The sequence below is a fragment of the Nocardia nepalensis genome, from assembly GCF_048910785.1.
Lineage (GTDB): Bacteria > Actinomycetota > Actinomycetes > Mycobacteriales > Mycobacteriaceae > Nocardia > Nocardia nepalensis.
In genome coordinates this window covers 450,830-508,500 of record NZ_JBKBET010000003.1, presented here as the reverse complement: position 1 = coordinate 508,500, position 57,671 = coordinate 450,830, and the positions used below count along the sequence as shown (strand labels likewise).

The window sequence follows — 57,671 nt, the reverse complement described above, 5'->3', positions numbered from 1 at the left end:
AGACGCGCTGCAGACCGGTCAGGCCATCGATCACCGGAGGCTCGGCGCCACCGAGGGAGATCTGGTAGGCGACCAGGGCGATGGACAGACCGCCGAGGTCGCCGATGTTCTCGCCGATGGTGAATTCACCGTTGACGGTGTGGTCGTCGGACAGCGCCTTGGGCGACAGCACGCTGTACTGGTCGATCAAAGCCTTTGTGCGCTTGCCGAATTCGGCGCGGTCGGCATTGGTCCACCAGTCGACCATATTGCCGTCGCCGTCGTATTTGGCGCCCTGATCGTCGAAGCCGTGGCCGATTTCGTGGCCGATCACCGCGCCGATGCCACCGTAGTTGGCGGCGTCGTCGGCGTGCATATCGAAGAACGGCGGCTGCAGAATGGCCGCGGGGAAGACGATTTCGTTCATGCCCGGGTTGTAGTAGGCGTTGACCATCTGCGGGGTCATGAACCATTCGCCGCGGTCGACCGGGCCGCCCAGCTTGTTCAGATCACGGTCGTGTTCGGCGGCATAGCCGCGGCGAAAGTTGCCGACCAGATCGCCCGGTACGATGACGATGGCGGAGTAGTCGCGCCACTTGTCCGGATAGCCGATCTTGGGGGTGAACTTCTCCAGTTTGGCCAGCGCGGCCGCCCTGGTATCCGGACCCATCCAATCCAGGTCCGCGATATTGCGACGGTAGGCCTCCTGCAGATTCGCCACCAGCTCGACCATCCGCGCCTTGGCCTCCGGCGGGAAGTGTTCGGCCACATACAGTTTCCCGACGGCCTCGCCGAGCAGATCCTGCACCAGCGAAACACCGCGCTTCCAGCGTTCCCGGTTCTCCTGCGCCCCGGTGAGGGTGCGGCCGTAGAAGTCGAAGTTCTCCTCGACGATCGGATCGGTGAGATAGGCCGCGCGCGAACGCAACAGCCGCCACATCGCCCAGGCCTGCCAGTCGGCGAGCGATTCGGCGGCCCAGGTGCGGGCGAAGGTGCGCACGTAATCCGGCTGCCGCACAACCACTTCGGCGAACAGTTCGGAACCGGACTTCGAAACACCCTCGGCAAGCGCGGAGGTCCACGCATGCCAATCGAATTCCGGATTCTCGGCAACCAGCGCGTCGAAGGTGGTGAGGTTGTAGCTCAATTCGGCATCGCGACGCTTCACCACATCCCAGTGCCCGGCCGCGAGTTTGCGCTCCAACTCGAACACCCGCTGCCCGACCGTCGCCAGATCGGCGGGCAGCAGCGCGGCGATCTGCGGTTCGGCGGCTGCCAGGGCGAAGATGCGCCCGATATGCGCGATGTACTCGGCCCGGATCTCGGCGAATTCGTCCTGCCGGTAATAGGACTCGTCGGGCAGCCCGATCCCGGACTGGGTGGCGTGCGCGAGATACCGGTTGGAGTTCTTATCGTCGGTGTCGACGTAGACGCCGAGCGCGCCGCCGATGCCGGTGCGCTGCAGCCTGCCGAGCAGCGCGGCCAGGGCACTGCGGTCGGCGACCTCGCGGATCTCGGTGAGTTCACCCGCGATCGGCGCCAGTCCGAGCGAGGCGACCGCGTCGGTATCCATGAAGCTCGAATACAGATCACCGATCTTGCGCGCGTCGCTGCCGTGCTCGGCCGACGAGGCCGCCGCGTTCTGGATGATCGCCTGCACATCCAGCTCAGCCTGGTCGTACAGCGTCCGGAAGGCGCCGTCGACCGCGCGGTCCGCGGGTATCTCGTAGGTATCCAGCCAAGCGCCGTTGACGTGCGCGAACAGGTCGTCTTGAACGCGTACGGCCGGGTCGAGGTTGGACAGGTCGATACCGGAAGGACTGCTCAGGTCGGAAGTCACGATCTCCAGTATGCAGAGGTGACGCTGATACCGCCGTCGCCGAGGCTGCCCCGGCCGCGGGGACGGCCGGGGAGGAACGGTCAGGCGGGCAGGATGATGCGGTCGAATTCGCCGTCGCGCGCTCCGGCGACGAAGGCATCCCACTCTTCGGGGGTGTAGGTGAGAGTGATATCGACGTGGCGCAGGGTGGCGCTACCGTCGGCGTGAGTGTGCGCGATCAGCTCGTTGTGCGATCGCCCGCTGTTGAGGAGGTTGATGAACGAGGTCCAAAGGCTCGCGGTGACGGTGATAATGGGCTCTTCGGCGGGGCGGTTGGCCGGGTTGCGGCGGTATTTGCTGTCACGGATGAGCACCGCGTCACCATCGAACCGGACCTCGACGCATTGATTGCCGTTGTTCGATCGACTCGACGTGAACCAGTCAGTGAAAACCGACCGGGGGGTAGCGGTGGTGGCCATGGGCAGGATTTTACACTCGTGCATAGCGGCTGATCAGGGCCAATGACTCGTCACGATTCAACGAGTGTTCCAGAGCGTGAACGTATGCGAAGCTCAAATCGCGAATCTGCTCCGGATCGTCGACCGCCCCGCCGAAGACCGCGCTCTCGGCCCAGGCGAAGGTCGGCAGCTGTTCGCCGGCGAAGTCGATCAGATGGAAGCTGGAACCGCCGAGCACCGCGCCCGCCCGCGCGGCGAACGGGATGACCCGCACCTCGATATTGTCGAGTTGCTCGATCAGCTTCGCCAGATACTCCAATTGTCCGCGCAGCACCTCCGGACCGCCGGTCTGCTGCAGCAGCGTGCCCTCGCCGATCACGGCGGTCAGCTCGACCGGTCCCTTACCGCGCAGGCGTTCCTGGCGCCGCATCCGGATGGCCACCAGTTGCTCGACTTGGACCGGGCGGATCATCACATCCGCGCTGATGAGCGCGCGAGCGTAATCCTCGCTCTGCAGCAGACCGGGAAACACCAGACTGTCGTAGCTGCGAATACTCTGTGCGCCGAACTCCATGCCGTACAGCCGCTGCAGTTCCGGCCCGATCAGGGCCGACGATTTGGCCCACCAGCCGCGCTGCTTACTCGCCTCGAGCAGCGTCAGCAATTCCCCGCGCTCCTCGGGATCGACCTCCAATAGTTCGAGCACCGGGCCGATGGTGTTGGTGGTGAGCACCCGTCGCCCCTTCTCGACGTGCGACCAATTGGCCGGGGTGAAACCGACGCGCTTGGCGAAGGTTGCCGAATCGAAGCCGCGCTGTTCGCGCAATTCGCGCAGGCGCAGCACCAGTTCCCAACGAGCGACAGTGGGGGAAACGGGTGCCATGGCTGGCGATGCTACGCCGAAGATTTATCCTGCGTGTGACTATTGTCAACCGAGTTGTTCCGGTCTAGTGTCGATTTCAACGACATTCTTTGCTTTTCACGTCGATCCACTCAGACTCGAGGCGAGGTTCGTCATGAATACGTCGCGGATGGAACCTGGTAGCTACTTGGCAGCCCAGGACTTCGCGGCGGCCCAGGACGCCTTGGCCCGCTGTCGTCGCTACCGCAAGGACAACGGACTCTACGGGGTAGTCGATCCCGCACTCGGACGCATCCTGTTGGAGATCGGCGCGGTCGGCGCGGTCGTCATGCCAGCCGCACTAGGTAAGCGGGTGCGCGCCCAATTGCTGGCCACCCATGGTCGCACCGGACCGATCATCGCGCACCCGCGCTCACAACGCTGGTCCTTCCTGACCGGTCCGACGGACAACTCGTATCTGGATATGACGCTGTTCCCGGAGTTGTTCCGGGTCTGCGCCTCGGTGGCGTTACCCGGCAGCCGGATCGTGCTGCCGTCGCCGACCGACGAGCAGAGCGGCCTCCGGATCTGGATCGCGCCACCCGAGGGTGACTACCGCCCCGAACTCGGCGATGTCATCGCCGCGACCAAGTCGTGTGCCGCCAGTGCTGGGCACGAATTCGAGCGCTCGATGGTCAGGCACATCAACGGGTCGGATGTGGAGTGAGCGTCACGCTGTAGCTCTGCTCGATGCTGTGCTGCCACTTGTCTCGGCACTCGTTGAGCTTGGTCTGATCGTCACCCGCCTTCTGCACGCAGTCCAGATAGTCCTTACCGCCGGAGTCGACGAAGAAGCTCCAGCCGACAATGGTCAGCACAATCGCGCCGATCAGCGCGATCGCGCCGAGGATGGAACCGGCGATCGCCATACCGGTGCCGCCCGCGCTGCCGGAACGGATCTTGAAGAACGCGATAATGCCGAAGATCAGCGCGAAGAAGCCGAACAGGTAGCCGCCGATCAGCGTCCAGCAACTCAGGAACCCGAGGATGCCGAGTACAAGCGCGGTAATCGCCAGACCCTTGCGCTTGGGCGATTCCTGCCAGTAGTTGGGCTGCCCCTGATACGGCCCCGGCGGTGGGTAGCCACCCGGCGGCGGATATTGACCGGGCGGCGGATACTGCGACATAGGACTTCCTCTCAGCCGGTGCACTTGCGCTGCAGTCGCCTACTGATCGCACTCCCCGAGCAGGGATGTTAATGCCGAACCAGTTACTGCGAGCCGAGCCGCGCGTGCATCTCCCAGACCAGAATCTCCGCGGGCTCGCGGGCGATCACCCGTTGCCCACCCGACCTGGTCAATCGCACCGCATCACCCGCGTACAGCGGGCCGACGCCCTCCATCTCCACCTCGCCCCTGGCGACGAACAGATGCAGGTACGGCGCGTCCGGGAGGTCGACCGACTGCTCGGTATCACCGGTGCCCACCATCCGCGCCACGTGCATCGCCGAATGGCTGCTGCCGATGGCGATCGCGGTCCGGTCGCGATAGCGCGGCAGACCCGAGGCCACGGTCACCAGAGCGCCGCCCGCCAATTCGTCGTCGATCTCGAGCTGCTGATAGCCCGGCTCCAGGCCCGGCTCGTCGGGCACCACCCACATCTGCACGAAATGCACCGGCTCGTCGTGCTCGGCGCCGGGGTTCAGGCGCCAGGAGTCGTTCTTCTCCGAATGCAGAATCCCGGTGCCCGCGCTCATCCGCTGCGCGAGGCCGGGATAGATGACGCCGCTGTGACCGAGCGAATCCTGGTGCACCAGGCTGCCGCCGAGCACCCAGGTCACGATCTCCATATCCCGGTGCGGATGGGTTTCGAAGCCCTGACCAGGGGAAACGATATCTTCGTTGCTGACGAGCAGCAGCCCGTGATGGGTGTTGTCGGGATCGTAGTGCTCCCCGAAGGAGAAGGAGTGCTTCGAATCCAGCCAGGACACGCGCGTTTTCATGCGATCGCCGCCGCGATGGACATCGATGTGTGGTGTCGTGAGTGTGGACATCGTGGTCCTCCTCTCGGGACCGTGCACCGATCACCTTTCAGGGTAGGAGCACTTACGACGCGGTACTCCGAATTCCTAGTAAATTGTCCTGCACTCGGCATTTTACGCGAGCTGATCTTTGCCAGTGACCTGCAAGCGGTCACTAGCGGCCGGTCGGTGAACGGCAGGCGAGCAGTACCAACCGGTTCGTCGAATCGTCGACCTGATCAGCCCGCAACCGCACCGAAGCGGCCGCCCGCGCCCACGGCGGATTCGTAACACCATGCGCCACAACGGAACCGGAGGTGACGAAGCGATGCGACCCGAGGTGCTCGCCCGCATCGAGCGACAACTCCGCAAGGCCGCACAGCGCGACGGGATCAGTGATTTCGTCGTCGGTGTCGCGGTTTTCCGCGACGGCAAACTCCTGGTGGTCCGCCGCGTACCGGACGATTACCGCGGCGGCATGTACGAATTACCCGGAGGCGGAGTCGAATCCGGCGAAACGCTGGCCGAATGCGTGGCACGCGAGCTCTTCGAGGAGACCGGTCTGCGTGTGCGCGATATCACCGACTTCCTCGGCAGCTTCGACTACGCGACCAGGACCAAGGCCAGGGTCCGCAAGTACAGCTTCGTGGTCGAGGTGGAGCCGGGCGAGGTGGCGCTGGCACCGGGCGAACACGATGCCTTCGCCTGGATCGATGCCGCGGCCCTGAACGACCTGCCGATGGCGCCGGACATGCGTGAAACGATCGCCGCCCTGGTCGACTGTGTTTGATGGAAGACACACGGACATTCCCGACCATCATCGAAACGCAGTAGCCTCTGGGCGTGTCCACTGGTCGCCCCGAAGGCTCCACTCCCGCGGACGAGCGGCCGGTTTCGCTACAGACGGCGCTGCGCGAGAGTCCCGGCGTGCTGCGCCTGGCCCTGGTCCGCTTCACCGGCCAGTTCGGCGACGGCATGTTCCAGGCGGCGCTGTCGGGCGCCATTCTGTTCAATCCGGAACGCGAGACCGATCCGCTGGCCATCGCGGCCGCCTTCGCGGTGCTCCTGCTGCCGTACTCGCTGATCGGGCCGTATGCCGGTGCGCTGCTGGACCGCTGGGATCGGCGGGCGGTGCTGTTGGTCGCCAATGTGCTGCGGGCGATCCTGATCGGCGCGGTGAGCGTCGGACTCTTAGCGGGTAGCAGTTCGCCGCCCTTGTTGCTGCTGGCGCTCGCCGTGGTCGGGATCAGCAGATTCGTACTCTCCGGTGTGTCCGCGGCACTGCCCCGGGTGCTGGACCTGCACTGGCTGGTGCCCGCGAATTCGGTGCTCGCCACGGTGGCCTCCGGCTGTGCCGGTGTCGGTGCCGCGGCCTCGGTCGCGATCATCGGACTGATGGGCGCCGGTGATTTCGCGTCGGCGGTCGCAGTGGCGATCAGCGCCGTCTGGTCGGTCTTCGGTGCGGTGCTCGCGGCCGGATTCGGGGCCGGGGTGCTGGGTCCGGAGCCGGGAGCGGCGGTGCGCGACAGCGCGGTGCGGGCGGTCGCCACCGGCCTGCGCCATGGTGCGGCGGCGGTCTGGGGGGCGGTTCAGGTCACCACCGCGATGGTCGGCATAGGCACGCACCGGATCGTCTTCGGCACAAATACCCTGATCATGGTGCTGGTGCTGCGACAGGCGCCGGTCGACGGCGGCGGGGCGAATACCGGGCTGACGCGATTCGGGGTCGCCATCGGCTGCACGGCTGCGGGCATGCTGGTGGCAGCGGTCGTCGCACCGCTGCTGATTCCGCGCCTCGGCCGGCCGCGCACGGTGGTGCTCGGTCTGTTAACCGCGACCATCGTTCAGTTGACGCTGGTCACGCCGACCGCCATCGCGACCGCCGGGACCGCCGCGCATCGGGCGCATCAACTGCTGCTGGTAGGCGCGTTCCTGTTCGGGCTGGCGGGTCAGACCATCAAACTGACCGGCGACGCGACCATGCAGATCGATATCGGTGACACCAGGCGCGGTCAGGTATTCGCATTGCAGGACACCGTCTTCAATATCGCGTTCGTGCTGGCGATCGCGGTCACCGCGCTGGTGATACCGACCGACGGGCGCTCGATCGGGGTAGTGCTGGTCGGCGCCGGAATCTATTGCGCCGGAATCGCGGCTATCGCGCTGAACAGCCGGCGCGAACCGGCTATCGGCTGAACGACGTTGCCGGATAACCGGGTTCATCACCGGACCAGGTGCGGTGCTCCTGCAGCGCGGCCACCTGCGCGATCGGGGCCTGTGGATCCGACCATGGTGAATCCTGCGACGGCTCATCGTGATTCGCCAGTGTCGCGCCGAACTCATTGGAGGCGAGGTTTTCCGGCTCCGGCTCGGCGCGCACGGTCCAGGAGAGATGTTCGCTGCCCGCATCGTCCGGATTGCCGGTGATCTGGTGATTCCAGGTGCCATTGCCGGTCGGGTCGGTGAAGAAATGGTCCAATACGCCGTCGTCGTCGAGATCCAGCCCGACCACATCGGCGATGCCGGTGCCGTGCGAATCCCACATGACATCATCGGCCAGGCCGTCCCCGTCGAAGTCCAGGCTCACCGCGTCGCCGACGCCGGACCCGGATAGGTCCAGATCCGCCTGGCTGGTCCAGACGTGGACCGTGCCGTCACCGGTCCCGAACACGTACTCGATCTCGTTCATATCTGTTTGGACGCGACTGCCGCCCATCCGGTTCCGTCAGCACCCGAAGCCGGTGTGAATTCGATACCATCGCACCCGCTCGCGATACCGCAATCGGACCGCACGATCGAGTAAGTTGATCTTCCATCGACCCGAATCGACAGGGAGCCAATAAGACATGGGATTTCGGCCGAGCAGGACGCGGGCATTCGCGTCGGCGGTCGAATATCCCTGTGCACCCGCATTATTCGGCGTACTGCTGGCCGGGGCGCTGACCGTACCGACGCCCGTCGCGCAGGCCGCGCAATATCCGTGGGCGCCGCCCCCGGTGAACAGTTGCGGCGAGATCGGCTTCGACCCGTTGAACCGGGCGCCGGATCCGAGCGTACCGCCGCCCCCGCCGCTGCCCCCGCAGATCGATATCCCGGTGCCCATTCCGGAGATCACGCCGGTGCCGGTGCCCGACCCGGCGCCGGACAACACCCGGATCGATCCGGAGCCGCTGCCCGCGGACCCGTGCCGAAATCCGTGCCCGGATGTGCGCGACACCCCGAAGCCGCCGGATACCGCCACCGACCCGGCCCCGGATACCGCGCCGAACACCGGGTCGAGTTCCGGTTCTGGTTCTGGTTCCGGCTCGGGTTCTGGTTCGGGTTCCGGCTCGATCCAGCTGCCGCGCATCGAGTTCCGGCCGGAGATCGAACCCGTTCCGTACCCGGTGCCCGGTGGTGACGGAGCCGAACCCCAACCCGCGCCGCCACTGGTCGTGCATCCGGCCGAGCCGGGACCGCTGGCCCCCGCGGTTGCCCCGCTGCTGGTGGAGTCGGTGGATCTGGTCGGGCAGGTGACCGGACATGGTTCGGAGAACCGCACCGATATGCGCTGGCAGGTCGACGGCACCGACCTCGGGATCATGTGGGAGACCAAACCGGGCCAGATCGCCGTCGCCTTCGGCGACACCTTCGGCGCGGGCTGGGAGAGCGGCGGCGTCGGCGGACCGGATTGGCGCAGCAATGTGCTGGGCTACAGCACCGACCACAACCTGGCCGACGGGCTCGGCATCGACACCATGGTGCAGGACAGCCGGTGTCACGCCACCGAATTGCTGTCCAGCCGCAAGATCAAGAACTGGGAGACGACCACCATCCCGACCTCCGGATTCGCGATCGGGAAGCGGCAGTTCATGAGCTATATGTCGGTGAATCACTGGAGCCGGATTCCGGGTCTGTGGTCGACCAACTACGGCGGTCTCGCGTACTCCGACGATAACGGCCGCACCTGGGTCAAGAGTCAGCACGCCAGGTGGGACAACTTCTTCGGGCTCGGCCGCTTCCAGGTGACTGCGATGGTGCCGCAGGGCGATTACGTCTACATGTTCGGCACGCCCAACGGCCGGGTCGGCGTAATCGGCCTGGCCAGGGTGCCCAAGAACGAGGTGCTGAACAAATCGGCCTACCAGTACTGGGTCGGCGGCACCTGGGCACCGGCCGCCGAGAACCAGGCAACGCCTTTGGTTCTCGGCATGGCCAGCGAACTATCGGTGCGATTCGACAAGGGCAGCGGGCAGTGGCAGATGGTCTACCTCGACTCGGCCCGCGCTTCGATCGTGATCCGCACCGCGGCGACGCCGCAGGGCGCGTGGACCGATGGTGTCCCGCTGGTCTCGACCGACGACTACCCGAAGGCCTACGGCGGCTTCATCCATCCATGGTCGACCGCCGAGGATCTGTACTTCACCATCTCGGCGTGGGATACCTACAACGTGTATCTCATGCACGCCAAACTCGATCCGCCGAGCTGATCGCGATCGGATCCGTGCCGAGAGTGGTTCGGTATGGTGCGCATGTGATCGACCAGCGCATATGCATACAGCACGGGCGGCTCCGATGACGGGCGGCGCGACCGCGCACCCGGCGGACGGTCCGGGCTGGCAGTTCTGGATCGATCGGGGCGGCACCTTCACCGATGTGGTGGCCCGTCGACCCGACGGCAGGCTCGTCACGCACAAGCTGCTCTCGGAGAACCCGGCGCGCTACGACGACTCCGCGGTGGCGGGCATCCGCGAAATCCTGGCCGACGCGGGCCGAGACAACGCCGATATCGATGCCGTCCGGATGGGCACCACGGTCGCCACCAACGCCCTGCTCGAGCGCAAGGGCGAACGCACCGTTCTGGTGATCACCCGGGGATTCCGCGACGCGCTGCGCATCGCCTACCAGAATCGCCCGCAGATCTTCGCGCGGGAGATCGTGCTGCCGGAACTGTTGTACGAGCATGTGATCGAGGTGGACGAACGCGTCACGGCGGACGGCACAGTGCTGACACCACCAGATCCGACCGCCCTCGCCGAGGCGCTGAAGCCGTTGTACGACAGTGGCATTCGTGCCATCGCCGTGGTGTGCATGCATGCACACCTGTATCCGGAACACGAACAGGCGATCGGCCGGGTCGCCCGCGATATCGGATTTCCGCAGATCTCGCTGTCCAGCGAGGTCAGCCCGCTGATGAAGCTGGTGCCGCGCGGGGACACCACGGTGGTGGACGCCTATCTCTCGCCGGTGCTGCGCCGCTACGTTCAGCAGGTCGCCGACCAGCTCACAGGCGTGCGACTGATGTTCATGCAATCCAATGGCGGACTCACCGAGGCGGGCCAGTTCCGCGGTAAGGACGCCATCCTGTCCGGTCCGGCGGGCGGCATCGTCGGCATGGTGCGGATGTCCGAACTCGCCGGATTCGACCGCGTCATCGGGTTCGATATGGGCGGAACGTCCACGGATGTCTCGCATTTCGCCGGCGAGTACGAGCGCGTGTTCACCACCCAGATCGCCGGGGTCCGGCTGCGCGCGCCGATGCTCGACATCCACACCGTCGCGGCGGGCGGCGGCTCGATCCTGCACTTCGACGGCAGCCGCTACCGCGTCGGCCCCGACTCCGCAGGCGCGGTCCCGGGACCCGCGTGTTATCGCGGCGGGGGACCGTTGACCGTCACCGACGCCAACGTGATGCTCGGCCGCATCCAATCCGACTACTTTCCAAGGGTTTTCGGTCCGAGCGGGGATGAATCGCTCGACGATGCGCTGGTGCGTGATCGATTCGCGGAACTGGCCAGCGAGATCGCCGAGAGCACCGGTGACGATCGCACCCCCGAACAGGTCGCCGAGGGCTATCTCGAGATCGCCGTCGCCAATATCGCCGCCGCGATCAAGCGGATCTCGGTGCAGAAGGGGCACGATGTCACCCGGTACGCGCTGACCACCTTCGGCGGCGCGGGCGGCCAACTCGCCTGCAAGGTGGCCGATTCCCTCGGCATCCGCACCGTGGTGGTCCCGCCGATGGCCGGTGTGCTCTCGGCGCTCGGCATCGGCCTCGCCGACACCACCGCCATGCGTGAGCGATCGGTGGAATTGCCGTTGCACGATGAGTCGATGCCGCGCGTCATCGAGATCGCCGACGATCTGGAGGGCACCGCCCGCGCCGAACTACTCGGCGAGGATGTGCCCGTCCACCGGGTACGCGTCGTGCGCCGCGCTCAACTGCGCTATGACGGCACCGACACCACGCTGACCGTCGAGCTCACCGAACCGGCCAGCATGGCAACGGATTTCGCCGAACGCCACCGCAACACCTACTCCTTCGTGCTGGACCGCCCGATCGTCATCGAGGCGCTCTCGGTCGAGGCGACCGGGCTCACCGAACCACCCGACCTCGCCGACCTGGCCGGGTCACTCGCGGCCACCGGCGAGCCGGAGTCCGTTCGGCTGCATACCGAAGGCGCTTGGCGTGATGTATCCCTTTACCGGCGTGCGGAATTGGCGCCCGGCAGAGCGGTGGACGGACCCGCGATCATCACCGAGGAAAACTCCACCACGGTCGTCGACGACGGCTGGCAAGCCGTGCTGAACGACGTCGGGCATCTGATCATGGAACGGGTCGCGGTGGCGACCGGACCGCAGGCGGGTACCGAGGCGGATCCGGTGCTGCTGGAGGTCTTCAACAATCTGTTCATGTCCATCGCCGAGCAGATGGGCGCGCGGCTGGAGTCGACCGCTCAATCGGTGAATATCAAAGAGCGCCTCGACTTCTCGTGCGCGCTATTCGATCCCGACGGCAATCTCGTCGCCAACGCGCCACATATTCCGGTACATCTCGGATCGATGGGCACCAGCGTCAAGGAGGTCATCCGGCGCAGGGAGAACATGCGACCGGGTGACACCTACGCGGTCAACGATCCCTACCACGGCGGCACCCATCTGCCCGATGTCACGGTGATCACGCCGGTATTCGACACCGCCGGTACGCAGATCCTCTTCTACGTCGCCTCGCGCGGCCATCACGCGGAGATCGGCGGCATCGCGCCCGGCTCGATGCCCGCGAACAGCCGTCGCATCGAGGAGGAGGGCGTCATCTTCGATAACTGGCTGCTCGTCGAGGACGGCCGGTTCCGGGAGACGGAGACCTCGCGGTTGCTCACCGAAGCGCCGTACCCGTCCCGCAATCCGGCCACCAACCTCGCCGATCTGCGTGCCCAGATCGCGGCCAATGCCAAGGGGGTCGACGAGGTCAGGAAGATGATCGAGCACTTCGGGCTCGATGTCGTCGAGGCGTATATGCGGCATGTGCAGGACAACGCGGAGGAATCGGTGCGCCGCGTCATCGACGCCCTCGACGACGGCGAATACGTCTACGAGACCGATCTCGGCGCCACCATTCACGTCCGGGTCACCGTCGATCGGGAAAACCGCGGCGCCACCATAGATTTCAGCGGGACATCGGCACAGCTCGACGGTAATTTCAACGCGCCCTATGCCGTGGCGAATGCGGCGGTCCTGTATGTCTTCCGCACACTGGTCGCCGACGATATCCCGCTCAACGATGGTTGCCTGCGTCCGCTGCGGATCATTGTGCCGCCCGGCTCGATGCTCGCACCCGTTCCGCCCGCCGCGGTCGTCGCCGGCAATGTCGAAACCTCCCAGGCGATTACCGGCGCGCTGTACGCGGCGCTGCGGGTGCAGGCCGAGGGCTCGGGCACGATGAACAATGTCACCTTCGGCAATGACCGCAGTCAGTATTACGAGACGATCGGCTCCGGCTCCGGTGCGGGCGACGGCTTCGACGGCGCACCGGTGGTGCAGACCCATATGACCAACTCCCGGCTCACCGACCCGGAGGTGCTGGAGTGGCGGCTGCCGGTGCTGCTCGAGGAATTCTCGGTGCGTGCGGGTAGCGGTGGCACGGGTCGATGGCACGGCGGTGACGGTGCCGTGCGTCGGCTGCGGTTCACCGAGGCGGTGACGGTATCGACGCTGTCGAGCCACCGCCGGGTGCCGCCCTATGGCATGGCGGGCGGTGCGCCGGGGGCACTCGGCCGTAATCGGGTCGAGCGTACCGACGGCACGGTGCAGGATCTGCACGGTGCGGATTCGGCGCACCTCCAACCCGGTGATGTGCTGGTCATCGAGACGCCCGGCGGCGGGGGATACGGCAGCTGAACCCGTTCTGATCAGCGGTTTCGGCAGCGGCTCGGGCAGCGTCCTGGCATGCTGGCGACAGTGATGCAGCTCACATCAACGAGTGTCACGTCGGAAGGGGGACAGCTGTCTGATGGACATGAACGACACCAAGAACGTATTGCTGGCCGGAGCGACCGGAGTGCTCGGCGGCCATATCGCCGCAGCGCTGAAGCAGTCCGGCTACACCGTGATAACACTGTCGCGCGGTGCGGACGCCGATGTCCGGGCCGATCTGATGAATCGTGACCAACTGCTGCGCGCGGTCGAGGGCCGCACGATCGACACCGTGGTGCACGCGGCGACGGCACTGCGCAAGGCGCCGATGCGGCACAAGGATATGTACGCCACCGATGGTCTGCGGATAACCGGCACCGCCAACCTGATGGAGGCCGCGCGCGCGGTCGGCGCCCGGCGGGTCATCGCCGAGTCCATGGTCTTCGGCTATGGCTACGGCGATTTCGGCGATCATGTGCTCACCGAGGACGACGTCTTCGCGCCGGCCGGCGACAAGGCGGTCGAACCCCACCTCGAGGGCATGCGCGTCAAGGAAGAGCTGATGCTGAATGCCGAAGGGATCGAAGGGATCTCGCTGCGCTACGGCCTGTTCTACGGCGCGGGCGGCACCGAGGCCCTGGTCACGATGCTGCGCAAGCGGCAACTGCCGGTGGTGAACGATCACGGGCGAGTGCTGCCGTGGGTGAATCTGGCCGATGCGGCCGCGGCGGTGGCACTGGCCGTCGAGGGCGGAAAGCCCGGTGCGGCATACAACATCGTGGACGACAACCCACTCGGCTTCGGCGGCCATGTCCGGCTGGTCGCCGAAACATTCGACACCCCGAAGCCATTGACGGTGCCGGCCTGGATGATGCGACCGATGTCGTACGCCTACCGGATGACGCAGGCCAATATGCGGGTGGCCAACGCCAAGGCGAAGTCGGAACTCGGCTGGACGCCGCGCTATCCGTCCTGCGCGGACGGGCTGCGTGCCTTGGCCGCCGCGCAGCGCGGCTGACCCGCACCCAACGCGGTTCGAGCGGCGATATGCCCAGCTCAGGCGGTGCTGGCGGCGCATCGGATCACCCGGCGGCGGACGGCATTCGATGCCAGCGGGTCAGCAGGGGTAGACCTGGACTTCCGTGGCCTTGACCGCGAAGTACACCGAGCGGCCCGGAGTCAGGTCGAGTTCCGCGACGGCCGCCGGGGTGATATCGGCGACCAGACCCGCTGAGCCGTCCGTTCGATCCGCCGCCTGCACGCGAATGATGCCGCCACGATCGGTGAGTTCGGCGATCCGGACGCCGAAGGTATTGCGCGGGCTGCCTTCCGGCACTTCCCGATGCACCGATACCGCGGTGGGGGAGAAGACCGCGGCGGCCCGCCCGCCCGGCGGCCACGCGCCATCCGCCCGGCCGTGCACCTCCACGTCATCGGCCAGCACCACGCCCTCGCGCTCAGCACTACCCGCACCCGCCTTGCCGACGATCAGATTGACCCCGGCGATGCGCGCGGCGAACGCACTGCGCGGCCGCGCCAAAACCGTTGCCACCGGACCTGATTCGACCACCCGCCCGGATTCGATGACGAGCAGCCGATCGGCCAGGGTCAACGCGTCGATGATGTCGTGGGTGACCAGCACCGCACCGCGCCGGGCACCCTCGGCCGGTTCGCGAAGCACCTCGCGCAGCAGCGCCCGCATCGCCGGTGCCACCGCGACATCCAGCGCGGCCATCGGTTCGTCCAGCAGCAATAGCTGTGGATCGACGGCCAAGGCCCGCGCCAATGCCACCCGCTGCGCCTGCCCGCCCGACAGTTCCCCCGGTTTACGTCCCGCCAACTCCACCGCGTGCACGGCGGCCAGCCACTCCCGCGCCACCGCACGCGCCGCCCCCGCCGACAACCCGGCGCTGCGCGGTCCGAATGCCACATTCTGCGCGACGGTCAGATGCGGAAATAGCAACGCCTCCTGCGCGAGCAGCGCGACACCACGCCGATGCGGCGGCACCGCGACGTCTTTCGCGATATCGGTCAGCACCCGCGAACCGAGCCGCACCTGCCCCGAGTCCGGCCGCACCAATCCCGCCACGACCTCGAGCAAGGTCGACTTACCCGCACCATTGGGTCCGAGCACGGCAAGCACCTCGCCATCGGCGAGCTCGAAATCCACCTCGAAATCGCGATCGGCCAGCCGCGCCGATACCGCAAGACCAGAACCATCCGCCACCGCTTGCGACTCTCGAGATGCGTTCCGCCGCAGCAAGTGCCCCATTATCGTTCGACCTTTATTCGACGTCCGCCCACCGGACCGAGATCCAGCGACTGGAACCGTGGTGCGCGAGCCCAGCAGCCCTGGCCGTCCTGTTGCGCACCATTCATCAGCCGCGCACCATGCTCCCGCCGAGCAACGACCGTGCGCAGGCACCATCTTCGTGGATGAGTCCGATTAGCTCGCGTCACCGATCAGCCCCCGCGATCAGCTCGGACCGTGACGCCCGGACGTTCTGCCAACTACTCCGCAGCACCGTCCCCGGCCCGGGCATCACCCCTGACCTGCGATACGCGATCAGCACGATCAGCACCGCGACGATGACGAGCACAAGTGAAAGCGCCACCGCCGCGGCGGGATCCGCCTCGCGCTCCAGATAGATCTCCAACGGCAGCGTCCGGGTCCGTCCCTGCAGGCTGCCCGCGAAGGTGAGCGTCGCACCGAATTCACCGAGGGCACGGGCGAAGGCCAAAACCGCGCCGGAGATCAGCGCGGGTCGCAGCAGAGGAAGGGTTACGCGAAGCCACACGGTTGTCGGACGCGCGCCGAGGGTGGCGGCGATCTGTTCGTAGCGCGAGCCCGCGGTCCGCATGGCGGCCTCCAGCGTGAGCACCAGAAACGGCAGTGCCACAAAGGCCTGCGCCAGCACCACCGCGGTCGTACTGAACGCGATATGGATTCCGGCCACCTCCAGATGCCTGCCGATCAGCCCCTTCCGACCGAAGGTGTACAGCAGCGCGATACCGCCGACCACCGGCGGCAACACCAACGGCAGCAACACCATTGCGCGCAGCAGCGGCAGCCCGCGCCAGACGCTCCTGGCCAGCACCGCGGCCATCGGCACCCCCAGCAGTACGCACAGCACCATGCTCGCGGTGGCGGTGCGCAGGCTCAACCACAGCGCGTCCTGGGAGGCCCTGATACTCACCGAGGCGAGAAAGTTCGACCATTCGACGCTGTAGGCCAACGCGATCAAAGGCACCACGACCAGCGCGAACCCGACCGCGGCGGGCAGCAGCAGCCAGCGCGGCAATCCGGTGTTCACCGATCGTCCCGACTCATGGTGCGCCGAATCCGGCCCCCGCCAACGCCGCCCGCCCCTTCGGCCCGGTGACCAGGCTCTCGAACTCGTGCGCCAGCTGCGCGTGCCTGGAATCCGCCAGCACCGCGATCGGATACGCGTTGACCGCGGCGGCGGCCTCGGGCATCGCCACCGTGGCCACCTTCGCACCCGCCGACGCCGCATCGGTCACATACACCACACCGGCATCGGCCTGCCCGGAGGTCACCTTCGCCAGCACGTCGGTCACCGACGATTCCTCACTCACCGGCGACAGCGAAATCCGAGCGGATTCGGTGACCTTCTTGGTGGCGCGCCCACACGGCACCTGCGGCGCGCAGACCACCAGCTGCAGTCCCGGCTGGGCCAGATCACGCAGTCCGGCAACGTGTTTCGGATTGCCGGGTGCGGTCACGATGGTCAGTACATTCGTGGCGAAGTTCTCCGTCGGTTCGGTGATCCGGCCCGCATCCACCGCCTTCGCCATCGTCACCGGATCGGCCGCGGCGAAGACGTCGGCGGGCGCCCCCTGGGTGATCTGCGCGGCCAGATCGGAGGAGCCCGCGAAGGAGAATGCGACCTTCGAGCCGGGATGCGCGGCCTCGAAATCCGCGGCGAGGCCGGTGAAGACCTGCTTCAACGACGCCGCCGCGAAGACCGTCACGGTACCGGAATCCGCACTCGCACCACCGCTTTCATCAGATCCACACCCCGCGACGAGCAGCACGGCCGAAATCGCCGCCAGTGCGGCCGGTCTCATTCGGCGGCCGTTTCGACCACGACCGTGGTCGCCTTCACGCTCGCCATCGCGACACTGCCTGGCTCCAGCCCGAGCTCGCGCACCGCCTCGCTGCTCATCAACGACACCACCGTGAACGGTCCGCATTGCATCTCCACCTGAGCCATGACCGTATCGGCCACCACACGGGTGACCAATCCGGGAAACCGATTACGTGCCGAACTGGCACTGCCGAGGCGAGTCCGCGGGGTCCGTGCCTGCTCGACGGCCAGGGCCGCGAGCTCCCTGCCCTCGATCACCAGGCGGCCGGAGGAGTCCTTGGCCGCCGCGAGTGTTCCGGAATCGATCCAGCGCCGCACGGTGTCATCGCTGACACCGAGCAGTTCGGCCGCGTCACGTATCCGGAGAGTCGCCACCGCGCCAGCATAGTTCCGCAAATACGGATCAACAAAGCGGATGAAGCCGTAGATACGGATAGAATCGGTGCGCCCTCCGGCCACGTCATTCCGTAGAAACGCACTATTGCCCACTTCGTCACGGCCGCGACCGTGGTCGTGTTCGCCGCCGCCAAGTACGCTCGGAGCAATCATGGCCACGTATTTCGATCCGATGTCATGGTCACCGATGCGGGCCGTCGACTTGGGGAAGCGACTCTTCGACCAATCGCTGTTGGAGCAATGGCTCTCCTTCACCACCGCCTGGGTGGATCCGGTGGCCGACTTCGGCGCGGGCACGGTCACAGCGTTGATGCCGGACGTGCTCATGACCGTGCTGAGTGAGGGCATTCTCAGCCGGTTCGGCGGCCAAGAGGTCAGCGCCACCCTGCTCGGCCATGACCTGCACGCCACCCTGCAGGTGCTCAAGGTGCGCCGCCGCGGCGCGCATTTCCAGACCAAAACCGTGCTGTCCCGGATGCGCTGGGACGATCACCCGATCGAGCAGCTCACCGTGATCGCGCACGGGGTCCGGCTGGTGCCCGGCGTGCCGACCAGGGCGCGGACCCAGCAGCTGGACCTGAACGGCACCGTCACCACCGCGGCACTGGTCGGCTGGCTCAATACCCAGGAGCTCGACTGGCGGCTCAGCGTCGACGCGAGCGGTCTGATCCGGGCCGAGCATCGCCGCCGCCGCGTCACCGCGTTGGTGGAGGCGCAGGTGCGCGACAACCTGCTGACCGTCGATATCCACCGGGCGAACTGGTTGGGCATGCGGATACCACGCAACCTGGTGACCGCCCCGGCGATCCTGCTGGATCGGCTGCCGAACGACGCGCGCATCGTGCACGCCACCCGCGAGGGCGATCTGGTCCGCTTCCGGGTCGAGCTACCGGAGATCACCGGTTCGTTCGATCTGGCGCAGATCCGCTCGGCGATCGTGGCGGGCACCACGCTGATCATCTTCTGACCCGGGCGAGGAAATCCTGTTCCAGCCCTGAAGCATTCAGCCCTGGGACTTCCACCATTCCAGCAGTGCGGCCTCGGCCTCGTCCCTGGTGAGCGGTCCCCGATCCAGGCGCAGCTCCTTGAGGAACCGCCACGCCTTGCCGACCTCGGGACCCGCGGGAATGCCGAGCAGTTCCATGATCGCGTTGCCGTCCAGATCCGGGCGGACCCGATCCAGATCCTCCTGCTCCTGCAGCCTGGCGATGCGCACCTCGAGGTCGTCATAGGTGGCGCGCAGCGCGGCGGCCCGGCGCTTATTGCGGGTGGTGCAGTCGGCGCGGACCAGTTTGTGCAGCCGAGGCAGCAGGTCAGCGGCATCGGTGACATAGCGGCGCACTGCCGAATCGGTCCACTGCCCCTTGCCGTAGCCGTGAAAACGCAAGTGCAGGAACACCAGTCGCGCCACGTCCTCGGTGAACTGCTTGGGATACTTGAGCGCTCGCATCCGCTTGCGCACCATTTTCGCGCCGACCACCTCATGGTGATGGAAGCTGACGCCGCCGCCCGGTTCATTGCGCTTGGTGTCGGGCTTGCCGATATCGTGCAGCAGCGCGGCCCAGCGCAGCACCAGGTCCGGATCGCCCTCCTCTAGGTCGATGGCCTGCTGCAGCACGGTCAGCGAATGCCAGTACACGTCCTTGTGCTGGTGGTGCTCGTCGATCTCGAGCTTCATCGCGGGCACCTCGGGCAGTACCAGCTGGGCCAGGCCGGTTTCGCACATGACATTGATGCCATCGATCGGGTGTGCGGAGGCGATGAGCTTATCCAGTTCGGCGCGCACCCGCTCCGCGGTGATCCGCTCGATCTCACCCGCCATCGCGGTGATCGCTGCGCGCACCCGCGGATGCAGTTCGAAGCCGAGCTGTGCGACGAAGCGCGCCGCCCGCAGCATGCGCAGCGGATCGTCGTGGAATGAATCCTGCGGCGCCGCAGGGGTATCCAGCATTCCGGCGAGCAGCGCTTCCATGCCGCCGAGCGGATCGACGAACTCCAACGAACCGTCGGCCCCGATCTTCACCGCCATCGCGTTGACCGTGAAGTCGCGGCGCACCAGATCGCCCTCGAGCGAATCACCGAAGGTCACTTCGGGATTGCGCGATACCCGGTCATAGCTATCGCTGCGGAAGGTGGTGATCTCCAGCTGCTGATCGGACTTCGAGGCGCTCACCGTGCCGAAGGCCAGCCCACCGGTATCCCACAGATGATCGGCCCAGCCGCGCAGGATCTCCTGCACCTGCTCCGGCCTGGCATCGGTGGTGAAGTCCAGATCGGTGCCGAGCCGCCCGAGCACGGCGTCGCGCACGCTGCCGCCGACCAGGTACAGCTCATGGCCGCGCGCGGCGAACAACTCGCCCAATGGCGTCAGTACATCGGACAGCCGTCCGAGCGTGACCGCGGCCGCGGCCAGCAATCGGGTACGTCGATCCAACGCTGCATCCTCGGACTTGGGCGAAACCACGAAGTAGCAGCTTACCGAGCGGCGGCAAGTGTTATCACAGCGCAGTGACCCCCAGATATATAAGGCCTCCCGCATGCGCAGACCCGCAAACCCCTGCGGCGGCGCAGTGACCACAATTCAACCCAGTAGGATTGCGTGGTGTCTCCGGCCGATCGCGCGAACAGTCGACGCCGCCAGCCCCGGCGCCGCGGTTCGGCCGCCAATGCGGCGAAACCGCGCATGCGCACGGTACGGGAAACCTCGGCGGGCGGACTTGTCGTCGACGGATTGGACGGGCCGAGCGATAAACGCAGTGCGGCGCTGATCGGGCGCACCGACCGACGCGGCAGACTGCTGTGGTCGTTGCCCAAGGGACATATCGAAGAAGGGGAGACACCCGAGCAGACGGCGATCCGGGAGGTCGCCGAGGAGACCGGAATCAACGGAATCGTGGTCGCCGAACTCGGCAGCATCGATTACTGGTTCGTCACCGAGGGTCGCCGGGTACACAAGACCGTGCATCATTATCTGCTGCGCTCCATCGGGGGTGAACTGTCCGACGCCGACGTCGAGGTCACGCAGGTCGCGTGGGTTCCGTTGAGCGAACTGGATTCTCGGCTGGCCTACGCCGATGAGCGGCGCCTCGCCGAAGTGGCGAACCGGATGATCGACCGGATGGAGACCGGCAAGCGATGACCCAGACTTTTCGGCATCGCGCAGCGATTCCGTGGGGGGTGGTGAACGGGCCACGGGTGGGCCTGTTCCGGATCATCGTGGCGGTCCTGACCATTCTCGGCTCGGCGACGGCGCTACCGGTGCTGATCGCCCAGCACGCCGCCGCCCAGCCGACGACGCCGAATACTTCGTCGTCGCCGAAATTCCTGAAGCTGACCCTGGATTCGGTGAATCCGTCGGCGGTGACCACGACCAGCGACCCGACCCTCACGGTCGCGGGCACCGTCACCAATATCGGCGATCGGGTGGTCCAGGACATCAGTGTCCGCATCCAGCGCGCCGCCGCGGTCGCGACACCGAGCGCGCTGCGCTCGACACTGCGGCTGGATCAGGTCAACTACGACGTGACCGGCCCATTCGAGGATATCGCCGAACGTTTGAGCCCTGGCCAGCGCAAACAGTTCACGATCAGCATCGCGCTGCGCTCGGGCAGCTCCGCCGCGCTCGATATCACCAAGCCCGGCGTCTATCCGCTGCTGTTGAATGTCAACGGCGAACCGGCCTACGGCACGCAGGCCCGCCTCGACGATGCCCGGTTCCTGCTCCCGGTGCTCGGCGTCCCGCCCGCGGCCGACGCCTCCGGCGCGGCGGCCCAGCCGGTGCCCGCCGTCCCCGATACACCGGCGGCGACCACATTGCTGTGGCCGCTCGCCGATCGCCCGCGACTGGTGGCCGGAGTTCCCGGCTCGGTCAACGGTAAGGCCGAGCTCACCGACGACGAATTGGCCGCATCGCTGGGCAAGGGCGGGCGCCTTGACCAATTGCTCGGCGCATTGGAGTCGGTGCTCGGCACCAATCCGGCGACCCGCGATCGGACGCTGACCTCGGCGGTCTGCATCGCCGTCGATCCCGATCTGCTGATCACCGCACAGGCGATGACCAAGGGTTATCGCGTGCTGGCCAGCCCGTCCGATCCGGACGGCGCGACCAGGGCCGGCGCCGGCGCGGATCAGGCACAGACCTGGCTGGACCGGCTGCGCGCGGTCGCCGCCTCGGTCTGCACGGTCGCGCTGCCGTTCGCGCAGGTCGATGTCACGGCGCTGGCGGCGGTCAACGATCCGGAGCTGTCCGCGCGGGCACTGGACGCACCCGCCGATATCGTCGACTCGATCCTGGCCACCAAATCGGTGCGCGGGGTGAGCGTGCCCGATTCCGGATCCATCGATGACAGCGCGGGAATGTTGTTGCGCAGCCACGGTTTCGGGACCGCCGTACTGGCCGATACCGCCGCCGTCCCGCTCGGCACCGCCGGTACCGCCGCGGCTTCCCAGCCCCCGACGACCAGCGGGCACAACCTCGCGGGCAATCAGAGCACCGCCAACCAGAGCACCACGAGTCAGCCGCTGCCGGAGACGAGCACGCCCGATGTGGTCCGCCTCGCCGAAATCGCCCCGGTGCCCGGCCCGTCGAACGGCACGGTGGAGGCGACAGCGGAACCGCAGACCAGCGCGTCGCCCAGCACATCCGCACCCGGCACATCCACCGCCACACCGACCGCCACAGCCAGCACACCGGCCCCACCGGCGGCCTCGCCCGTCGATCCGGCATTGCACGCGGCGACCTTCGACATCTGGTCCGCGACCGCCCTCGCCGCCGTCGGCTCCAACCCGCCCACCCCGTCGTTCACGCCGTCCAAGGTCCGCTACGACGTCACCAACGACTCCCGGATGGCCCGGTTGCAGGACGCACTGGGCGCCATCACGTGGACCGCACTGAACCCGGAGCCGAACCGCCCGCGCTCGCTGTTGCTGGTGCCGCCGCAGCAGTGGGGCGCGAACCGGGAAGAGGCCACCGCGATCCTCCATCAGGTCGATCTGCTGCTGCGCAACAACCTCGCGACCCCGCGCGCGCTCGCCGAGCTGGTCGCCGAGCAATCCGACGCACAGCCATACGAACCCGACTACCTGCCGCAGGCCGACCACGACTCGGTCCCGGATCGCTTCGTCCTCCCGGTCCGCGACCAGGCCCGCCGGATCACCGAACTCATGCGCGCACTCGTCGAGGTGCCAGAGGCCGAGCCGACACCGCGCCAGTTCCTGACCCCACTGCGCGAGGATCTGCTGCGCGTGCTGACGCTGTCGGACCGCCGCTCCGGCGACTCGGCACAGCCCGACACCTACGCCCAGCGCCGCCTCGACCAGACGACGCGCACCATGGACCGGCTCTACGGTTCGGTCACCGTGCTGCCGCCCGGCGGGGTGTATACGCTGGCCTCCGAACAGAGCCCATTGCTATTGGTCGCCCGCAACGACCTGCCGGTCGCCATCAGGATCAGGTTCCGGATCGAGTCGCCAGCGGAGACGAAGATCACCGATCCCGGCGAGGAAACCCTGCCGCCGACCGGAAGTCGGTCGTTCCAGATTCCGACCGAGGTCAGCGATAGCCGTAACCTGGTCATTCCGATCTCCCTTACCACGCCCGATGGAATAGCGCTCGGCAATCCCACCTCGGTCTCGGTGCGTTCGAACGCTTACGGTCAGACCTTGGCAATAATTACGGCGTGTGCCGGAATACTGCTGCTCCTGTTGGCCGGGCGCCGGTTGTGGCGCCGGTTCCGGGGGCAGCCGGATCCGGCGGACGAGGGATTCGATCCCGGCACCCGGCGCCGGGTGAACAGGTACCGCCGCGCCCGCAAGCGCGCACTACGACAGCAGGAGCAGCAGGAGGCGAGATGACGACGACACCGCGTGCATGCTCGGCTGTCGTCGCTGTGCTTCTCCGACCGACCCGCAAGCAGTCGGTCGCCCCTGATCGGTCCCGACCCCGCACCACTCGTGGCATCGTGGAGGACAATCGCGTAACACCCTGGACGCTATCGGCCGGGTGGCGGGGGGACAGCATGGCGCAGGAGGCACGATGAGCGACGATGATCTATCCGCTCATCGGCAACGACCTGCTGATCGGCCCGACGGACCCCAGGCCCGCCGGGCGCCCGCAGCTCCCTGGGAACGGCGCCTGGCGCAGCCACCGGCAAACGAACCGGAGGATGCGGACATGACTCCCGATGACCGTTACGGCGATTCGCCGCGCGTGCCACAGGTGAGCCGTCCGGGGCAGCCGCAGCGTCCGATGCCACCGGCCCGCCCGGCACCGCGCGCCCCGCAGCCGCCCACCGGACCGATGGCGCCGCCGTCGGGCGCGCTGCCTCGTCAACCCGCGTCGCCGCCGTCAGGCGCGCCTCGTCAACCCGCATCGCCGCCGTCGGGCGCGTTGCCCCGCCAACCCGCATCGCCGCCGTCAGGCGCATTGCCCCGCCAACCCGCGCCGCCGCAGCGGCCGGGCCCACGACCTCCGCAGTATCCGGACCCTCAGCAATATCCGGAACCCCGGCCGCACCCTGGACAGCAATCGCATCCGGGCCAGCGCCAGTACCCGCCTGCGCCACCGCCGCCCGGTCCGGCGCGCCCCCGCCCCATGCCGCCCGGCCAGCCGGTTCCGGGACCGCCGGGACCGCCGCCGCGGCAGCGTTTCGCGCCGCCGCCGAACTATCAGGCGCCGCGGCCGAGCTATCAAACACCGCCGCCGCAGCCACCCGCGATGCGGCAGCCGCCGATCGAGCGACCGCGACCGGAGCATCAGCACGTCGATCGGCAGCCCCCGGTCGAACGCCAGCGCCCACCACGGGAAGCGGGCAACCGACCGCGGACCCAGGAAGTGCCCGCCGCACCCGCCACGGGCGCGGTCGCCACCGAAACCAAGCAGAGCGCGAGTTCACGCCTGCTGCGCGACTCCGGTTCGATCGCGATCGCGACGCTGATCAGCCGGATCACCGGCTTCGGCAAACAGCTGCTGCTGCTGACCGCGCTCGGCCCGGCCATCGCCAGTGCCTACACCTCGGCCAACCTGATCCCGAATATGATCACCGAGCTCGTCCTCGGCGCGGTGCTGACCGCGATGGTGGTGCCGACGCTGGTGCGCGCCGAACAAGAGGACGACGATGGCGGCGCGGCATTCGTCCGCAGGCTGGTGACCGCCGCCTTCGCGGTGCTCTCCGCGGCCACGCTGTTCGCCGCCGCGGCCACACCGGTGCTGGCGACCCGTGTCTTCGTCTCCTCGGAAGGCAAGGTCAATACCGAGCTGACCACGGCACTCACCTATCTGCTGGTGCCAGCGATCCTGTTCTACGGCATGTCGGCGCTGTTCACGGCGATCCTGAATACCCGGCAGAATTTCAAGCCGGGCGCGTGGGCGCCGGTGCTGAACAACATCGTCGTGCTGGTCGTGCTGGCCCTCTATGCCTTGACACCGGGTGAGATCACCCTGGATCCGGTCCGGATGAGTGATCCGAAACTGCTGGTCCTCGGCGGTGGCATCACCATCGGCGTCGCGACCCAGGCGCTGAGCCTGTTGCCCGCGATCCGGCGCAATCACATCGACCTGCGTCCGCTGTGGGGTATCGACGCGCGGCTCAAGCAGTTCGGCAAGATGGGCTCGGCCATCATCCTGTACGTGGTGATCAGCCAGGTCGGTCTGATCGTCTCGAATCACATCGCCTCGGCGGCCGATGAGGCCGGACCGGCGATCTACACCAACGCCTGGCTGCTGCTCCAATTGCCTTACGGCGTACTCGGTGTCACGCTGCTGACCGCGATCATGCCGCGGCTGAGCCGCAATGCGGCCGCCGACGACACCCCCGCCGTGGTGGACGATCTGTCCGTCGCGACCCGGTTGACGATGATCGCCCTGGTGCCCGTGGTCACGTTCCTGACGCTGGCCGGACCACAGGTCGGCGAGGCGCTGTTCGGCTACGCGCGCTTCTCCGGTGACGCCCAGCGTCTCGGTGAGGCGGTGAGCTGGTCGGCCTTCGCGCTGATCCCGTACTCCCTGGTGCTGATCCACCTGCGCGTCTTCTACGCGCGCGAGCAGGCGTGGACGCCGACCTGGATCATCCTCGGCATCACCACGATCAAGATCCTGTTCTCGGCACTGGCTCCGTTCCTGGCGAGCAGCAGCGACCAGGTCGTGATCATCCTCGGTGTCGCGACCGGCCTCGGGTTCCTGGCCGGCGCCATCATCGGCGGCTATCTGCTGCACCGCAGCCTCGGCGATCTGCGCATGGTCAATGTCGGACGCACGGTGACCCGCGTCCTGCTGGCCTCGATCGCGGGCGGTGCGGTCATGCTCATCGTGGACAAGGTGCTCGGCCTGGACCGGCTTTCCGGCGGGCCCGGCTCACTGATCCGCGTGACGCTGTCGGCGATCGTCATGTTCGCGGTCGCGTTCGGGCTGATGCGCCTGGCCGGTATTCCGGAGATCGTCGCGATCACCGTGGCCATTTCCCGGCGCCTCGGCTTCACCCCGCCCGCCCCCGATCTCGACCTCGACGGTCCGGTCGAGGACGAGTACGCGACGCAGGTGTTCCGGCGGCCCGATCCGTATGTGGCATACCCTGGTTTCGACCCGTACATGGATGCCCAGACCATGGTGCTACCCGTGATCAGAGCTCATACCGTTGACAGCACCGGTATGGGTGAGTTCCCGTACCCTGTTCGGCAGAGAAGCACAAGTGGCGAGATCGCCGGAACTTCGACAAATCAGGCCGAAGGAGGAACGAGGGTGAGCGACGACGCGGCGCTGGGCGGCGTCCCAGCCGCCGAATCTGCTGCGACCAAGGCAGGCGGGCTCTCCACAGATGTTCCGCCCGCCGGGGAGACATCCGATCCCGCATCCGCGAATCAGGGTGCCGAAAGCGGTCCGCCGGAGCACGATTCCGCGCCCGAATCCGGTGAGCAACCGCGGGAGGCTCCGCAGCGCGATCCGATGTACGACACCGGGATGATCCCGATCCCGCCGCAGCTACCGCCGATGGACGACGTCGGTCGAAGAACGCCGCGGGGCCCCAAGCTGATTCCGGGCGCTTCCGTAGCGGGCGGCCGCTACCGGCTGCTCGCCAGTCACGGCGGCTCCCGCGGGCTCAAGTTCTGGCAGGCGCTCGATATCAAGCTCGACCGCGAGGTCGCGCTCACCTTCGTCGACGCCGATCAGAAGGCCACCGACAACTCCGGCCACGACGGTCCGCAGGCCATCCTGTCGCGCACGCTGCGCCTCGGCCGGATCAACTCGCCGGGCCTGGCCCGCGTGCTGGACGTGGTGCGCGGCAGCTCCGGCGGCATCGTGGTGGCCGAGTGGACACCGGGCCGGTCGCTGCGCGAGATGGCCGAGACGGTGCCGTCGCCGATCGGCGCGGCCAGAGCCATTCGCGCGCTGGCGTCCGCCGCCGAACTGGCGCACCGCGGCGGTGGTTCGCTGTCCATCGACCATCCGGACCGGGTGCGAATCAGTGCGACCGGTGACGCCGTGCTCGCGTTCCCCGGCACCCTCGCCGATTCCGACGCGCAATCCGATGTGCGCGGCCTCGGTGCCATGCTCTACGCGTTGATCACGGCGCGCTGGCCGATCCGCGCGGGCGGTATGACCGGTACCGCCGCGACCGTCGGTGGGTTGCGGCTGGCCGATTTCGGCTCGGACGGCACCCCCGTCGAACCGCGCCAGATCCGGCCCGAGGTGCCCTTCGAGATCTCGGCGGTCGCGGTTCGCTCGCTGGAATCGAATAAGGGTGTGCGCACCGCGGCGACCGTGCAGCACGTGCTCGAACAGGCCTCGGTGGTCGATCAGAAGACCGATTTCATCCCGGTGCTGCGCCTGGGTCAGCGTCCGCCGAGCGGCGCCGACGAATCGCTCGCCGATCCGGAATTGCTTGCGGCGGAACGGGAACGCTCGCAGCGGATGATGTGGATCATGGTCGGGCTCGGCATCCTGGCCGCGCTCGTGGTCGGCATCATCATCTGGTGGATGGTCAGCGTCTTCGCGCCCGGCGCCTCGGACGCGCCGCTCAACGAGCAGCGCAATATCGGCCTGACCACCAACAGCTCACCCGCACCGGCACCGGCCACCGGTGGCACGACGGGTTCGCCCGCGACCGGGGTGCCGGTTCCGGTGACCGGCGTGACGGTCTTCTCCCCGGAGGGCACGCCGGACAATGTGAGCGGTACGGGGGCGGTGCTCGATCACGATCCGGGCACCGTCTGGCGCACCGACCAGTACTTCCAGCAGTTCCCGGCGCTCAAGAAGGGCGTCGGGCTGCTGGCCACACTGCCGAGTCCGGCCAAGCTGACCAGTGTCTCGATCGAATCGCCGAGTCCGGGCACCTCGGTCGAGATCCGCACCTCGCCGACGGCCTCGCCGACGCTGGACCAGACCCAGTTGATCGGCTCGGCACGACTGGAGAACGGCATCACCGAAATCCCGGTCCGCACCGATCAGGCGGCCCGCTACGTGCTCGTATGGATCACCGGTCTCGGCAACTCCGGTGGCCAGTTCCAGACCTCGATCGCCGACCTCCGCTTCGACGCCGCGGCTTGACCGCCTCCCCGCTTATGTGCCGCTAGGGCCGCGTTCAGGTCCTGCGTCGAGTGCCCATCGACTGCTGGGCATACCCGACGAGTTACCCAGGTTCTCGCGAAACCAATTGTCGCGTTTCGCATCCCGCCCGCCGGTGTCGATTCCCCGGGCATATAGCACCGGTCCGGCGAGCACCCGCATCCCGCACTCGTCTGGTTGCTGCCAAATCTTTACTGACGATATGATCGTCCCGCGCTCTCGGCAGGGGAGCTCCCCGGGTTCTGGTTGTTCGATCCTGGATGCTGCGAAATCTTCGATGACGGTCGCTCGCGTCCGTCATCGCGTGAGAGCTGTCCAAGGGGTTGGTTTTGCCGTCCGAGCTGAACGAGGATTCCCGCGGGGGGAAATCGCGTCCGGTGGCGTTCCGTGAGCGTTCGTTCGCGCCCGATGAGCTCACCGACGCCGAATTGCTGCAAGCCCATGTGCGCGGCCAGCGCCACGCCTTCGCCGAACTCCTGCGCCGCCATAACGACCACCTCTGGCAGACCGCCCTGCGCACCTCCTACACCCGCGAGGACGCGGCCGACTCGCTGCAGGACGCCCTGCTCTCCGCGCACCGCACCGCCGCCTCGTTCCGCGCCGAGGCCGAGGTGCGCAGCTGGCTGCACGCCATCGTGGTGAACGCCTGCCTGGACCGGATCCGGCGCAATAAAACCCGCCGGGCCGTATCGCTGTCGCCGGAGACCATGCCGGAACCGAAGGACACCAGGGACGATATCGCCGAGCTGGAGATGTCGCTGGTCATCGACCGCGCCCTGTTCACGCTGCCGGAGGATCAGCGGGCCGCGCTCGTCGCGGTGGAATTGGAGGGGCGTAGTGTCGCCGAGACGGCGGCCCTGCTCGGCGTTCCGGAGGGGACGATCAAAAGTCGATGCGCGCGCGGGCGGCAGCGGCTGCAAGAACGTTTGGAATTTCTGCGTGATCCGGGGAACCGGAAGTAGTTGAGGTGCGTCATTAATAGTGACGGACAACCAGACGATGTACATGCAGTGCCCGCGACATGCGGGCTCCCGCGATATCTGATCGAGAACACCGGAGGTGCGATGGCGACCCGATCCGTTCCGCAGCCTCCGTTCTCCCCAGAACTGCTCGCCGACCTGCACGCCGACAATGTCGCGCCGGAACTCAGCGAACAGCTGTGGCCCGTGGTCCGCAGCGATCCGGAGGCACTGCGGTTCCTGAATTCGCTGGACGACGTCAACGCCGAACTGCGCACCCTCGCCCGCGACGAGCGCATCCTCCACCCGATGCCCGCCGATATCGCGGCCCGGCTGGAGGACTTCATCGACGGCCTCGATCTGGGCGAGGAGCCCACCGAGCGGGTCGCGACCATCCATCATTTGCCCTCGGCCGCCGCGTGGCCCGAATCCTCTGATGACGCAACCGTTTCCGAGACGCACCCGGTCGCGAACACGCATCCGGAAGCCCTTAACGCGCCGATCCCGCTCGCGGACCGTCGCCCACGCCGACTCCGCTGGCTCGCCGCCGCGGCGGCCGTCATCGCGGCCGCGGCCTGCGCCGCCATCGCGGTGGCAACCATGCGCGGACACGAGGTCGCCCCGACCGCACAACCGACCACCGGCAATGTCCAGCTCGGTGACGAACTCAACGCAACCGCCGCACTCACCGCACTCGGTCGCAACGACGTCACCGGCGTACTCGGCACCCCGGCCGCCCTGAACCGCTGCGTGCACGCCAACGGCCTGGACCGCACCGTGCTCGGCTCGACCAATACCACCTTCCAGGGCAGGGACGCCGTCCTGATCCTGCTGACCGGCCCACGCCCACACAAGATCACCGCACTGGTCGTCGGAATGGGTTGCGGCACCGACGATCCCCAGCAGTTGGCACTCGCCGATATCGGTTAGAGAGTGGGCCAGTTCACGTCTGGCCGTTGTCCCACATCACGTCGGGAACAACACCGTTTACCCTGTTGTTGACCGACACGTCTAACGAATCTCCCTCGGAAGGGTTCCACGAGCATGCCAGTTCGCGACTTGATCATCGTCGGCTCCGGACCCGCCGGTTATACGGCCGCCGTCTACGCCGCCCGCGCCGAACTCCAGCCCCTGTTGTTCGAGGGCACCCAGTTCGGTGGCGCACTGATGACCACCACCGAGGTCGAGAACTTCCCGGGCTTCCGCGACGGCATCATGGGCCCGGACCTGATGGAGGAGATGCGCGAGCAGGCCAAGCGGTTCGGCGCCGATATCCGCACCGAAGACGTGGACGCCATCGACCTCACGGGGACGGCAGCCGACGGAGTCGGCGGGGTGGGTGAGCGCAGCGGCCCGATCAAGACGGTTACCGTCGGCGATGAGACCTACCAGGCCTACGCCGTGATCCTCGCCATGGGCTCGGCCGCGCGCTACCTGAACGTCCCCGGTGAGCAGAAGCTGCTCGGCCGCGGCGTCAGCGCGTGTGCCACCTGCGACGGCTTCTTCTTCAAGGGCCAGGACATCGTGGTGGTCGGCGGCGGCGACTCGGCGATGGAGGAGGCGACCTTCCTCACCAAGTTCGCCAGCAGCGTGACGATCGTGCACCGCCGCGAGGAGTTCCGTGCCTCGCGCATCATGCTGGAGCGGGCCAAGGCCAACGAGAAGATCAAGTTCGTGCTCAATGCCGAGGTCGCCGAGGTCAACGGCGATACCAGTGTGACGAGCCTGACACTGCGCGACACCCGCACCGGCGAGACCTCGGAACTGGCCGCGACCGGTCTGTTCGTGGCGATCGGCCACGACCCGCGCAGCGAACTGGTGCAGGGCCAGGTGGAACTGGACGACGAGGGCTACGTGCAGGTGCTGCATCCCTCGACCGCTACCAACGTGCCCGGCGTCTTCGCCGCTGGCGATCTGGTCGACCACACCTACCGCCAGGCCATCACCGCCGCGGGCACCGGCTGCCGCGCCGCGATCGACGCCGAGCGCTGGCTGGCCGAACAGGGTGACATCACCGCCAACACCCTGGACCACGCCGGTACGCCAGTTGCCGTGCCCGCCAACTGAACTCATCACTTTTTCACCCGCAAGGAGATAACCCATGTCCGAGAACACGGTCACCGTGACCGACGCGTCCTTCGCCGACGAGGTGCTGCTCAGCGAGAAGCCCGTCCTCGTCGACTTCTGGGCCGACTGGTGCGGTCCGTGCAAGATGGTCGCCCCCGTACTGGAGGAGATCGCGGGCACGCACGCGGATAAGCTGACCGTGGCCAAGCTGGATGTGGACGCCAATCCGGGCACGGCCCGCGATTATCAGATCCTTTCGCTGCCCACTATGATGCTGTTTTCCGGTGGTAAGCCGGTTAAGCAAATCGTCGGCGCGAAGGGCAAAGCCGCCCTGCTGCGTGAACTCGACGGCATAATCTGACGTTTCATAAATCGACACGTCCAAAAAACGCCGTCATTCGACGACGCGCCGTAGGATGCCTGGACGCCGGCAATTGCTGAATTCCGGTCCGGGTCTGAGACAATCGACCGACCTCCGGTCGTGCGAAGGTGTGTAGCCATCGCATGAGTGGGTACCCGGGTTGACGGAAGGAAAGGGCTCTCACGCATGCACCGACTTCGTCACGGCGATACCGGTCCAGCCGTCGCCGAGGTTCGGAGCACCCTGGCAAGTCTCGGGTTTCTGCATACGCACTCCGCCGCAACCGATCACGCTGATGCGCGAGAGTACTGGAAAGACACCGACGCTTCCTTCGATCGCCAGCTCGACTCGGCGGTTCGCGCATTCCAACAGCATCGCGGACTGCTGGTCGACGGCGTCGTCGGACCGGCGACTTATCGGGCGCTCAAGGAAGCCTCCTATCGCCTCGGCGCCCGCACGCTGATCTACCAGCTCTCCGCACCGCTCTACGGCGACGATGTGGCAACCCTGCAGCGCAGGCTGCAGGACCTCGGTTTCTACGTGCACCGCGTCGACGGCTACTTCGGACCGCACACCCATGAGGCCCTCACCGCATTCCAGCGGGAGATCGGCCTGGCCGCGGACGGTATCTGTGGTCCGGACACGCTGCGCTCGCTCGAACTGCTCGGCGCGCGCGTCACCGGCGGCAATCCGCACCGGATCGCCGAGGAAGAGGTCGTGCACCGGGCCGGTCCGCAGCTGACCGGTAAGCGGATCGTCATCGATCCGGGCCTCGGCGGTCCGGACAAGGGCTTTGCGGTGCCGACCGAATACGGCGACGTCTACGAGTCAGAGATCCTCTGGGATCTGGCCAGCAGGCTGGAGGGCCGGATGGCCGCAACCGGCATGGAAACCTTCCTGTCGCGGCCGTGGGGCGCCAATCCGACCGATGCCGAGCGTGCCGACACCTCTAATGCCTTCGACGCCGATCTGATGATCTCGCTGCGCTGCGCGACCAATCCGAGCCCGTCCGCGAACGGTGTCGCGGGCTTCCACTTCGGCAATTCACACGGCTCGGTGTCGATGATCGGCCAGGTGCTCGCCGGATTCATCCAGCGTGAGGTCGTCGCGCGAACCTCGTTGCAGGACTGCCGAACTCACGCACGCACCTGGGACCTGCTGCGGCTCACCAAGATGCCGACCGTACAGGTCGATATCGGTTACCTGACAAACGAATACGACGCGTCGGTACTCACCAATCCCCGGATGCGCGATGTGATCGCCGAAGCCATCCTCATCTCGGTGAAGCGGTTGTATCTGCTCGGCCAGGACGATCAGCCAACGGGCACATACACTTTCGCCGAACTACTCGCGGAAGAGCTGGCCGCAGCCGACCGCATGTAGTGAATTAGGTTGAGGCCCAGGCAGATTGGGCATCAACCAGGATCAACGCAACAACTGATTTCGCATGGTAACTCGTCGGGCGCGCCCAAAACCCAGCCAGGCACCCGACGCAGGAGCTGAGCGCAACCCTCGCGGCACCCGACTGGTTCGGCCTAAGGACGCGGCGAGGCGGTAAGCGCAGCGGCCGCGAGCAGTTGATCGAGCGCCCGCTCGACGTCTTCCTTCCAGCCGTGATCGGAGTTGAGCTCCAGGCGCAGCCGGGGGAAGCGATGATGCGGCGCCACCACTTCGAAGCCGACGTCCTCCAGGAAGTCGGCCTCGATCATGCAGGTCTCCGGCGAACATTCGGTCGCCTTACCGGCCGAGGCCGCGTCCCGGACCGGTGAACCGATCCGCTCCATCAACCGCATCGAGCCGAGCGAACGATCCGACATCGCCGTCGCCGGCGGCTCGGTGCGAATTCCGAAGGCCTCCAACGCACGCACGCCACGACGCACCAGATCGGCCACCACGGCCGTCATGAGTCGCTGGGCTATGTCAGCATCCTGGTAGGGGAATTCGGCCTGCAGCGTGGTCAGCAGGACCGCGTCCGGGCTGACCGGTGATGTGGGGAAGAGTGCGGCGCGTGGTACGGCACTAGGCGGCGAATACAGCGCACACCCCGCGACATTGCCGTCCACGTTCGCGACCTGACCGCACGAACCCCACTCCAGCATGACCGTGGAGAGCCAGGCCTCCTTCTCGAAGACCGGATCGCTGAACTCGCGCGAGGTCGCCGCGAGGGCAGGATCGATCTCCCAGAACACGCAACGCCGTGCATGCGCGGGCAGGTTGTCGAGTCCGCCGAGGGTTAGTGCTGTGACGCTGGTCGACACCGCTCTGCTCAGCCTCCAGCTGTCCGATTCATCCACACTCACGCCGTTATCACTCGCCAGCAAGAATAAGCGATCAAAGGGAACCCGCCTCATTCCACGTCGCTGTGTTTGGATTTGCGGCGTTCCCGGTGCCCAAGTGGTTAGGCAAGCTACCGCCCCGGGCCCGTCGCTCACGCCGCTGTGCTGTTGGTAAGGAGCCTGGCCGGAGGCCGTTTTCCGACGCCGTCACTGTGACGTTTCGACGCTGGACTCGTGCCTACCGGAAACACAGGGCTATTTTTGCCACTTCTGTCACATGCCGGTCTGCTGCTGCTCCATCATGCCGACAATCCGCTCGAGGTCCTCGACCGAACCGAATTCGACGACGATCTTGCCCTTCCGCTTGCCGAGGCTCACGGTGACGCGAGTGTCGAAGGATTCCGACAACCGCTCGGCCACATCCTGCAGCCCTGGCATCTGAATCGGCTTGCGCCGTGCTGCCGGGGGAGTGGCCTTATCCGGATCCCGGTTCGCCAGGGTGACGGCTTCCTCGGTGGCCCGGACCGATAATCCCTCGGCGACGATGCGGGCGGCGAGCACCTCTTGGGCGTCGGCGCCTGCCTCGAGGCCGAGCAGCGCGCGGGCGTGTCCGGCGGAGAGAACACCGGCCGCCACCCGACGCTGCACCGGGATCGGCAATTTCAACAGGCGAATCATATTGGTCACGACCGGTCGAGATCGACCGATTCGCGAGGCCAATTCCTCATGGGTGACATCGAATTCCTCGAGCAGCTGCTGATAGGCCGCCGCCTCTTCGAGCGGATTCAGCTGCACCCGGTGGATATTCTCCAAGAGGGCGTCGCGCAGCATCGCGTCGTCCGCGGTCTCGCGGACAATGGCCGGAATCGCCGCGAGCCCGGCCTCCTGGCAGGCACGCCAACGACGCTCACCCATGACGATCTGATACTTGTCCACCCCCGGCTCCAGCCGACGCACCACGATGGGCTGCATCAGACCGAATTCCTTGATGGAGTGCACCAGCTCGGCGAGCGCCTCCTCTTCGAAGACGTGGCGCGGCTGCTTGGGATTCGGTTCGATGTGATCCGGGGGAATCTCGCGATAGCTCGCGCCGCCGTCCGACAACTGCTCATCGCTGGGGTCGGGGACCCGGTGCAGGAATGCCGATGCCGGTTGCGGTCCAATCGGATCGATGCCGATGACGACATTGGCCGCGGCACTGCCGAGACCCGGCGTGGCACCGAGACCCGGTGTGGCCGCTGGCCCCGTCGGAATCAATGCGGCAAGCCCGCGGCCTAGACCGCCCTTCTTCGCCTGAGTCATCGGTTACCGACCCTTTCTTCGTTCGCCACCACGCTGAACCCGATCAATCACGTGATCCCACTGGATCATTGCGCGCGCTCTGCCGCACCGGGCCGGACCACCGACCGCGCGGCCATCTCACGACCGGCGTCCAGATAGCTCATCGCGCCCCGGGAGCCTGGATCATAATCGAGCACCGTCATGCCGTAGCCCGGCGCCTCGGAGACCTTCACGCTGCGGGGGATCACCGACTTGAGCACCACATCACCGAAGTGCCCGCGCACCTCCTCGGCGACCTGGTCGGCCAGCTTGGTCCGGCCGTCGTACATCGTGAGGATCACGGTGGAGACGTGTAGCTCGGGGTTCAGATGCGCCTGCACCAGACCGATATTGCGGAGCAGCTGCCCGACACCCTCCAGCGCGTAGTACTCGCACTGGATCGGGATCAGCACCTCCTTGGCCGCGACGAGCGCGTTGACGGTGAGCAGACCCAGCGACGGCGGGCAGTCGATCATCACGTAGTCGATGTCGTACCCGGCGATATTGGCCTCCTGGATGGCGGCCTTGAGTCGCCCTTCCCTGGCGACCATGGAGACCAATTCGATCTCCGCACCGGCCAGATCGATGGTGGCCGGAATGCACAGCAGGCGCTCGTTGTGCGGACTCTGCTGGATCGCATCCTTCACCGACACCTCGCCGATGAGAAGTTCGTAGCTCGACGGGATGCCCGAGTGATGTTCGATGCCGAGGGCGGTGCTGGCATTGCCCTGGGGATCGAGGTCGATCACGAGAACCGTCATCCCGGTATGCGCCAGGGCGGCCGCGAGATTCACGGCAGTTGTCGTCTTACCGACGCCACCCTTCTGATTGGCGATGGTGATGATCCGTTGCTCGTGCGGTTTCGGCACTGTCACCTTTCCTGGATGCAATATCTGGCTCGCGCGTTGGGCTTCGGCCGCTATCGGGGTCTCGCTGGGGGAGATGTGCCCGAACGGTGTGCTTCCGAATGCCTCCGCATCGAAGGTGCTGGAGTCCAGCATCCCCGGCACGCGCGACGTCGTTTCCCGTGAAACATTCGCCGGACCGCTCGACATAGACAGCTCCTAACGCGAGAACCTCAGATCACGTGCGCCCGACCGAATTCGGCGCCGTGTCATCAATAGCTGTGTCGGATCGAACATGATGCTCAATCGGGACCGCGGCGCCCGATCGACCGAGCGGAGCTCTCGCCGCCGCTGTGACACCCACATCCCTACCGTGGCACCAACGCTCACGCCCGACGCTCACTAGCTTGCCAGCACTGAGCTCGATTAGAAAGCTGAATCGCGGCGACGCGCAAAGGACACGCAAATCTGGCAACGAATCACACTGTCGCGCACAAGATTGGTGCGCCCAATTCGCTGTTTCACATGAAACATGCAGTCCCGGATCGACACCGGGATCCTGTTTCACATGAAACATCGGCCGCATCTCTGCGTCTCCACCGTCTATCCACGAGTGTCGCGGCGCCACAACGCCGGGCGCTCTCGTGCCCAATGAGCCTGGCGCAATGCGGATCATCGATTTCCCCACACGATGGCACCAGGTTCGAAACGTCACGTGAAGTTTGGCGCCGGAGTCGCCCCGAGTCGGGGCACACGAGTCGCTGTTTCACATGAAACATTGCCGCGAATCGGACGCTGCTACTTCGACTTCCGTGCCGACTTGCCCGCGCGCCGGGAGGGACGCTCGCCTCGCGGCAGCCGCTCGGCGCTGATCACCAGAGTGGGGGTGGAGACGAGTCCGGCACCGCATTCGAGAACGGCCGCATTCCCCGCACCCGCCTTCGCCAGCGCCTCCCCATCGCGCTCGAGTTCCTCGGCCGCGCTGACTCCCTTCAACGCGAGCATCCGACCGTGGTCGCGCAGGAGGGGGAGGGACCACTGCGCCAGCTTCGCCAGCGGGGCGACCGCGCGGGAGGTCACCACATCCGCGCCGCCCGCCTCTTTCAGCACGCCCGACTGCTCGGCCCGCCCGCGCACCACGGTGACGTCGAGACCGGCCGCCTCGATGAACTCGCTCAGGAAGATGGTGCGGCGCAGGAGCGGCTCGACCAAGGTGATCCGGAGGTCCGGGCGAGCGATCGCCAACGGGATTCCGGGCAGCCCGGCGCCGCTTCCGATATCGACCACCGTCACGCCCTCGGCCATGAGCTCACCGACCACCGCACAGTTGAGGATGTGCCGATCCCAGAGCCGCGACACCTCGCGAGGGCCGATCAGGCCGCGCTCGACTCCGGCAGTGGCGAGCGCGGCGCAATACCGGCGCGCGAGATCTAGTCGAGCCCCGAACACCACCGCGGCAGCGGCCGGAGGCTCCAGCTCATCCGGCAACGCGGTGATTCCACCGAGATCTCGTTCCACGTGAAACATCCTTCCGAACTCGAGTCGTTCAGGGCGGCGATGAGGCAGGGGAGGGGACAGCATCCGAGACATGAAGAGGGCCCCCGGTCCGAAGACCAGAGGCCCTATCCAATCACAGCGCGGAATTCAGGAAGGCACCACGACAACGTGCCGGTTCGGCTCGACGCCTTCGCTCTCGCTACTGACGCCGTCGACGGCCGCAACGGCGTCGTGCACGATCTTGCGCTCGAACGGAGTCATCGGCGCCAGCGGCTCCGGCTCACCCGATTCGAGCACCCGCTGCGCGGCGGCCGTGCCGAGCGCGCTCAACTCCGAGCGACGCTTGGCGCGCCAGCCCGCCACATCCAACATCAGCCGACTGCGCACGCCGGTGGCCTGCTGGACCGCCAGGCGGGTCAGTTCCTGAAGCGCGTCGAGTACTTCACCGTTGCGGCCAACCAGCTTCGAGAGATCGCGGCCGCCATCGATGCTCACGATCGCGCGGTCACCCTCGACGTCGAGATCGATATCGCCATCGAAGTCGAGCACATCGAGCAACTGCTCGAGGTAGTCGCCCGCGATTTCACCCTCTTCGATCAGGGCTTCCTCGGCATCGTTCGCGGCGTCGGCGGCTTCGGTCCCAGCATCGGCGTCGCGACCGGCCGCGTCGTTAACCATCGTCGTCGCCACTGTGGCGTCCCCTCCGTCGGTTTCAACAGTCATTTGATTTCCTTCATCTGCTCATCGCGCGCGACCGGCGACCGACGCCGATCGGAGAACGCGAACAGGGGTTGCTCAGAGATCCCGCAGGCGCGCGATGGTTCAGCGCCGTCGCTTCTGGTTGGGTCGCCCACGGTTGCCCGGTCGCTTCTGACCGCCCGAGCGCCGCTGCCCCGCCTTGGTCGGAGCCTTCGCGGTGCCATTCGTCGAAGGTGCCGCATCGACGGCGGCATCGGATTCGGCGTCGACGGGCCCGGCCTCTGACGCCGACTGCTTCTTCTTGACATTGACCGGCTTTGCACCCGGCTTCGGCGCGTTCTGCGCGCGCTGCTCCAACTTCTGCTGCTTCTTGAGTTCGTCTTCCTTCGCCATGCGGCCGAAGACGAGGTGCTGCTGTCCGTAGGTCCAAATGTTATTGGAGACCCAGTAGAGCAGGATGGCGATCGGCAGGAACGGACCACCGACGAGCACGCCGAGCGGGAAGACCCAGAGCGCGAGCTTGTTCATCATGGCCGACTGCGGGTTGGCCGCGGCCTCCGGACTCTGCCGCGCGACCGAGGCGCGCGCGTTGAAGTGCGTTGCCAGACCGGCGATCACCATCAGCGGGATGGAGACCAGCGCGATGCTCAGCTTGGTCGGCACGCCGCCGTAATCGGCGAACGCCTGCAGCTGGCTCGGCGGGCTGGTGATGTAGGCCGAGATGGGTGCACCGAAGATGCGCGCGCTCAGGAACGACTGGACGTCGGTGGCGCTGAAGATGTAGTTCGGCGTGTGCGCGTTGTCGTAGACGGACATGCCGAGCTGGCCGATGCCGGTACCGGTGCGGTTGAACGAACGCAGCACATGGAACAGACCGAGGAAGACCGGCACCTGCGCCAGGATCGGCAGGCAGCCCATCAACGGGTTGAAGCCGTGGTCCTTCTGTAGCTTCTGCATCTCGGTCGCCATCTTCTGGCGATCGTTCTTGTACTTCTTCTGCAGCTCCTTGATCTGGGGCTGCAGCTCCTGCATCTGCTTGGTGGTGCGCACCTGCTTGACGAACGGCTTATAGAGCACCAGGCGCAGCGTGAACACCAGGAACACCACGGCCAGGGCCCAGGTGAGTCCGTTGTCCGCGCCGAACGCGAACCCGAAGACCCGATGCCAGAACCAGAGGATCCAGGACACCGGGTAATAGATGAAGTCGAGCACGGCTCTATGCACTCCCGTCGTTCGTGTCGCCGATCACCGCGCGCGGTGATCCTTTACAAGCGTGTGGCGCCGACTCCGGGTCGGCGGCTGCCTCGTTCCGTCCGCGCTTCTTGCGCTCCGGAACGGGGTCCCACCCACCAGGGTGCCAGGGTGCGCATTTCGCCAATCGCACGACCGTCAATCCGAGGCCGACGAACAGGCCGCGGGTGCGTAACGCGGTCACCGCGTATTCGCTACAGGTCGGGGTAAAACGGCACACCGGCAGGCGCATGGGGGAGACGTACGTTCGGTACAGCTCGATCAGGAAAATCACCGTGTTCGCGGGAAGTCGAGCAACGGTGGCGCGAGCACTCATCCCGCACCGGCCACGGTAGCCGATGGGCGGGCGATATCGAGCTTGCGCAGCGCGCCACGCAGCTGGCGGAGCAATTCCGCCGAATCCGCGGTCGCGGCGCCGGGCAGGGCGCGGATCACGATGTCGGCATCGGCGGGCAGTTCGGCGATCACCTGGCCGCACATATGACGCAGGCGGCGGGCGACGCGGTGTCGAATAACCGCGTTGCCCACCGCCTTGCTGACAATCAATCCGAACCGTGGACCGCCCACGCGGACCAACGATCCGGCCATCGCCGCATCGCTGTGTCGTCCACTCCCGCCCATGACTCCGTCATACCCGTGCACGAGCGCATGTACGACCAGATCTCGCCTCCCGATTCGCTGGCCGCGGCGCACCGTCCGGGAGAAGTCGGCACGATGATGCAACCGATACGGCTCAGGCAACACCCGAGCGTCCGAGAGCGAGGATCAGGCAGTAAGGGACTTGCGGCCCTTGCTGCGACGCGCGGAAACGATGGCGCGACCAGCGCGGGTGCGCATCCGGAGACGGAAGCCGTGGACACGCGCCCGACGACGGTTGTTCGGCTGGAACGTCCGCTTGCCCTTGGCCACGGTCAACACTCCTCGAGTAGGTGGGCACCGTTCGGCGCCCAAAGCTTGTCAGTGATACGTCTGTGCGCGATGAATCGCGAGGTGGTCATCATCGATGCGCGTCGGTCCTGGCGCACGAGGTCGATTACGACCTGACACGGTCAGCACAAGACCGCCACCGCACCAAGGGGTGACTGTACGAGGGTACTGATCGGCAAAGTGCGGGTCAAACTCGGCCCACCTGTCCGATACCCGCTCGCGAGCCGGGCCACGAGTCACACATCCTGGGTATAACCGTGAGTTCGTCCACACCCCTAGCCGTCGCCCGCCACACCCACTACGGTGCATAGCCAGACGATTGCTGCAGAACCGCAGGTCCAGGCCATATAACGGCGGAGCGTGACCTCGTTTCACATTTCCCCAGGGTTCTCCACATCTGTGGATAATTGTGTGGAAAGACCCCTGGAGTGGCATATTCGTAGGGCCGACGGTGCCACGCCGCCGCCCGGATGGGGGACCCGGGCAGCGTCCGAACCGGTTACGGACGTACGCGGAATCACAACATCGACCCATCCACGGTTGATACTCCGCATGCCCCGACCGTCTGCTCCTATCGCCTACTTCCGGGGAGGAAACTGCATGGACGACGAGCAGAACGTGTTGGCCACGGTGTGGCCCGAGGTGGTCGCCGAGCTCACCACCGGCTCAGCCGATGGTGCCATCCCGCCGGTGTCGCGGGCACAGCAGGCCTGGCTCAAACTGGTCAAGCCGCTGACCGTGGCACAGGGCTTCGCCTTGCTCTCGGTGCCGTCGTCGTTGGCCCAGGAGGCCATCGAACGCGATCTGCGTGAACCCATCCTGCGTTCTCTCGGCCGCCGTCTGGGTCCCCAGGTCGAGGGCCTCGGCGTCCGGATCGCCGCACCGGCCACCCAGCCGACCGAGCGCCCCGGCAATAATCCGCGCCACGCCAGAATGACGAGTCGACCCGAGCGCGGCCGGGACAGCGGCCGCGGCCCGGCCGGATACCCCGCCCCCGACTATCCCGGACGCGCGGATTATTCACCGCCGCGTTATGCACAGCCCAGCGACTTCCCGGCCGCACCGGAGTACTCGGGCGGACCCGAATATTCGGCGGCACCGGACTACGAGTCCGTACCCGAGTTCGCCGGCGCGCCGGAGTACCTGCCGGTGCCCGGATACGAAGCGGCCAGGGAGTACCCGACCGACGAATACCCGACCCGCGGCGATTACCCGGGCCAGGTCAATGGCGAACGACAGGATGCGCCGCCCCCGCCCCGCCGGGAATCCGGACTGCCGCCACGGCGCGATTCGGTGCCGCCCGGACAGGAATCGCTGTTCAACCCGGAGCCGGCACCGGAGCCGGGGCGCGGTCAGGGCCGCGCGCCGATGCGCGAATCTGCGCCCATGCGCGAGGCTCGGCCGAACGGCGATCCGGCGATCGCGGCCGCGCACGAATCGGTCCGCGAGCCGATCTCGGACAACTCACACGACGACGAACCGGTCGTCAACGTCCGCAACTCGTGGCCCACCTACTTCACCAAGTCACAGGAGAACCCGGCCCCGTCGAACTCCTCGGCGAGCCTGAACGCGAAGTACACCTTCGAGACGTTCGTCATCGGCGCCTCCAACCGCTTCGCGCACGCCGCGGCGGTGGCCATCGCGGAGGCGCCGGCGCGTGCCTACAATCCGCTGTTCGTCTGGGGCGCGTCGGGTTTGGGCAAGACCCATCTGCTGCACGCGGCGGGCCACTACGCCCAGCGGCTGTTCCCCGGCATGCGGGTGAAGTACGTCTCGACCGAAGAGTTCACCAACGACTTCATCAACAGCCTGCGCGACGACCGGAAGGTGGCCTTCAAGCGCCGCTACCGCGAGACCGACATCCTGCTGGTCGACGACATCCAGTTCATCGAGGGTAAGGAAGGTATCCAGGAGGAGTTCTTCCACACCTTCAATACCCTGCACAACGCGAATAAGCAGATCGTGGTGTCCTCGGACCGGCCGCCCAAGCAGCTGGCCACCCTGGAGGAGCGGCTGCGGACCAGGTTCGAATGGGGCCTGATCACCGATGTGCAGCCGCCGGAGCTGGAGACGCGCATCGCGATCCTGCGCAAGAAGGCGCGGATGGACCGGCTCGACGTCCCGCACGACGTGCTGGAGCTGATCGCCAGCCGGGTCGAACGCAATATCCGCGAGTTGGAGGGTGCGCTGATCCGGGTGACGGCCTTCGCGTCGTTGAACGGCCAGCCGCTGGATCTGCCGCTGGCCGAGGTGGTCTTGCGCGATCTCATGCCCGATACCGCGACGCTGGAGATCAACGCGGCGACGATCATGGCCGTCACCGCCGAATACTTCAACACCACGCTCGAGGAGCTGACCGGGCCGGGTAAGGCCCGCCCATTGGCCCAGGCCCGGCAGATCGCCATGTATCTGTGCCGCGAACTGACGGATCTATCGCTACCCAAGATCGGTCAGGCCTTCGGTCGCGACCACACCACGGTCATGTACGCGGAGAAGAAGGTGCGCAAGGAGATGACCGAGCGGCGGCGCGTGTACGACCAAGTGCAAGAACTAACAGCCCGGATTAAACAGCGTTCGCGCTGATCGGCACTAACACCCTCAGCACCGCCCCTGACCTGGGGCGGTGCTTTTTTGTGCCCTGTGGAGTCCTCGAGGAATTCTTGTGGAGTCCTCGAGGAAACTCCGAGTTGTGCACCGGTTCGTCCACAGGCTGTGCGAGTGCCCTCGGATCCGTCGCTAACAGGGGTGGAATCAACAGAGTCCACAGCCATCGCCATCCACAAGCTCTGACCAGCGATGGTCTCGGTCAGCGGCTTGTGGAATCCTCGAGGAGTCCGTGTGGAGTCCTCGAGGATTCCTCGAGCTGTCCACGATTCGGTGCACATGTGTGAACAACCCGGTAAATCCGGTGGAACAACTCGAGGAGCGCTCGAGGATGAATGGTGGACAAACCGGGAACGTCCACAGCCCCCACCCGTTCATCCTCGAGTCACCCAGCAGTCATCCCCACGGCACCACGCCCCCGGACCTGCGGATTCGGCCGCAGTCCACAGATTCCACAGTGCCTACTACTACTTCAGTTCTTCTTCTTGAAGATCTCTCTTCAAAACAGGGTGTGTGGAAAGTCGATCGATGAGCATCGGCATCCGAGCCACTCGCCGAGACGGGCAAGGAGAAGCGGGGGCGACCATCCGTGCGATCGCCCGCGCCTTCATCTCCTTGCTCCACTAATCGGTGGACCGGTCATGTTCGCTACACATAACAACCGGAGGGTCGGACTAGGTTCAGCTGCTCAGGACGAGTACGGTTCAATGTCGGTCGCCTATGCCACACTTTCAGGGCGGCCATACAGCACCCTTTTTCGAGAATCAACGCTGACGAGCCGACAGAGATCACGGAACCGGGAGAGGACAGATCGGGCAATGGAGCTGGCGAGCATGAAGTTTCGGGTCGCCCGAGAGGATTTCGCCGAGTCCGTTGCATGGGTGGCACGCAGCCTCCCGTCGCGGCCTCCGGTTCCCGTACTCGGTGGCGTACTGCTCGTGGCGGGTGAGGACGGACTCACCGTCTCCGGCTTCGACTACGAGGTCTCCGCGCAGATGCGGGTCGCGGCCGAGGTCGCCGGTCCCGGCGAGGTGCTCGTCTCCGGCCGACTGCTCGCCGATATCACCAAGGCGCTGTCCAATAAGCCCGTCGATGTCGCCATCGACGGCACCCGTGTGCTGATCACCTGTGGCAGTGCGAAATTCTCGCTGCCCACCATGCCGGTCGAGGACTATCCCCAGCTGCCCGAGGTGCCGCAGCAGACCGGTGAGCTGAGCGTCGAGGTCTTCGCCGAGGCGGTCGGTCAGGTCGCGGTCGCCGCCGGACGCGACGACACCCTGCCGATGCTCACCGGCATCCGGGTCGAGATCGAGGGTCCGCAGGTCGTGCTCGCGGCCACCGACCGATTCCGGCTGGCGGTCCGGCACATCGAATGGCAGCCCGCCCGCACCGATATCGAGACCTCGGTGCTGATTCCGGCCCGGACGCTGTCGGAGGCCGCGAAGACACTCGGCCCGTCGGATGCTCCCGTACAGCTCTCACTCGGCACCGGCAGCGGTGCGGGCTCGGACGGTCTGCTCGGCATCGTGAACGCGGGCCGCCGGACCACCACCCGGCTGCTCGACGCGGAATTCCCCAAGTTCCGCCAATTGCTCCCCAAGGAGCACACCTCGATCGCCACCCTTCCGGTCGCCACACTGACCGACGCCATCAAGCGCGTCGCCTTGGTCGCCGAGCGCGGAGCCCAGGTGCGTCTGGAGTTCACCGACGAGGGCCTGCTGCTCTCGGCGGGTGGTGACGACGCCGGACGCGCCGAGGAGTGGCTGGAGGCCGAATTCCGCGGTGAGGCACTGACCATCGCGTTCAATCCGGGCTACCTCATCGACGGTCTGTCCGCGCTGCACTCCGACCGGGTCACCTTCGGCTTCACCACACCGAGTCGCCCCGCGGTGCTGCTGCCCGCCAGCGACGAGGAGCCCAAGGTGACGGAGTCGGGTGCCTTCGCCGCGCTGGAGAGCCCCTACATCTACCTGTTGATGCCGGTTCGGCTGCCGGGCTGAACATCGGCGGCAATGCGATTTATCCACAGTTCGTCCACAGACAGTGGATGGACCACAAGATGTTGTGGTTTGCCGCCCTTTCGTCGCGGACCGCGACGAAAAACGGCGATGACGACGGCCGGAGCGGAGTAGACGGGTGTTCATCCGGACGCTGTCTCTGCGCGAGTTCCGTTCCTGGGAGCACGCCGAGCTCGAATTATCCCCAGGCCGAACGGTTTTCCTCGGCGCCAACGGCAACGGTAAGACGAACCTGCTCGAGGCGATCGGCTATCTTGCCACCTTGGGCTCGCATCGGGTCGCCGCCGACGCACCGCTGATCCGCATCGGCGCGGACCGCGCCAGAATCGGGGCGACCGTCGTGAACGCGGGCCGGGAGCTGCGCGTCGATATCGAACTGAATCAGGGCGCCGCGAATCGCGCCCAGATCAACCGATCGCCGGTGCGCAGACCACGGGAGATTCTCGGCATTCTGCAGACGGTGCTGTTCGCGCCGGAGGATCTCGCGCTGGTCCGGGGCGATCCGGGCGAGCGTCGGCGCTTCCTCGACGAGTTGTGCACAACCCGGCTGCCGCGTTTGGCCGCCGTCCGCGCCGACTACGACCGGGTAGTGCGACAGCGTTCGGCCTTGTTGAAATCCGCTGGGCGACAGGCACGCTCGAAGGCGGAACTGAGCACCCTCGACGTATGGGACGGACATCTGGCGACCCATGCCTCGATCCTGCTCGCCCAACGGCTGCGGCTGGTACACGACCTGTATCCCTATCTCGCACAGGCGTACTCGTCGATCGCGCCCGAATCGCGTCCGGCCGCGATCGGCTATCGCAGCGCGAGCCTGCCATCGGAGTTCCTGGATCCGGTGCGCGCACCGCAGCCCGATGACGTCGAGGCGCTGGAGGCGAATATGCTGCGCGAATTGGCGGCGGCGCGACCGAAGGAGTTGGAGCGCGGCGTCTGCCTGATCGGCCCGCACCGCGATGACCTGGATCTGATGCTCGGCACCGCACCCGCGAAAGGCTTTGCCAGCCATGGTGAGTCGTGGTCGTTCGCGCTGGCCCTGCGGCTCGCGGCCTTCGAACTGCTGCGCGCGACCGGTGCCGAACCGGTGCTGCTGCTCGATGATGTCTTCGCCGAACTCGATCGCCGCAGACGCACGGCACTCGCCGAGGTCGCCGCCGGCGCCGAACAAGTACTGATCACCGCCGCGGTCCCCGAGGACGTGCCTGCGGAACTCTCCGCGGTTCCGCTCAGGGTGGAGACGAATGGCGGCGCGGACTGCCGTATCTCCCGGATCGCCGAAAGCCCCACCGCGACCGCCTGATCCGCGACGTCTGTCCCGACCTGACGTCACCGGGTCTTTTCGTGCGGCTGCTCTGTAAGATCACCCGCGAATGCGTTGCAACGCCGTGGCTACCGACGCATCAACTGATTTCGTATGAACATGGGTTACTCGCCGGGTACGTCCAGAACTCGTCGCGCATCCAGCCGTCGGTCCGGTGATCATGGTTCGAGGCACCTACGACCGGCTAAAGATTCGGGGAGGCGGACCGTGAGCGATCAAATGGAGTCGAGTGCTTCCGCATCGGATCCGGAACCGGAGCTGCGCGGCATCGATCTGGCGCGGCGCGCACTCGAGGAGGCACGGGCGGCCGCCAAGGCGAGCGGTAAATCGGTGGGACAGGGTCGGGCGTCGCCGCGTCGGCTGCGCACCGGAGCTCGCCGCCGCACCGGCTGGTCGGGCGCGCGGCCCGATGACCGTGACCCGCAACTGCTTTCGAGCCTGGCCGGTGCCATCGCGAAGAATCGGGGCTGGTCGGCCAAGGTCGCCGAGGGCATGGTCTTCGGCCGCTGGGCCGGTGTGGTCGGCGAGGACATCGCCTCCCATGCGACGCCGATGACTTTGAAGGACGGTGTGCTCAGCATCGCCGCCGAATCCACGGCATGGGCCACCCAGCTCCGGATGCTGCAAGGGCAGATCCTGGCGAAGATCAATGCGGCGGTGGGGCAGGGCGTGGTCACGTCGCTGAAGATCACCGGTCCGGCCGCGCCGAGCTGGCGCAAGGGTGAGCGACACATCAAGGGCCGAGGTCCACGGGACACCTACGGATAACCCCGTTGTCCGAGGCCGTTCCACGTGAAACCCCTCCGACCGGACAACTGATTTCGTGAGAACATGGGTAACTCATCGGGCACGACCAAGACTCGGCCAGATACTCGACCGCCGGTCCGCGACGAAACCCTCGATTCACTCACCGGTCGGCAAAAGGCTCGGGGAGGCGGAATGGCGGACTCAAACAGCGTCGAGGCGGAGCGGACCCGTGTCCGACCGATTTCTCGCATCCACGGAGTCGTTAGGGGTGTCGTAGGTGCATTGTGGCTTGGGTCTACCAGTAGGATGGTGGGGTAACTAGCGGCGAACCTTTTGGCGCGTTCCGCACAGCCCGCGCGTGGACCCGTATTTCATGACCAGAAATCTGAACCGGGGCCCCACGTGTGCTGTCTGATGCTGCGCCAAGGATCAGCAAGTAAGGAGAGCTACCGACCAGTGGCTGCCAAGGACTCCAACGCATCGGGCTCGACCAACGCGACATCGGGCAAGCAGGACTACGGTGCCTCCTCCATCACGGTTCTGGAAGGCCTCGAGGCGGTTCGCAAGCGCCCGGGCATGTACATCGGCTCCACCGGCGAGCGCGGCCTGCACCACCTGGTCTGGGAGGTCGTCGACAACTCCGTCGACGAGGCGATGGCCGGATATGCCACGCGTGTCGATGTCACCCTGTTGGCCGACGGCGGCGTCGAGGTCGTCGACGACGGACGCGGTATCCCCACCGATATGCACACCCAGGGCATCCCGACCATCGAGGTCGTCATGACCCAGCTGCACGCCGGCGGCAAGTTCGACTCCGAGTCCTATGCGGTGTCCGGCGGTCTGCACGGCGTCGGCATCTCGGTGGTGAACGCGCTGTCCACGCGCCTCGAGGCCGATATCAACTACGGCGGCTATCACTGGACCCAGGAGTACAAGGACGCCAAGCCCGGCAAGCTGATCCAAGGCGAGCCGACCAAGCGCACCGGCACCACGATCCGCTTCTGGGCCGATCCGGACATCTTCGAGACCACCGTCTACAACTTCGAGACGGTCTCGCGCCGGCTGCAGGAGATGGCGTTCCTGAACAAGGGCCTCACCATCACGCTGACCGACGAGCGGGTCAGCGACTCCGATGTGACGGAAGAGGTGGTCAGCGAAACCGCCGAGGCGCCCAAGCACGCCGACCCGAACGCACCCGACGCGCCGGTCGAGCACAAGGTGAAGACGCGGACTTACCACTACCCGGGTGGTCTGGAGGACTTCGTCCGGCACATCAACCGGACCAAGCAGGCCATCCACAACTCCGTCGTGGCGTTCACCGGCAAGGGCACCGGGCATGAGCTCGAGGTCGCGATGCAGTGGAACTCCGGCTACTCGGAGTCGGTGCACACCTTCGCCAACACCATCAACACCCATGAGGGCGGCACCCACGAGGAGGGCTTCCGCGCGGCGCTCACCACGGTGGTCAACAAGTACGCCAAGGACAAGAAGCTGATCAAGGAGAAGGACGGCAATCTAACGGGTGACGATATCCGTGAGGGCCTGGCCGCCATCGTCAGCGTGAAGGTCTCCGAGCCGCAGTTCGAGGGCCAGACCAAGACCAAGCTCGGCAATACCGAGGTCAAGTCCTTCGTGCAGCGCACCTGCAACGAGCACCTGTCGCACTGGTTCGAGGCCAATCCGGCCGATGCGAAGACCATCGTGAACAAGGCGGTTTCCTCGGCGCAGGCCCGGGTCGCGGCGCGTAAGGCGCGCGAGTTGGTGCGCCGCAAGAGCGCCACCGACCTCGGCGGCCTGCCGGGCAAGCTGGCCGACTGCCGGTCCAAGGATCCGAGCAAGTCCGAGATCTACATCGTGGAGGGTGACTCCGCCGGTGGCTCGGCGAAGTCCGGCCGCGACTCGATGTACCAGGCGATCCTGCCGCTGCGCGGCAAGATCATCAATGTCGAGAAGGCCCGCATCGACCGCGTCCTCAAGAACAACGAGGTGCAGTCGATCATCACCGCCTTCGGCACCGGCATCCACGACGAATTCGATATCGCCAAGCTGCGGTATCACAAGATCGTGCTGATGGCCGACGCCGATGTGGACGGCCAGCACATCTCGACGCTGCTGCTGACGCTGCTGTTCCGCTTCATGCGTCCGCTGGTCGAGCACGGGCACGTCTACCTCGCGCAGCCGCCGCTGTACAAGCTCAAGTGGCAGCGGTCCGATCCGGAGTTCGCCTACTCCGATCGCGAGCGCGACGGCCTGCTCGAGGCCGGCCTCGCCGCGGGCAAGAAGATCAACAAGGACGATGGTGTCCAGCGCTACAAGGGTCTCGGCGAGATGAACGCCAAGGAACTCTGGGAGACCACCATGGATCCCTCGGTGCGGGTACTGCGTCAGGTCACCCTGGACGATGCCGCCGCGGCCGACGAGCTGTTCTCCATCCTGATGGGTGAGGACGTCGAGGCGCGTCGCAGCTTCATCACCCGCAATGCCAAGGACGTTCGCTTCCTCGACGTGTAACCGGCGTGACGCGTATTTCCACGTCCGGTGCCAAAGGAGACTTTTAGATGACTGAAACCACCCTGCCACCCAACGGCGGAGCGGGTGACCGGATCGAGCCGGTCGATATCCAGAACGAAATGCAGAGCAGCTACATCGATTACGCGATGAGCGTGATCGTCGGCCGCGCGCTACCCGACGTCCGCGACGGCCTCAAGCCGGTGCATCGTCGCGTGCTCTACGCGATGTACGACAACGGCTACCGGCCCGACCGCGGCTATGTGAAGTCCGCCCGCCCGGTCGCCGAGACCATGGGTAACTACCACCCGCACGGTGACGCCTCGATCTACGACACCCTGGTCCGCATGGCCCAGCCGTGGTCGCTGCGCTATCCGCTGGTCGACGGCCAGGGCAACTTCGGTTCCCGTGGCAACGACGGCGCGGCCGCCATGCGGTACACCGAATGCCGCCTGACCCCGCTGGCAATGGAGCTGCTGCGCGAAATCGACCACGAGACGGTCGATTTCACGCCGAACTACGACGGCCGCTCGCAGGAGCCGACGGTTCTCCCCAGCCGGGTGCCCAACCTGTTGATGAACGGCAGCAACGGCATCGCGGTCGGTATGGCGACCAATATCCCGCCGCACAACCTCAACGAGTTGGCCGAGGCGGTCTACTGGGCGCTGGAGAACTACGAGGCCGATGAAGAGGCGACCCTCGCCGCCTGTATGGAGCGGGTCAAGGGTCCGGACTTCCCGACCTACGGCCTCATCGTCGGTGGTCAGGGCATCAACGACGCCTACACCACCGGCCGCGGCTCGATCCGCATGCGCGGTGTGGTCGAGATCGAAGAGGACAACCGCGGTCGCACCACGATCGTCATCACCGAGCTGCCCTACCAGGTCAACACCGACAACTTCATCAACTCCATCGCGGAGCAGGTGAAGGACGGCAAGATCGCGGGCATCTCCGATATCCACGACGAGTCCTCCGACCGCGCCGGTATGCGGATCGTGGTCACCATCAAGCGCGATGCCGTGGCCAAGGTGGTGCTGAACAACCTCTACAAGCACACCCAGCTGCAGACCAGCTTCGGCGCCAACATGCTCTCGATCGTGGACGGCGTGCCGCGCACGCTGCGCCTGGATCAGATGATCCGGCTCTACGTCGAGCACCAGTTGGACGTCATCGTGCGGCGCACCCGCTACCTGTTGCGCAAGGCCGAGGAGCGGGCCCACATCCTGCGCGGCCTGGTCAAGGCGCTGGACGCGCTCGACGAGGTCATCGCGCTGATCCGGCGTTCTGCCAATACCGATACCGCGCGCACCGGCCTGATGCAGTTGCTCGATATCGATGAGATCCAGGCCACCGCCATCCTCGATATGCAGCTGCGCAGGCTGTCCGCCCTGGAACGCCAGAAGATCGTCGACGATCTGGCCAAGATCGAGGCCGAGATCGCCGACCTCAAGGACATTCTCGAAAAGCCCGAGCGGCAGCGCGCGATAGTGCGCGACGAACTGGCCGAGATCGTCGAGAAGTACGGCGACGAGCGGCGCACCAAGATCGTGGCCAGCGACGGCGATATGGCCGATGAGGATCTCATCGCCCGCGAGGACGTGGTCGTCACCGTCACCGAGACCGGCTACGCCAAGCGCACCAAGACCGACCTGTACCGCAGCCAGAAGCGCGGCGGTAAGGGCGTGCAGGGTGCGGGTCTCAAGCAGGACGACATCGTCAAGCACTTCTTCGTCAGCTCCACGCACGACTGGCTGCTGTTCTTCACCAATAAGGGCCGGGTCTACCGCGCCAAGGCCTACGAACTGCCCGAGGCCAGCCGGACCGCGCGCGGTCAGCACGTGGCGAACCTGCTGGCATTCCAGCCGGACGAGAAGATCGCCCAGATCATTCAGATCAAGGGCTACGAGGACGCCCCGTATCTGGTGCTCGCCACCAAGAACGGCCTGGTGAAGAAGTCGAAGCTCTCCGATTTCGACTCCAACCGCAGCGGCGGCATCGTCGCGGTGAACCTGCGCGACGACGACGAACTGGTCGGCGCCGTGCTGTGCTCGGCCGACGACGATCTGCTGCTGGTTTCGGCGCGCGGCCAGTCGATCCGGTTCTCCGCCACCGACGAGGCGCTGCGTCCGATGGGTCGTGCCACCTCCGGTGTGCAGGGCATGCGGTTCAATGCCGACGATGAACTGTTGTCGCTCAACGTGGTTCGTGCCGACACCTATCTTCTGGTGGCGACCTCCGGTGGCTACGCCAAGCGGACCGCGATCGAGGAGTACACCCCACAGGGTCGCGGCGGTAAAGGTGTATTGACTATCCAATACGACACCAAGCGTGGCACCCTGGTCGGTGCGCTCATCGTCGACGACGAGGATGAGTTGTATGCGATCACGTCCGGAGGTGGAGTTATCCGGACGGCGGCGAAGCAGGTTCGTAAAGCTGGACGGCAGACCAAGGGCGTGCGATTGATGAACCTCGCCGATGGCGATACGTTGCTTGCTATCGCGCGCAATGCCGACGAACCAGACCCTGATTCGATCGTCGGCGGAGACGATGACACCGGTTCCTCTGAGCAGTAACCCCACAGCGGCGGCAACGAACGGATCTAAGGATTCCCATTGACCACTCCGAATCAGCCGAACGACGAGCGGCACCAGACGAACGGTGTAACCGAACGGATCGCACCGTCACCGATTCCGCCTCGGCCGATCCCACGGCCCGTCGCCTCGGCCGAGAACGGCCAGCCGGTTGGCGCGCCGGGAGGTGCCCAGCCGCACGAAATGCACGGCCAGCAAGGCGAAGTCGCGTTCAAAGCGCCGGAGCCTTCCGGTGCCGACGGAGCCGAAGCGAAAAAGGATGCCGGTGATTCCGCGGGCAACGGCCAGTCGCCTTTCCAGGAGGGCTGGTCGCAGTTGCCGCAGCGCGAACCGCAGTCGAACCTGTACCGCCCCGGGCAGTCGCCGGTGACCGGTCGTCCGAACTCCACCGGCGGTGGGCTCGGTCCTGGTCCCGGTCCTGGCCTCGGTGGTAGTGGCACCGGCGGTGGCGGTGGCCTCGGTAGCGCCGGTCTCGGCGGCGGGAATGCCCGCACCACAGCGGATCTCGCGGCCAAGGCGGCTCGCAAGGAAGCGGCGATGGTGAAATCCGTCGGCATCGACGGACCGACCCGCAGCATCGCCCGTCCGGAACTGATCAAGGACATGCCGGACCTGTCCGAGATCCGGCACCCGCTACCGGTCGAAACCCCGGGCCCGCAGGCCGCACCGGTCTCGCCAGCGGTTCCGGTCGCCGTCGCGGCGGCGGTCGCCTCGGGTGAGCCACTGCGGGCGACGGTGCAGATCCGCCGGATCGACCCCTGGTCGACCCTGAAGATCTCGCTGGTGATCAGCGTGGCCATGTTCTTCGTGTGGATGCTCGCGGTCGGTCTGCTCTACATCGTGCTCGAGGGCATGGGTGTGTGGGAGCGGCTCAACAGCACCTTCACCGATATGGTCTCCTCCGACAGCGGTTCGGTCGGATTGGTCGACGCCGGTTCGGTCTTCGGCTACGCGGGCGTCATCGGGTTGATCAATGTGGTGCTTTTCACTGCCTTGGCGACCGTCGGCGTCTTCATCTACAACCAGTGCTGCGACCTAGTCGGCGGCATCCAGGTGACCCTGGCCGACCCCGACTAACACGGTTTCCACACGGCCGGCCACTGTCCTCGCGCAGGGCGGTGACCGGCCGTTTTGGTCATCGGCGGGAGGGTAAGGTAATCTCGTGCCTCGGTTCGGTTAGCAGCTCCGGCGGGTACCCGAACGAGATGAGGGCCTATAGCTCAGGCGGTTAGAGCGCTTCGCTGATAACGAAGAGGTCGGAGGTTCAAGTCCTCCTAGGCCCACTCCCGAACATCACAGTAGGGTGGGAATCATGAAAATTCTTCTCACGGTCGGTGTCGTGGTCGCGGTTCTCGTCGGAATCACCAAACTGCGCAAGCGCGACGATGCGGACCTGTGGCACGAAGTCACCACCCGCTAATTCTGTCTTCGGACAGCAGGGATTCGGGGCCTTAGCTCAATTGGCAGAGCACTGCCTTTGCAAGGCAGGGGTTAGGGGTTCGATTCCCCTAGGCTCCACTCGATCGAAGGCGTGTCCCGCTCGGCGGGCACGCCTTCGCTGTGTTCGATCATCGTCGTATTTTGTGGGGGCCGAGCCCCCACACCCCAGCCGGGGGCAAGCCCCCGGACCCCCGATCCGACCGTCATTTTGTGCGGTGACGTCACCGCACAAGGTGTTCGGGTTGTGAAAGCGTTAGGTCCACTCGTTGAAGAAGCCGCAGGTCGTTGACCTGTGGCTTCGTTGTTGTGTGGCATTGCGCGAACACGTTGCGGAGGTTCGGCCATCCACCCGCCTCGGGTTTGTGTCCGAGCGCTCCAGGGCCGTCGACGCCCGCCGCGCTCCGGACTGACGGTCCGTGTCGCGGGAGTAGACGCTCGCCAGGTAGCCGATTATCGAGTGGTAGGCGCTGATCAGCTCTGGGATCATCGGGGCCAGCGTTCGACATTGGTGCCGGTGGGAGGAAATCGCGGATGGCCACGGTGCGGCGGTTCTGGATCGAATTCGACCCGCAGGAGTGCTCCGAGGCACGATTCTGGCAGGGCGTCGGTGTGACTGGATTCGACGTGCGGGATTGCTTGTCGATGGTGGCGGATCTGGTCCCCGACGAACTGTTGCCACCCGTGCGCCGAATTACGGTCGACATCTCACTGGCCGAGCCACTGCCGGTGAATCCTCCCCATCTCGGAGTCCCGGTGTGGCGCGGCGTGTGGTATCCACCCGTGAACCTCGGAATCGGGCCGACCCGCGGCATCGACCGAAGAGGCGCGCCCCGCGACTACCCGACACCTGTCACAGCATCACGCCGCCGAGTGCGGGCCAGCGAGACCCTGCGCACGAAGACCAAGTGGTGGGACGAAATCCCGCATATCGATGGTCTGCTGTGGCCGCTGGTGGACATGCACCGCGCCGAGCGCCGCGGCGGAATGCGGCATTACGCCCCGGCGCTGCGCGCCTTCTGCGCCGCGGATCCGACCTTCGGGGGCATGGTGCGCGAAGCCCTCGACTACACGATCGCGTGGCGCCCGACACCGGAGGAATGGTTCGATCCGACCGAAACCAGGTTCGCCGATCAGCGGGAACTGGACGAGTACCTGCGAGCCTTCCGCGACTATCTGTTCGGAACTCGCCCGGAGCCGATCTACCCTCCAGGCAGCGAACGGCTTTCACTCGACGCGAAACCACTACTGCCCGAGGACGATCGGCCCTCGGTCCCATGGCAGTAACGGAATCTCTTGCTCATCAACAGCTTCGAGTGACGCGATGGGCGGTGGGGCCGGGCTCGAGTCACAGGGTGACCGAGGCCTGCTTCAACTGGGTGAGCATTGTTTCGTCGGGCCAGAAGCGGGCTTCGAAGCGGATGGGGGACATGGCGGGAATCGGTGTGAGGCCGGTTATTTCGAGGGCTGCGGTGAGCGGGACGGTGCAGATGACAACGGCGTTGTTGTCGGTATCGGTGCTGGCGAACATGATGTAGTCGGCGGCGGGGAGTAGGTAGTCGACGCCTTTGCCCCAGACGGTGTAGGAGTAGGGCTGGTTGTTGGTGCCCGCGACGTTCAATTCGCCGACGATGGCCATGTCCAGGCCGTAGCCGGTGAATTCGAGATCGCGCTTCAGTGCCTTGTCGAGCCACTCGGCCTGGGCGGCGTATTCCCAGAGCGCCAGCTGGTATCCGGCGCGAACCGCGGTGTGGTGCTGGGCATGCGGGCCGGCTCGGTCGAAGGGCACCACGGTGTCGTCTTCGTCGAGGGTGTAGCCCTGGGGGGAGAGGCGGTGGCGTGCGTTGACGTACTGTTCCTCGACTTGGCGGTAGATGCGAGCGAGCAGGTGTGGGATGTCGGGGACCACGATGAGGGTGTTGATGTCGGGTACGAAGGCCACCGGGCGGCGGCCGCTGTAACGCTGGCGGAAGGTTGCCAGCCAGCCGGGTGCCAGTGGCCACGAGGTGATGTAGCCGCTGCCCTCGTCGTCGTTCAGGCTGAGGATGGCGTTGCCGCGTGGATTATGGGGCTGCGCAATCGTTTCCAGATTTTCGCGGGCGGTCGCGAAGATCTCGTCGGCCGAGACCGGCCATCCCTCCAGTATCGAGTTGTTGACGATGGTTCGGGAGTTCGGCAGGTCGATCGCGACCAACTCGTCGACGAACGGGAATGCCGGGCGACTGACCCACCGCGCGGCTTCGTGGGTGACCAACGGCTTGCGGTGCAGCAGATCGTCGAGCCCCGCTTGTTTGTAGGTGGCCGAACGCAGAATCGGGCGCAGTAGCGGACGAGCTTGCGCCCAGGTGGGCAGGTATCCGAGTTCGTCGCCGCCCAACATCGCCAGAAACCGCTTGATCCGGGCCGCGCGTCGCGGACCGGAAAGGCGAATAGCGTCGTGATACACATTGCCGAGTCCGATCTCGGATCTGTCGGCGAGCTCGATACGGAACGCCTCGGCGTCGTACCCGGCGACCTCTTTGCCGAGGTCGGCCAGATGCCGCAGCACAAGTGTCGCAAAGTGTTCCGGCGTCAGCTCATCGAAACTCCCCACCGGACAACCGTATCCGCCGACTCGACGGCGCGCACAGCGGTCAGCTGGTCGCTGGCGGGCCGTGCCGGTCCTGGTGCAGGTAGGTGTAGCCGGTGGTGATGAGGCACACCACGGTGGCGGTGATGAGCATGGCCCAGCCGGCCACCAGAAGGCTCAGCAGGCCGCCGAGCAGGGCACCGGAGCAGAAGGCGGTGTAGAGCAGGAAGTAACCGAGCCAGTCGGCGTAATCGCCGCCGCTGATGTGGCGTTCGATGCCCTGGCCCATTTTGACGAGCGTTCCGGTGACGTAGCTGAGGGGCACCGAGACCTCGCCGTCCTTGACGAAAGAGGTGTTGAGGGCGCCGACGCCGAAGGCAACCAGCAGGATCGGGATCAGGTCGATATTCGTGGCGTTCGTCAGCCAGTAGATGATGGCGTCCAGTATCGATGCCGCGGCCAGGCTGAGTGTGGTGAGCAGGGTCGGGCCGTGCGGATGCCCGGACCAATAGCGCCTGCGACACCACGAGGCGACCACCACCCCGGTGAGGAACGACACCATCAGAAAGGCGGCGGCGACGGCCAGATCCGGTTCGTCGTGGAAATAGCCGAGGACGGATCGCTCGGTATTGCCGGTCATGAAGGTGACGAAGTAGCCAGCGGTATGCGTGAAGGCCGCGGCACCGATGAGACCGGCCAGCGCAGCGAGTACCCACGATAGCCGCGCCTCGGCGTTGTACAGCCGCTTTCTGCGCGCTAGATCCGGTTTCGTCACTGGTCGGGCTCCTCTTGGCGGACGACGACTCAGTGATACCCGGTGTTTCTGAGATTCCGCTGACGCATCGCCGAGGGGTTGGCTGAGGATTGCCGGATGATCGCGGAACGGCCGCTGAGGTTTCGACGCGTGAGCAGGCATCCGATTCTCGGTTAGCGTGCACGGGTGGACTCTGTGTTCGACTATCTGCTGACCGAGGTGCTCGATCCGACACCCCTCGAGACCATCACCGATGCGTGGACCCGGCATCGGGTGGCCGCCGAGCGATTCGATACGACGGTGGATATCGCCATCGCCGGTGGATTCGGTGCGGACCGACTGGGTTTCGCATTCCTGTCCGGATATCAGCAGGCGCTGCGCGCCTTGCTGCCCGACCTCGCGGCCGATGAGTTGGTCGCGGTCTCGGCCACCGAGGCGGGCGGCGCGCATCCGTCCGCGATCCAGACCAGGCTGACCGAGACCGACGACGGCTGGCAGGTGGACGGCACGAAGACCTTCACGACTTTGGGGATCCTGGCGCGGCGATTGTTGGTGATCGCCAGCGCGG

The 57,671-nt window shown here is 66.2% G+C and carries 47 protein-coding genes, 2 tRNA genes and 1 pseudogene (2 of these 50 running past the window's edge); 27 read left to right on the top strand and 23 right to left on the bottom strand.

All coding sequences use genetic code 11. The features are described 5' to 3' along the window. The 3 genes from ACHQ4I_RS02860 to ACHQ4I_RS02850 all read right to left on the bottom strand — a co-directional run. Window positions 1-1,828 carry the 5' portion of a M13 family metallopeptidase gene (locus ACHQ4I_RS02860; RefSeq protein WP_420770182.1) on the bottom strand. The gene continues 200 nt to the left of window position 1, outside the view, so only the first 1,828 of its 2,028 coding nucleotides appear in the window; its start codon is at window positions 1,826-1,828; its stop codon lies beyond the left edge, outside the window. A gap of 71 nt (window positions 1,829-1,899) precedes the next feature. Beyond that, a complete protein-coding gene (locus ACHQ4I_RS02855) occupies window positions 1,900-2,277 on the bottom strand; it encodes a DUF397 domain-containing protein (RefSeq protein WP_420770051.1) in 378 nt (125 codons plus the stop codon). 10 nt (window positions 2,278-2,287) lie between these two features. Next, window positions 2,288-3,139 carry a Scr1 family TA system antitoxin-like transcriptional regulator gene (locus tag ACHQ4I_RS02850; protein WP_420770050.1) on the bottom strand — a complete coding sequence of 284 codons (852 nt, stop codon included), beginning with the start codon at window positions 3,137-3,139 and terminating at the stop codon, window positions 2,288-2,290. A gap of 133 nt (window positions 3,140-3,272) precedes the next feature. Between ACHQ4I_RS02850 and ACHQ4I_RS02845 the strand changes: the two genes are divergently transcribed. Next, window positions 3,273-3,824, top strand: a complete 552-nt coding sequence (locus ACHQ4I_RS02845) for a hypothetical protein (RefSeq protein ID WP_420770049.1) — start codon at window positions 3,273-3,275, stop codon at window positions 3,822-3,824. Here the strand turns inward: ACHQ4I_RS02845 and ACHQ4I_RS02840 are convergent. Together ACHQ4I_RS02840 and ACHQ4I_RS02835 are read right to left on the bottom strand one after the other, a co-directional pair. After that, window positions 3,802-4,284: a DUF4190 domain-containing protein gene (locus ACHQ4I_RS02840; RefSeq protein ID WP_420770048.1), complete on the bottom strand. Its 483-nt coding sequence runs from the start codon at window positions 4,282-4,284 to the stop codon at window positions 3,802-3,804. The genes ACHQ4I_RS02845 and ACHQ4I_RS02840 overlap by 23 nt on opposite strands. An 83-nt stretch (window positions 4,285-4,367) precedes the next feature. Beyond that, window positions 4,368-5,150: a pirin family protein gene (locus tag ACHQ4I_RS02835; protein WP_420770047.1), complete on the bottom strand. Its 783-nt coding sequence runs from the start codon at window positions 5,148-5,150 to the stop codon at window positions 4,368-4,370. Window positions 5,151-5,445: 295 nt separating this feature from the next. Here ACHQ4I_RS02835 and ACHQ4I_RS02830 point away from each other — a divergent pair, with 295 nt between their 5' ends. Both ACHQ4I_RS02830 and ACHQ4I_RS02825 read left to right on the top strand, forming a co-directional pair. Continuing rightward, window positions 5,446-5,907, top strand: a complete 462-nt coding sequence (locus tag ACHQ4I_RS02830) for an NUDIX hydrolase (protein ID WP_420770046.1) — start codon at window positions 5,446-5,448, stop codon at window positions 5,905-5,907. A gap of 53 nt (window positions 5,908-5,960) precedes the next feature. Next, window positions 5,961-7,313, top strand: coding sequence for an MFS transporter (locus ACHQ4I_RS02825; RefSeq protein ID WP_420770045.1), 1,353 nt, complete (start codon window positions 5,961-5,963; stop codon window positions 7,311-7,313). Here ACHQ4I_RS02825 and ACHQ4I_RS02820 read toward each other — a convergent pair. Continuing rightward, complete coding sequence (locus ACHQ4I_RS02820) at window positions 7,303-7,806, bottom strand: hypothetical protein (protein WP_420770044.1); 504 nt, start codon at window positions 7,804-7,806, stop codon at window positions 7,303-7,305. The genes ACHQ4I_RS02825 and ACHQ4I_RS02820 overlap by 11 nt on opposite strands. Window positions 7,807-7,963: 157 nt before the next feature. On the opposite strand from ACHQ4I_RS02820, the gene ACHQ4I_RS02815 reads away from it, so the two are divergent. From ACHQ4I_RS02815 to ACHQ4I_RS02805, 3 genes are all read left to right on the top strand, one after another. After that, on the top strand, window positions 7,964-9,586 hold the full coding sequence (locus ACHQ4I_RS02815) for a DUF4185 domain-containing protein (RefSeq protein WP_420770043.1): 1,623 nt from the start codon (window positions 7,964-7,966) through the stop codon (window positions 9,584-9,586). 85 nt (window positions 9,587-9,671) lie between these two features. Continuing rightward, complete coding sequence (locus tag ACHQ4I_RS02810) at window positions 9,672-13,274, top strand: hydantoinase B/oxoprolinase family protein (protein ID WP_420770042.1); 3,603 nt, start codon at window positions 9,672-9,674, stop codon at window positions 13,272-13,274. Between the two features lie 112 nt (window positions 13,275-13,386). Further along, window positions 13,387-14,307, top strand: coding sequence for an NAD-dependent epimerase/dehydratase family protein (locus tag ACHQ4I_RS02805; RefSeq protein WP_420770041.1), 921 nt, complete (start codon window positions 13,387-13,389; stop codon window positions 14,305-14,307). Between the two features lie 99 nt (window positions 14,308-14,406). On the opposite strand, the gene ACHQ4I_RS43235 is transcribed toward ACHQ4I_RS02805, so the two are convergent. The 5 genes and pseudogenes from ACHQ4I_RS43235 to ACHQ4I_RS02785 all read right to left on the bottom strand — a co-directional run bounded on the left by ACHQ4I_RS43235 (window position 14,407) and on the right by ACHQ4I_RS02785 (window position 17,773). Further along, complete coding sequence (locus ACHQ4I_RS43235) at window positions 14,407-14,991, bottom strand: TOBE domain-containing protein (RefSeq protein ID WP_476445381.1); 585 nt, start codon at window positions 14,989-14,991, stop codon at window positions 14,407-14,409. 18 nt (window positions 14,992-15,009) lie between these two features. Then, window positions 15,010-15,561 (bottom strand): annotated as a pseudogene (locus ACHQ4I_RS43230) (sulfate/molybdate ABC transporter ATP-binding protein); the annotation flags it as partial. A 184-nt stretch (window positions 15,562-15,745) separates the two neighbouring features. Next, complete coding sequence (locus ACHQ4I_RS02795; RefSeq protein ID WP_420770039.1) at window positions 15,746-16,603, bottom strand: ABC transporter permease; 858 nt, start codon at window positions 16,601-16,603, stop codon at window positions 15,746-15,748. Window positions 16,604-16,616: 13 nt separating this feature from the next. Then, entirely contained in the window at window positions 16,617-17,378 is a 762-nt protein-coding gene (gene modA, locus ACHQ4I_RS02790; protein WP_420770038.1) for a molybdate ABC transporter substrate-binding protein, read from the bottom strand. Continuing rightward, on the bottom strand, window positions 17,375-17,773 hold the full coding sequence (locus ACHQ4I_RS02785) for a TOBE domain-containing protein (RefSeq protein ID WP_420770037.1): 399 nt from the start codon (window positions 17,771-17,773) through the stop codon (window positions 17,375-17,377). Before ACHQ4I_RS02785 ends, modA begins: the two co-directional genes overlap by 4 nt. A gap of 172 nt (window positions 17,774-17,945) precedes the next feature. Between ACHQ4I_RS02785 and ACHQ4I_RS02780 the strand changes: the two genes are divergently transcribed. Next, window positions 17,946-18,761, top strand: a complete 816-nt coding sequence (locus ACHQ4I_RS02780) for a hypothetical protein (protein ID WP_420770036.1) — start codon at window positions 17,946-17,948, stop codon at window positions 18,759-18,761. A 36-nt stretch (window positions 18,762-18,797) separates the two neighbouring features. On the opposite strand, the gene ACHQ4I_RS02775 is transcribed toward ACHQ4I_RS02780, so the two are convergent. Beyond that, complete coding sequence (locus ACHQ4I_RS02775) at window positions 18,798-20,228, bottom strand: CCA tRNA nucleotidyltransferase (RefSeq protein WP_420770035.1); 1,431 nt, start codon at window positions 20,226-20,228, stop codon at window positions 18,798-18,800. A gap of 168 nt (window positions 20,229-20,396) precedes the next feature. On the opposite strand from ACHQ4I_RS02775, the gene ACHQ4I_RS02770 reads away from it, so the two are divergent. The 8 genes from ACHQ4I_RS02770 to ACHQ4I_RS02735 all read left to right on the top strand — a co-directional run bounded on the left by ACHQ4I_RS02770 (window position 20,397) and on the right by ACHQ4I_RS02735 (window position 33,122). Then, window positions 20,397-20,933: an NUDIX hydrolase gene (locus tag ACHQ4I_RS02770; RefSeq protein ID WP_062981726.1), complete on the top strand. Its 537-nt coding sequence runs from the start codon at window positions 20,397-20,399 to the stop codon at window positions 20,931-20,933. Continuing rightward, window positions 20,930-23,647: a DUF6049 family protein gene (locus ACHQ4I_RS02765; RefSeq protein WP_420770034.1), complete on the top strand. Its 2,718-nt coding sequence runs from the start codon at window positions 20,930-20,932 to the stop codon at window positions 23,645-23,647. The genes ACHQ4I_RS02770 and ACHQ4I_RS02765 overlap by 4 nt, the downstream gene beginning before the upstream one ends. An 862-nt stretch (window positions 23,648-24,509) precedes the next feature. Then, window positions 24,510-28,334: a murein biosynthesis integral membrane protein MurJ gene (locus ACHQ4I_RS02760; RefSeq protein WP_420770033.1), complete on the top strand. Its 3,825-nt coding sequence runs from the start codon at window positions 24,510-24,512 to the stop codon at window positions 28,332-28,334. Window positions 28,335-28,729: 395 nt separating this feature from the next. Continuing rightward, window positions 28,730-29,314 carry an RNA polymerase sigma factor SigM gene (sigM, locus tag ACHQ4I_RS02755; protein WP_420770181.1) on the top strand — a complete coding sequence of 195 codons (585 nt, stop codon included), beginning with the start codon at window positions 28,730-28,732 and terminating at the stop codon, window positions 29,312-29,314. Between the two features lie 102 nt (window positions 29,315-29,416). Further along, complete coding sequence (locus ACHQ4I_RS02750) at window positions 29,417-30,241, top strand: hypothetical protein (protein ID WP_420770032.1); 825 nt, start codon at window positions 29,417-29,419, stop codon at window positions 30,239-30,241. 114 nt (window positions 30,242-30,355) lie between these two features. After that, complete coding sequence (gene trxB, locus ACHQ4I_RS02745) at window positions 30,356-31,378, top strand: thioredoxin-disulfide reductase (RefSeq protein ID WP_420770031.1); 1,023 nt, start codon at window positions 30,356-30,358, stop codon at window positions 31,376-31,378. Between the two features lie 34 nt (window positions 31,379-31,412). Beyond that, window positions 31,413-31,739, top strand: a complete 327-nt coding sequence (gene trxA, locus ACHQ4I_RS02740; RefSeq protein WP_420770030.1) for a thioredoxin — start codon at window positions 31,413-31,415, stop codon at window positions 31,737-31,739. Between the two features lie 186 nt (window positions 31,740-31,925). Beyond that, a complete protein-coding gene (locus ACHQ4I_RS02735) occupies window positions 31,926-33,122 on the top strand; it encodes an N-acetylmuramoyl-L-alanine amidase (RefSeq protein ID WP_420770029.1) in 1,197 nt (398 codons plus the stop codon). 152 nt (window positions 33,123-33,274) lie between these two features. On the opposite strand, the gene ACHQ4I_RS02730 is transcribed toward ACHQ4I_RS02735, so the two are convergent. The 9 genes from ACHQ4I_RS02730 to rpmH all read right to left on the bottom strand — a co-directional run bounded on the left by ACHQ4I_RS02730 (window position 33,275) and on the right by rpmH (window position 40,536). Beyond that, window positions 33,275-33,997: a GNAT family N-acetyltransferase gene (locus tag ACHQ4I_RS02730; protein WP_420770028.1), complete on the bottom strand. Its 723-nt coding sequence runs from the start codon at window positions 33,995-33,997 to the stop codon at window positions 33,275-33,277. A 291-nt stretch (window positions 33,998-34,288) separates the two neighbouring features. Further along, entirely contained in the window at window positions 34,289-35,317 is a 1,029-nt protein-coding gene (locus tag ACHQ4I_RS02725) for a ParB/RepB/Spo0J family partition protein (protein WP_420770027.1), read from the bottom strand. 65 nt (window positions 35,318-35,382) lie between these two features. Continuing rightward, entirely contained in the window at window positions 35,383-36,336 is a 954-nt protein-coding gene (locus tag ACHQ4I_RS02720) for a ParA family protein (protein ID WP_420770180.1), read from the bottom strand. Window positions 36,337-36,978: 642 nt separating this feature from the next. Then, window positions 36,979-37,707, bottom strand: a complete 729-nt coding sequence (rsmG, locus tag ACHQ4I_RS02715; RefSeq protein WP_420770026.1) for a 16S rRNA (guanine(527)-N(7))-methyltransferase RsmG — start codon at window positions 37,705-37,707, stop codon at window positions 36,979-36,981. A gap of 117 nt (window positions 37,708-37,824) precedes the next feature. Continuing rightward, the gene (locus ACHQ4I_RS02710; RefSeq protein ID WP_420770179.1) at window positions 37,825-38,355 is read right to left on the bottom strand and encodes a Jag family protein; all 531 of its coding nucleotides are present in this window, start codon (window positions 38,353-38,355) and stop codon (window positions 37,825-37,827) included. A 144-nt stretch (window positions 38,356-38,499) separates the two neighbouring features. After that, window positions 38,500-39,588 carry a membrane protein insertase YidC gene (yidC, locus tag ACHQ4I_RS02705; RefSeq protein ID WP_420770025.1) on the bottom strand — a complete coding sequence of 363 codons (1,089 nt, stop codon included), beginning with the start codon at window positions 39,586-39,588 and terminating at the stop codon, window positions 38,500-38,502. Between the two features lie 4 nt (window positions 39,589-39,592). Next, window positions 39,593-39,943 carry a membrane protein insertion efficiency factor YidD gene (gene yidD, locus ACHQ4I_RS02700; protein ID WP_354960264.1) on the bottom strand — a complete coding sequence of 117 codons (351 nt, stop codon included), beginning with the start codon at window positions 39,941-39,943 and terminating at the stop codon, window positions 39,593-39,595. Beyond that, entirely contained in the window at window positions 39,940-40,371 is a 432-nt protein-coding gene (gene rnpA / locus ACHQ4I_RS02695) for a ribonuclease P protein component (RefSeq protein ID WP_420770024.1), read from the bottom strand. The genes yidD and rnpA overlap by 4 nt, the downstream gene beginning before the upstream one ends. Window positions 40,372-40,392: 21 nt before the next feature. Further along, on the bottom strand, window positions 40,393-40,536 hold the full coding sequence (gene rpmH / locus ACHQ4I_RS02690) for a 50S ribosomal protein L34 (protein ID WP_084483849.1): 144 nt from the start codon (window positions 40,534-40,536) through the stop codon (window positions 40,393-40,395). 618 nt (window positions 40,537-41,154) lie between these two features. On the opposite strand from rpmH, the gene dnaA reads away from it, so the two are divergent. The 11 genes from dnaA to ACHQ4I_RS02635 all read left to right on the top strand — a co-directional run bounded on the left by dnaA (window position 41,155) and on the right by ACHQ4I_RS02635 (window position 55,067). Beyond that, window positions 41,155-43,137 (top strand): chromosomal replication initiator protein DnaA, encoded by a 1,983-nt coding sequence (gene dnaA / locus ACHQ4I_RS02685; protein WP_420770023.1) that lies wholly within the window; start codon window positions 41,155-41,157, stop codon window positions 43,135-43,137. Window positions 43,138-43,976: 839 nt separating this feature from the next. Further along, window positions 43,977-45,158: a DNA polymerase III subunit beta gene (gene dnaN / locus ACHQ4I_RS02680; protein WP_420770022.1), complete on the top strand. Its 1,182-nt coding sequence runs from the start codon at window positions 43,977-43,979 to the stop codon at window positions 45,156-45,158. A gap of 136 nt (window positions 45,159-45,294) precedes the next feature. After that, window positions 45,295-46,476, top strand: coding sequence for a DNA replication/repair protein RecF (recF, locus tag ACHQ4I_RS02675; protein ID WP_420770021.1), 1,182 nt, complete (start codon window positions 45,295-45,297; stop codon window positions 46,474-46,476). 240 nt (window positions 46,477-46,716) lie between these two features. After that, complete coding sequence (locus tag ACHQ4I_RS02670) at window positions 46,717-47,265, top strand: DUF721 family protein (RefSeq protein ID WP_420770178.1); 549 nt, start codon at window positions 46,717-46,719, stop codon at window positions 47,263-47,265. A 435-nt stretch (window positions 47,266-47,700) separates the two neighbouring features. Continuing rightward, the gene (gene gyrB, locus ACHQ4I_RS02665) at window positions 47,701-49,755 is read left to right on the top strand and encodes a DNA topoisomerase (ATP-hydrolyzing) subunit B (RefSeq protein WP_420770020.1); all 2,055 of its coding nucleotides are present in this window, start codon (window positions 47,701-47,703) and stop codon (window positions 49,753-49,755) included. Window positions 49,756-49,802: 47 nt separating this feature from the next. Next, window positions 49,803-52,325 carry a DNA gyrase subunit A gene (gene gyrA / locus ACHQ4I_RS02660; protein WP_420770019.1) on the top strand — a complete coding sequence of 841 codons (2,523 nt, stop codon included), beginning with the start codon at window positions 49,803-49,805 and terminating at the stop codon, window positions 52,323-52,325. A gap of 39 nt (window positions 52,326-52,364) precedes the next feature. Further along, a complete protein-coding gene (locus ACHQ4I_RS02655) occupies window positions 52,365-53,420 on the top strand; it encodes a DUF3566 domain-containing protein (RefSeq protein WP_420770018.1) in 1,056 nt (351 codons plus the stop codon). A gap of 132 nt (window positions 53,421-53,552) precedes the next feature. After that, window positions 53,553-53,626, top strand: a tRNA-Ile gene (locus ACHQ4I_RS02650). A gap of 29 nt (window positions 53,627-53,655) precedes the next feature. Continuing rightward, entirely contained in the window at window positions 53,656-53,763 is a 108-nt protein-coding gene (locus ACHQ4I_RS02645; protein WP_420770017.1) for a DLW-39 family protein, read from the top strand. Window positions 53,764-53,788: 25 nt separating this feature from the next. After that, window positions 53,789-53,861, top strand: a tRNA-Ala gene (locus ACHQ4I_RS02640). Between the two features lie 453 nt (window positions 53,862-54,314). Beyond that, window positions 54,315-55,067 carry a hypothetical protein gene (locus ACHQ4I_RS02635; protein WP_420770016.1) on the top strand — a complete coding sequence of 251 codons (753 nt, stop codon included), beginning with the start codon at window positions 54,315-54,317 and terminating at the stop codon, window positions 55,065-55,067. A 61-nt stretch (window positions 55,068-55,128) separates the two neighbouring features. Here ACHQ4I_RS02635 and ACHQ4I_RS02630 read toward each other — a convergent pair whose 3' ends face one another. Together ACHQ4I_RS02630 and ACHQ4I_RS02625 are read right to left on the bottom strand one after the other, a co-directional pair. Next, a complete protein-coding gene (locus ACHQ4I_RS02630; protein WP_420770015.1) occupies window positions 55,129-56,373 on the bottom strand; it encodes a DUF1444 domain-containing protein in 1,245 nt (414 codons plus the stop codon). A 40-nt stretch (window positions 56,374-56,413) separates the two neighbouring features. After that, complete coding sequence (locus ACHQ4I_RS02625) at window positions 56,414-57,124, bottom strand: YoaK family protein (RefSeq protein WP_420770014.1); 711 nt, start codon at window positions 57,122-57,124, stop codon at window positions 56,414-56,416. 165 nt (window positions 57,125-57,289) lie between these two features. Between ACHQ4I_RS02625 and ACHQ4I_RS02620 the strand changes: the two genes are divergently transcribed. After that, window positions 57,290-57,671, top strand: the 5' end (the start) of a protein-coding gene (locus tag ACHQ4I_RS02620; protein ID WP_420770013.1) for an acyl-CoA dehydrogenase family protein. The gene runs 560 nt beyond the window's last position; the window shows 382 of its 942 coding nt (coding positions 1-382); the start codon lies at window positions 57,290-57,292; its stop codon lies beyond the right edge, outside the window.

Excerpts from the sequence above, each read along its gene's own strand:
- ACHQ4I_RS02780 (WP_420770036.1), top strand. The coding sequence starts at position 17,946 with ATGGCCACGTATTTCGATCCGATGTCATGGTCACCGATGCGGGCCGTC.
- ACHQ4I_RS02855 (WP_420770051.1), bottom strand. The coding sequence starts at position 2,277 with ATGGCCACCACCGCTACCCCCCGGTCGGTTTTCACTGACTGGTTCACG.
- trxB (WP_420770031.1), top strand. The coding sequence starts at position 30,356 with ATGCCAGTTCGCGACTTGATCATCGTCGGCTCCGGACCCGCCGGTTAT.
- ACHQ4I_RS43235 (WP_476445381.1), bottom strand. The coding sequence starts at position 14,991 with ATGCGGGCGCTGCTGCGCGAGGTGCTTCGCGAACCGGCCGAGGGTGCC.
- dnaN (WP_420770022.1), top strand. The coding sequence starts at position 43,977 with ATGGAGCTGGCGAGCATGAAGTTTCGGGTCGCCCGAGAGGATTTCGCC.
- modA (WP_420770038.1), bottom strand. The coding sequence starts at position 17,378 with ATGAGACCGGCCGCACTGGCGGCGATTTCGGCCGTGCTGCTCGTCGCG.
- ACHQ4I_RS02645 (WP_420770017.1), top strand. The coding sequence starts at position 53,656 with ATGAAAATTCTTCTCACGGTCGGTGTCGTGGTCGCGGTTCTCGTCGGA.
- ACHQ4I_RS02840 (WP_420770048.1), bottom strand. The coding sequence starts at position 4,284 with ATGTCGCAGTATCCGCCGCCCGGTCAATATCCGCCGCCGGGTGGCTAC.
- rsmG (WP_420770026.1), bottom strand. The coding sequence starts at position 37,707 with ATGTTTCACGTGGAACGAGATCTCGGTGGAATCACCGCGTTGCCGGAT.
- ACHQ4I_RS02845 (WP_420770049.1), top strand. The coding sequence starts at position 3,273 with ATGAATACGTCGCGGATGGAACCTGGTAGCTACTTGGCAGCCCAGGAC.
- ACHQ4I_RS02765 (WP_420770034.1), top strand. The coding sequence starts at position 20,930 with ATGACCCAGACTTTTCGGCATCGCGCAGCGATTCCGTGGGGGGTGGTG.
- ACHQ4I_RS02635 (WP_420770016.1), top strand. The coding sequence starts at position 54,315 with ATGGCCACGGTGCGGCGGTTCTGGATCGAATTCGACCCGCAGGAGTGC.
- ACHQ4I_RS02750 (WP_420770032.1), top strand. The coding sequence starts at position 29,417 with ATGGCGACCCGATCCGTTCCGCAGCCTCCGTTCTCCCCAGAACTGCTC.
- gyrA (WP_420770019.1), top strand. The coding sequence starts at position 49,803 with ATGACTGAAACCACCCTGCCACCCAACGGCGGAGCGGGTGACCGGATC.
- ACHQ4I_RS02805 (WP_420770041.1), top strand. The coding sequence starts at position 13,387 with ATGGACATGAACGACACCAAGAACGTATTGCTGGCCGGAGCGACCGGA.
- dnaA (WP_420770023.1), top strand. The coding sequence starts at position 41,155 with ATGGACGACGAGCAGAACGTGTTGGCCACGGTGTGGCCCGAGGTGGTC.
- ACHQ4I_RS02670 (WP_420770178.1), top strand. The coding sequence starts at position 46,717 with ATGGAGTCGAGTGCTTCCGCATCGGATCCGGAACCGGAGCTGCGCGGC.
- ACHQ4I_RS02725 (WP_420770027.1), bottom strand. The coding sequence starts at position 35,317 with ATGACTCAGGCGAAGAAGGGCGGTCTAGGCCGCGGGCTTGCCGCATTG.
- ACHQ4I_RS02820 (WP_420770044.1), bottom strand. The coding sequence starts at position 7,806 with ATGAACGAGATCGAGTACGTGTTCGGGACCGGTGACGGCACGGTCCAC.
- ACHQ4I_RS02810 (WP_420770042.1), top strand. The coding sequence starts at position 9,672 with ATGACGGGCGGCGCGACCGCGCACCCGGCGGACGGTCCGGGCTGGCAG.
- ACHQ4I_RS02815 (WP_420770043.1), top strand. The coding sequence starts at position 7,964 with ATGGGATTTCGGCCGAGCAGGACGCGGGCATTCGCGTCGGCGGTCGAA.
- ACHQ4I_RS02830 (WP_420770046.1), top strand. The coding sequence starts at position 5,446 with ATGCGACCCGAGGTGCTCGCCCGCATCGAGCGACAACTCCGCAAGGCC.
- ACHQ4I_RS02720 (WP_420770180.1), bottom strand. The coding sequence starts at position 36,336 with ATGCTGGACTCCAGCACCTTCGATGCGGAGGCATTCGGAAGCACACCG.
- yidD (WP_354960264.1), bottom strand. The coding sequence starts at position 39,943 with ATGAGTGCTCGCGCCACCGTTGCTCGACTTCCCGCGAACACGGTGATT.
- ACHQ4I_RS02760 (WP_420770033.1), top strand. The coding sequence starts at position 24,510 with ATGCGGCAGCCGCCGATCGAGCGACCGCGACCGGAGCATCAGCACGTC.
- trxA (WP_420770030.1), top strand. The coding sequence starts at position 31,413 with ATGTCCGAGAACACGGTCACCGTGACCGACGCGTCCTTCGCCGACGAG.
- ACHQ4I_RS02850 (WP_420770050.1), bottom strand. The coding sequence starts at position 3,139 with ATGGCACCCGTTTCCCCCACTGTCGCTCGTTGGGAACTGGTGCTGCGC.
- ACHQ4I_RS02710 (WP_420770179.1), bottom strand. The coding sequence starts at position 38,355 with ATGGTTAACGACGCGGCCGGTCGCGACGCCGATGCTGGGACCGAAGCC.
- ACHQ4I_RS02835 (WP_420770047.1), bottom strand. The coding sequence starts at position 5,150 with ATGTCCACACTCACGACACCACACATCGATGTCCATCGCGGCGGCGAT.
- ACHQ4I_RS02735 (WP_420770029.1), top strand. The coding sequence starts at position 31,926 with ATGCACCGACTTCGTCACGGCGATACCGGTCCAGCCGTCGCCGAGGTT.